Here is a 56,367-nt window from a genome sequence, read left to right on the forward strand (position 1 = left end):
CCGCCACGCCATGGCGACCGACCTCGGTTTGCCGACCGCCCACCTGCGGGTGTTACTGACTGGGTCGGCCCAGGACACGCGGGCCCGGGCTCGACGGTCCGCACCGTGGCCCCCTCGGTACGGCCGACGGCCGAGCGATGGAGGTGGTGCATGGAGATGATCCACGTCCGGCTGGTGAGCCCGCCTGCCCTCACCCCCGGTGCGCTGGAGCTGCTGGCCGACAACCGCTACGTGTTCAACCGGGTCGTTCTCCCCGGCCTGGCCCACAATCCCGACGGCGACGCCGTCGAGTGCGACATCCTGGCGGGTGCCGCCAACGCCGTGCTGCGCGGTCTGCGCGAGCTGGAACTCGACCGCCTCGGCTCCATCGTCATCGAGCCGGTCGAGATGGCATTCTCGGCCACCGCGGCCAAGGCGGAGGAGCAGCAACCGGGGGCGCTCGCGCACACACCGGTCTGGGAGGAGGTCGAGGCGCGCATGCGGGCCGAGGGCACCAACCGGCCGAGCTTCTACGTCTATCTGACCATCGCGGGCGTCATCGGGTCGGTGGGGATCCTGACCAACTCCCAGATCCTGATCGTCGCGGCGATGGTCGTCGGGCCGGAGTACGGCGCCGTCACGAGCGTCGCGCTGGGTATCGACCACGGCAACGGAGTCAGGATCCGGCAGGGCCTCCTCGCTCTGACCGCTGGATTCTCACTGGCCGTTGTGGTGACGTTCCTGTTCTCCTGGGCAGTCCGGGCCCTCGGGCTGCAGCCCAGGGCGTTCGAGTTGGGCATCAGGCCGGTCTCGACACTGATCGACGCTCCCAACGTCTTCTCCGTCGTCGTCGCGGTGCTGGCCGGCATCGTCGGGATCACGTCGCTCACCCAGTCCAGAACGGCCGCGCTGCTCGGCGTCCTCATCTCCGTCACCACGATCCCCGCTGCCGCAGACATCGGCGTCTCCTGCGCGTTCTCCAGCTGGAGCGAGGCCCGCGGATCCCTGTTCCAGCTCCTGCTGAACATCGTGCTGCTGATCCTGGTGGGCGTGCTGACCCTCAGATTCCAACGGGCTGTCTGGCGACGCATCGGCCGACGCGACATTCGCGCGCGCGGCGGGTAGGGCATCGGCTGCCCGTGGCACGAGTGGGCGAAAGCAGAGTGGCCATAGCCCTGGCGACGTATTGCCCTGCCCGGCCCTGCCCGGCCCGGCCCGGCCCGCAGCCGCATGCTCCCGACGGAGGCCGACACCGCAGGCCACGACCGCGCCCCGCGTCTCGGACCGTCGCCCGGGCGGACCAAGGACGCCATGCGTGCGTGGAAAGCCGGGCTGCCCGAGCACAGGACATGACGGCGGTGGCAGACCCGAGCAGGGCCGAGGCGGGTTCGAGGCAGCTCGTAGCCCGACCGAGTGGCGTGCCCGGTCGAAATGCGGCTGTGTGGCGCGCCGGTCTGTGTCGCCCGCTGCACGAATGCTTTCGTCTGGGGCTGGGAATGCGACGGCTCCTCTATCTGTCCAGGCGGGCCGGTCGACTCCCGGCCTTCCTCATGCGCGTCGCCCGGTCCTGGCAGGCGTGCCATCCGCAACGCCGAAGGAGAGCTCGTGGTGGCAACAAGTGGCGACGGGAACCGCGAGACGATGTCCGCGCAGCTTCTCAAGGGACAGAAAGCGCTGGTGACCGGCGCCAACTCGGGCATCGGCCTGGCGACTGCCGTCGCCCTGGGGCGGGCCGGAGCGGACGTCGTGGTGAACTACGTCGTCGGTGCGGACGAGGCAGAGAAGGTCGTGGCGCAGATCGAGGGCTTTGGAGTCCGCGCCTATGCACACGAGGCCGACGTGTCCGACGAGGAGCAGGTGGCCGCCATGGTCACGCGGATGGTCGAGGAGTTCGGCACCATCGACATCATGGTGGCCAACGCGGGCCTCCAGCGTGACGCGCGGCTGACGGAGATGACGCTCGCCCAGTGGCAGAAGGTCATCGACGTCAACCTGACCGGTCAGTTCCTCTGCGCGAGGGAAGCTGCCAAGGAGTTCGTGCGGCGCGGCGTGGTGCCCGAGGTGTCCAAGTCGGCCGGGAAGATCATCTGTATGAGCTCGGTCCACCAGATCATCCCGTGGTCTGGGCACGTGAACTACGCCTCCTCCAAGGGCGGTGTGGGCATGCTGATGCAGACCCTCGCCCAGGAGCTGGCGCCCCAGCGGATCAGGGTCAACGCGGTTGCGCCCGGCGCCATCCGTACGCCGATCAACCGTGACGCCTGGTCCACCCCCGAGGCCGAGGCCGACCTGCTGCGCCTGATCCCGTACGGTCGCGTGGGCGACCCGGACGACATCGCCAACGCCGTCGTCGCCATGGCGTCCGACCTGTTCGACTATGTCGTCGGCACCACCCTCTTCGTTGACGGCGGAATGACCCTCTTCCCCGGCTTCGCCACCGGAGGCTGATCTCCGGTGCAGGATCACACCACGCCCCGCCGGGTGGTGATCCTCGGAGGGGAGTTCGCCGGGCTGTTCGCCGCCCGCGCCCTGCGTCGGTCACTGGTCGCGGTGACCGCGGTCGCCCGCCGCGCCCGGCATCTCTTCCCACCACTACCGGTGCGCCTCCGGAATCCTGTCCGAGGAACAGATCGCGCAACCGCTCCGCACAACAGGCAGGGAGCGGTTCTCAGCTGGTCCGTCGCCTTCGACTACGAACTCGCGCTGCGAACGCGCCTTCACCATGACCGACGGAGACCCGCCGGCTGACCGCACGCCCGGACGGAAGGCGCTCCCACCTCCGCCCTGAGAACGGGTCCCCAGCCGACTCTCCGCGGGCGCCCCTCCGCATCCTGTCCTTCATCAGCCCCGTCCCCGCAGGGCAGACCATCGAGGCGCACATGCTCAGCACCGCTTCCCTTCTGGTGAACGACGCCCCGGCCCAACTCCTACCGGCTCGCGAGCTGATGGCCTTCACCCTGGCCTCACACATCCTGCTGGTCCCGTTCGGCGTGGCGCTGCCGTTCATTACGCTGCTCATGCACCATCGGGGGCTGCGCCGCAACGATCCCGTCGCCCTCACACTCGCCCGGCGCTGGTCGGCGGTGATGGCCGTCCAGTTCGCCATCGGCATCATCACCGGCACCGTGCTGTCCTTCGAGTTCGGCCTGCTGTGGCCCGGCATGATGGGCCGCTGGGGCGACGTCTTCGGCCTCGGGTTCGGCATCGAGGCCTGGGCGTTCTTCCTGGAGGCCGTCCTGATCGCGATCTATCTCTACGGCTGGCGTCGGCTCAAGCCTTGGACTCACTTCTGGCTGGGCGTGCCGCTGCCACTGACCGCCCTGATGGGGGCGTTCGGCATCATCGCGGCCAACTCCTGGATGAACACCCCGCAGGGGTTCAGCCTCGACAGCCAGGGCAAACCAATTGCAGTCGAAGTGCAACAGGCGATCTTCACGCCCATGTTCGGCCCTGAGTACTGGCACTTCGTGGGGGCGATGCTCATGACCGCCGGCTATGTGGTCGCCGGCGTGTACGCGGTCGGCTGGCTGCGCGGGCGCCACGACCACTACCACCGGCTCGGATTCACAGTGCCCTTCACGGTTGCCGCGATCGTCACACCGGTCCAGTTCATGCTCGGCGACTCCGCCGCGCGCGCCGTCTTCCACAAGCAGCCGATCAAGTTCGCCGCCATGGAGATCGTCTGGAAGACCAACACCCACGTACCGGAGTACATGTTCGGGCGTCTGCATCCTGACGGGACGATTTCCGGCGGCCTCAAGATCCCCCAGTTGGACTCGATCCTCGCCGGCTTCAGCCCGGACACCAAGGTGACGGGCCTGTCGTCGGTCGCCGCGAGCGACCGCCCGACGGCGACTCAGGCCACCATCGCCCATTGGGCCTTCGACATCATGGTCACCATCGGCAGCGTGCTGATCCTGTTGGCGCTCTGGTACGCCTGGTCCTGGTGGCGCCATCGGGACATCCCTCGCAGCCGCTGGTTCTTCCGCTGCGCCGCGATCGCGGGAGCCGCGTGCCTGGTCGCCGTGGAGTGCGGCTGGATCACCACCGAGGTCGGCCGCCAGCCCTGGATCGTCTACAACTACATGAGGGTCTCGGAGGCTGTGACCAGCACGCGTGCCGAATCGCTGTGGGCGATGCTCGGCATCGTCATGGCCGTCTACGTGGCCGTATTCGGAGCGTTCCTCGCGGTCATTCTGAAGATGCGCACCCGCTGGCGCATCGCCGACGAGGGCTCGGCCTCCGGCCGCGCCGAAGCGCCCCCGGAGTCCGACACCCCGTACGGGCCCAGAAGCGAACCCGAGGCCACGGCCGCCGGGTCCGTGCCGGGTGACGGGTCCGACCGAACTCCTGGCGGTGCGTCGTAATGGCTGAACTCATCGCATGGGTGCTGGTGCTCGCGATCGCCGCCTACGCGTGCGCCGGTGGCACCGACTACGGCGCGGGCTTCTGGGACCTCCTGGCCGGCGGTGCGGAGCGCGGGAAGAAGCCACGCTGGCTGATCGATCAGGCCATGGCTCCGGTCTGGGAGGTCAACAACGTCTGGTTGATCTTCGTCCTCATCATCATGTGGACGGGCTTCCCGACGATGTTCCAGGCCGTCTTCGAGGCGATGTGGCTGCCGCTCGCCCTCGCCGCCGTGGGCCTGGTGCTCCGCGGCGCCGGATTCGCCCTGCGCAAGCCGTCCCACCGCCTGGCCCAACGAAGGATCTACGGAGCGGTGTTCGCCATCTCATCGCTGCTCACACCGTTCTTCCTCGGGGCGGTGCTCGGCGGTATCGCCTCCGGTCGGGTCAAGGTCGGCGAGCCCGCCTCCGCGGACGCCTGGGCCAATGGAACCTCAGTCCTCGTGGGCCTGCTGGCCATCGCCGCCACCGCATTCCTCGGGGCGGTCTTCCTCTGCTCCGACGCCCTGCGGTTCGGCGCCGATGACCTCGTCGACTACTTCCGCCTGCGGGCGCTGATCGCCTTCGCCGCGGTTGTCGTCCTCGCACTCATCGGCCTGCCCGTGACCCACGACGACGCCCGGTACGTCTGGGACGGCCTCACCGGGGGCCTGGGCCTGCTCCTGATCATCCTGGCCGCGCTCTGCGGTCTGGCCACGGTCCTGCTCCTGCTGCGCCGGTCCTACGGCGGGACACGCTACACCTCAGTCGCGAGCGTCGCCCTGGTCGTCGGCGCCTGGGGCTTCGCGCAGCGGCCCTATCTGCTGCCCACCTCGCTGACGGTGGCCGAGGCCGCCGGCGCCGCTCACACCCTGCGCTGGCTGGTCATCGTCACGGTCATCGCGATCGTCCTGGTCGGTCCGGCGCTGGTACTGCTCTACCGTCTCGACACGATGGGTGAGCTGGAGGAGCTCACCGACGCCGATACCCGGGCCGCCAGAACACCCGGCGACAACGTGTAGCGACGCTCGGCCGGCTCCGTTGCCGTGTGCTGCCGGGAGCCCGGTCCCTGTGTGTGGTGGCCCCCAAGAGCTGCGAGCCCGGGGCCAAGCATCGTTACAAGGGCCAGGCCCGTCGTCCTCACCTCCTGGCCGACGTCCCTCCCGCAACCGCGCTTGGCTACAGTGGCGGCCCTCCCCCCTTTGACACCCCAGCCCCCGGAGGCCGTCCCATGCCGTCACACACCCCGTCCGGCCCGCTCGCCCGCCCCGGTGCCTCTCCCGCGGACGCCGAGGCCGTCTGGGCGGTGATCAGCGGAATGTACGCGGCCTACACGGCCGGGGACCGGGCGGCCGTCGACGCGCGGCTCGATCCGGAGGCGACGGTCTGGGATTCCGCGGCCGATCCGTTGCTGCTCGGCAGGGCCGATCTGGAGCGGCTGCGCGACGAGCGGCCGGCGCCCGGGAGCGGTCCGGTGGAGACGGGTCTGGACGCCTACGACCCGGTCGTCGACGTCTTCGGCGATACGGCGGTCCTGCGCTACTGGTTGCGCGTCGCCTTCGCCCCGGGTCCGGACGGAGCGCCGTCACGTCCCGAACTGGTGCGCAACACGGCGGTGCTGCGCAGGCACGCCGACGGCGGCTGGCTCATCGTGCACCTGCACGAGGACGTACGGCAGCCGGGCGGGGTCCCCGCGGCGGACGGCTGACCCCGCCTGTGCGGCGTGCCCGACCTGCCCGCTCCGGCCGTGCACGCCGCACACTCGCGTCCCGAGCCGCCCTGGTTAACGTCCGTCCATTCTCCGGACAGCAGGGAGGCAGAAATGACGTACCGGGTGGCCATGGACATCGGTGGCACCTTCACGGATGTCGTCGCGTACGACGAGACGCGCGGCACCTACATCGCGGCGAAAGCGCCGACGACGCCGGGTGACCTGGCGGAGGGGGTCTTCGCCGCGCTCGGGCGCGTGGTGGACGATCCCGCCGCGATCTCGTTCTTCGTGCACGGCACCACTCAGGGGCTGAACGCGCTCCTGGAACGCAAGGGCGCCAGGGTCCTGCTCCTCACGTCCGAGGGCATGCGCGACGTCTACCACATCGCGCGCGGCAATCGGGACCGCATGTTCGACCTGCACTACCGCAAGCCCGTGCCCCTGGTGGAGCGGCGATCCACCGCCGAGGCGGGCGGACGGCTCGACTGGCGCGGTGAGGAGCTGTGCCCGCTGGACGAGGACGCGGTACGTGCGGCAGCACGACGGATCCGCGCCGAGGGCTACACCTCGGTCGCGGTCTCCTTCCTGTTCAGCTACGTCAACCCCGCCCACGAGGTGCGGGCCGGCGAGATCCTCGCCGAGGAGCTGACGGACGAGGACGTCATGATCGTCCTCTCTCACCAGGTGGCCAGTGAATGGCGTGAGTACGAGCGCACCTCGTCCGCCGTCCTGGACGCGTACACGGGGCCCGTCGTGCGGCGCTACCTCGGGCGGATCGAGGAGCGGTTCACCGAGCGCGGGCTGGGCGTGCCCGTCCAGGTGATGCAGTCGTCGGGCGGAGTCGTCAACGCCGACTTCGCGCGCCGCAACCCACTGCAGACCCTTCTGTCAGGACCGGTCGGAGGAACCATGGGAGGCGTGGCCGCGGCAGCGCTCCTCGGCCGGCCGAACGCCATCTGTGTCGACATGGGGGGTACGTCGTTCGACGTGTCGCTCGTGCTCGACGGGCGGCCCGACATCTCCAACGAGGGCTCGGCGGACGGCTTTCCCGTGCTGATGCCACTGGTCAACCTGCACACCATCGGCGCGGGCGGCGGCTCGATCGCGTACATGGAGGCGGGCGGGCTGCGGGTGGGGCCCGAGTCGGCCGGAGCGGTTCCGGGACCGGCCTGCTACGGGCGGGGCGGCACCCGCCCCACGGTGACGGACGCCAACGCCGTACTGGGCCGGGTGGATCCGGAGTGGTTCGCGGGCGGGCACATGACGCTCGACGTCGAGGCGGCCCACCGAGCCGTCGGTGAGCTGGCCGGACAGCTGGGCATCGAACCCGTGGAGCTGGCAGGCGGGATCTGCGAGGTCGCCAACGCGAAGATGGCCCAGGCCATTCGCACGCTGACGGTCGAGCACGGCCTGGAGCCCGGGGAGTTCGCGCTCCTCGCGTTCGGCGGCGCCGGCCCCATGCACGCCGTGGAGATCGCTCGTGAACTGGGCGTCGAAGAGGTGATCGTCCCCCGCTTCCCGGGCGCCTTCTCCGCCTGGGGCATGCTCGGCACCGAGGTGCGTCGCGACCTCACCCGCCAGTTCTTCACTTCGGGTGACGTCCTCGACGGTGCCGCGATGGCCGAAGCCCTCGGCGAGTTGCAGGCGCAGGCCCTGGCCGCGCTGGCCGAGCAGGGAGTGCCCGCCGGGCGCAGCCGGGTCGAGCACGCCGCCGACATGCGGTACGAGGGCCAGGACTACACCCTGACCGTTCCGCTCGACACCGCCGAGGAACCCCTGCACGAGGACTTCCTCGCGCGCGCCGCAGCCAGGTTCGCCGCGCTGCACGAGCGCCGCTACGGGCACGCGACCCCCGATGCCCCCGTCGAGTTCGTCACGCTGCGGACGACGGGGCTCGGCGCCCTGCCCGAGACCGAGCCCACCACGTACGGGCCGCAGGACGGCCAGGACCCCTGGGCGGGCCGTACCAAGCCCGTCGTGTTCGGCGGCCGGGCCTACGAGACGCCCGTGCTCCGCCGGGAACACCTCGCGGCGGGCGACCAGTTCGCCGGTCCCGCAGTCATCGTCGAAGCCACGTCCACCACGGTCGTCCCACCGGACGCGACCGTCGCCGTCGACCCGCAAGGCTTTCTCGTCATCAAGCTCGGAGGCATCGCGTGAGCGCCCCTACCCCCGTGATCGACCCGGTCACCACCGAGATCATCCGCTGCGCCCTGCTCCAGGCCGCCGAGGACATGAACACGACCCTGATCAGGTCGGCCTACACACCCACGATCTACGAGGCCAAGGACTGCGCGGTCGCGCTCCTCGACCGGGACCACCACGTGCTGGGCCAGTCGTCCGGACTGCCGATCTTCCTCGGCAACCTGGAGGAGTGCACCCGAGCGACGGAACGCATGTACGGCCGGGAGGTGTGGCAGGAGGGCGACGTCTGGGTGCTCAACGACTCCTACATCGGCGGCACCCACCTCAACGACGTCACCGTCTACGCGCCCATCCACGTCGGCGGTGAGCTGGTCGGTTTCGCGGCGTCCCGGGCGCACTGGATCGACATGGGGTCCAAGGACCCGGGCGGGTCGATGGACTCCACGACGATCTATCAGGAGGGCCTGCGCATGGGTCCGCTGAAGATCTACGAGCGCGGCGAGCCCTGCGTGCTGACGCAGGATCTGATCGCCCGGCAGGTCCGCTTCCCCCAGCCCACGCTCGGCGACATGCGCGCCCAGGTCGCCTGCGCGCTCACCGGCGGCCGGCGCCTGGCGGAGATCGTGGAGCGGTGGGGCATGGACACCCTGCTGGCAGCGCGTGACGCGATCTTCGAGCAGACCGAGCGCCTGGAGCGCGAGCAGATCGCCGCGATCCCGGACGGCGTGTACGAGGCCACGGGGCAGCTCGACAACGACGGCATCGACCTCGGCACGCCCCTGCACGTCACCGTCCGCGTCACCGTGGACGGCGACCGCATGACCATGGACGTCACCGACTGCGCGGACCAGGCCACCGGACCGGTCAACTGCGGTGCCGCGCAGACCGTCGCCGCCTGCCGGGTCGGCTACAAGCTGCTGGTCAGCGGCGAGGTCCCGCTGAACGGCGGCTCGTTCAAGCCGCTCGACGTCCTGACCCGGCCCGGTTCGATGCTCGCCGCGGTGGAGCCCGCGGCGTGCCAGTACTACTACTCGCACCTGGGCCTCGTCATCGACCTGGTGGTCAGGGCCCTCGCGCCCGCGCTGCCGGAGAAGGCGGCGGCGGCCTCGTACGGCGACTCGATGATCGTGCAGTTCACCGGGTTCGACCCGCGCACCGACAAGCTGTTCGTCTCCCAGGAGGCCACCGTCGGCGGCTGGGGCGCCTGGCAGACCGGCGACGGCGAAACGTGCCTGATCAACAACGTCAACGGCTCCCTGCGCGACATGCCGGTCGAGGTCCTGGAGACACTCTTCCCGGTGCGGGTGGAGGAGTACGCCGTACGCGTCGACTCGGCGGGAGCGGGCCGCGCCCGTGGCGGCAACGGTGTCGTACGCCAGTACCGGTTCACCGCGGACCAGGACCTGTCGCTGTGGTGGGAACGGTCGGTGACCCCGGCCTGGGGCCTCTTCGGCGGCGAGGCCGGTGCCCCGCCCCGGGTGACGCTCAACCCCGGCCGGGACGACGAGCGTTCCCTGCTGAAGACCAATGCCCTCCCGGTCAAGGAAGGCGATGTGCTGCGCTGCGAGAGCGGCGGGGGCGGCGGCTTCGGCCCGGCCTCCGAGCGCACGGTCGAAGCGGTCGCCGAGGACATCCGTCAGGGGCTGCTCAGCCCGGCACGGGCGGAGGCCGACTACCCGTCAGCTCGTTGACGGTCCGGCAGAAGGATCGTCGAGCAGGACGCGGCAGGCCAGGTGCAGGGCCAGCCGCAGGCTCGGGTCCTCGGGGTCGCAGCCGAGGGCCCGCAGCCGCTCCACGCGGGCGGTGACCGTATTGCGGTGCACCCCCAGCCTGGCCGCGGCCGCCGACGGGGTGGCGACGTCGAGGACCACGGCGAGGGTGCGCAGCAGACTGCCGTCCCTGTCGGCCTCCAGCAGCGCGGCGAGCAGTGACTCGGCCGGGCCGCGCAGTACGTCACGCGGCACGGCGGCCAGGAGCTGCTCAGGGCCCGTCCGGTCGGCCCGCACGACCGTGCCGGGTCGCGTGACGCGTACGGCGGCCACCGCGTCGGCGAGCACCGGCCCGAGGCCCGCGAGGTCCGTGGCCGGGCCGGCCACCGCCCCGGCCACCGGCACCAGCAGGGACGGATGGACCAGCGCGGCCCGCAGCTTCTCCCCGGCACGGGCGAGGGGATCCCGCGCCGGATCCAGGTCATCCTGCTGCTCCCAGGCCACCCAGCACCCTTCGTGGGCCACGAGTGGCCCACCCGGGCCCGTCCGGCTCCACCAGGAGGCCAGCAGCGTGCCGCCGCCGTCCCGTTCTGCGGGCCGTACGACGTACACCACGAACGGACCGCGTACGGGCCAGCCCAGCCCCACGGCCTGCATGAGCAGCGGGTCGCGCCCTTCGGCCGGGCCCGACTCCTGCTCCTGCTCCTGGTCCTGGTCCTGGGGCGTCGGCGCGGTCCCGCCCCGGGCCACGAGCTCCGCAAGGAGTCCCGACGCGTGCAGGCCCAGGCGCTCCGAGGTCAGGCGCTCCCGCGCCGCCCAGGCCGTCAGCGGAGCGACGGCCAGCCCCAGAACCTCTCGGACCGTCGACTCCCAGCCCGCGACGCGGGACCGGGAAGCCGCGGCCAGCACGGCGAGCGGACCGCCTTCCGGATCGGATACCTCAACCCGCACGCCCACCGCGCCGGCGGGGGCGTCGAGCGCCGCTGACCGGCCCGCGATCACCTCGCCGGACGGAGCGACGAGCGCGACATCGGTCGATGGCAGCACTGCGTGCAGGGCCGAGACGATGCGCACCGGGCGCGGTCCGGCCGCGGTGATGCGCCGGGCCGCCGTCGCCAGCAGCGCCGTGCGCCCCGCCTCGGGCTGGGCCACTGCCGACGCGATCCGCACGGCGGCGTCCAGGGCACTGCCCGCCACCACGAGCAGCGGCACGCCGAGCCGCTCGGCCAGGTCCGCGGCGGATTCCGCGTTGCCCGCACCCCGGGCGACGACCACGCAGGCCGCAGCGTGCTCCCACGCCTTGCGCAGGGCCATCTCGATGGTCCACGCCGCCGACGCGGCGAGGCCGGTCAGGACGACGGCGGTGTGCGGCTGCAGCTCGTCCAGCGCATCGAGGTGGTCGGCGATGCGTACGTCCCGCACGTCGACCGTACGATCGGCCGGCCCGTACGTGGTGACACCGGCGAGCGGACCGTGCTGGAGGAGCTCGGCGAGGGTCAGATAGCGGTCCGCGGCAACCGGTTCCTTCACCATGGCCCGCCTCCGTTCCGCTCCATCAGGGCCGGTACGCCCATCCGGGCCAGGGCTCGGCCGTCACGCGTGTGCCAGGGTGGCGCCGCCTCGATGACGACCACCTCGACCTCTGTTCCGGGGACCGCGCGCTCGACGTCCACGACGCTTCCGTCCGCGGCGGACAGGATGAGGATCTGGTCGGGAGCCGTGGCCACGACGGCGCCGTCGGCGAGGGCCAGGAGCACTTCGTTGTGGGCCTCCAGCCGGAACCGGCGACGCAGCCCCTCGGCCTCGGAGATCACCACACTGGTCGGCCGGGAGGGCAGTGCGGCGGCGTCCGGGAAGCCGCGGGCCGGGCTGGATCCCTCGTCGTGCACGGTGTCCGGAGCCTGCTCCACGGCGGTGATCCGGCCTCGGCACAGCCTCTTCGGCCGCCATGGTGCGAACCGCTCGCGCTCGGTCGCCGAGCCCGCCGCGAGGGCGCGGCTGACGGTGGACGGCACCAGGCAGCCGGCCAGGGCGGGGCCGTCCATGGGGTAGGCGGCGGCAACGGCCCAGCCGCCGGCTGCCAGCACCAGAGGGCGTACCAGGTCCTCCACTCGACTCCCCGCCGACTCGATCGTGATCACGTCTCCGTCGCAGGTGCCGAGGGCGAGCGGGGCCGGGGCGACCCCCGCGAGGGTGAAGACGGTCTGCTCCAGCAGTGGCAGTACGCGCCCGCAGCCGTCCCCGTCGACGAGGGGGAGCCCGCACCGGGCGGCCGTCGCCAGGGCGATCAGGGCGTTCTCGGCGGCGGTGTTGAGGGCCACGATCGCCTCCACGGGGCGCCCGACGACGCGTTCCACGGCGGCGACGGCCTTGAGCGGCTCCCCGCCCGTGGGAAGGTGCTCGGCGAGGGCGGCCGAGGCGCCGACCAGCGTCACACAGACGCACAGACCGACCCCGCCGAGCCGCTCGGGCGGCAGCAGCGGCACCGGACCGTGTGAGGCGAGCTCGGCGCCCGCCCAGTCCAGGGCGACTCGGTAGGCGGACTCCTCCGTGCCTGCGGCGAGCACCCGTGCCCCCACCGCCAACCGCCCCAGATCGTTGCCGGTCAGCATCGGCAGCGGGGGAGCCTCTGCCCGGGATGCGTTCATGCGGGCACTCCCGCTGCCGGCTGCCCCACCGCGTGCACCGTCACGCGGTGCACTCCGGCCGGCAGGTAGGCGACCGGCGCGTGGCTGACGCTCTCGATGCGGGCCGTGTCGGGAGCCGCACCCGCGGCCACCACACGGGACAGGGCACGGTCACGTGCCGTGGCCAGCCTCAGTTCGAACTCCGCACGTCCGGCGGCGGCGACGAGCCGCTCGGACGCGATGCGGCACACCGAGGTGGCGGCGAACCGGGCGGCGTCGGTCAGCCGGGCGCGTACGTCGGCTGCGGCGGGCCGGGCTCCCATGTCGCCCACTCCCCCGCCGGTATGCAGGAGTACGGCACCCGCGACACGCTCCAGCTGCCTCGCGGCGATGCGGGCGATGACGTCCGGGTCGGCCGGCGGCGTGTCGCTGACACCCGGCCCCACCTCCTCGATCACCGGGGACCCGAGGTGCACGGGAACCCCCAGCGGGCCCGGCCCCGGCCGCACGGACCGCTCCGGGTTGCCGTCGCCGAGGGTGAGACAGCGGACGGAGCGTGCGCCGGCGTCCACGACGACCGCGTCGGCGACGCCCGCACGGGCAGCGGCCCCACGGGCGGCGCAGGTCGTGGCCGGAGCGGTGGCGATCACCGGATGGCGCCGGAAGTACTCGGCGGAGATCAGACCCCCGTCGTCCCGGGCGAAGTACAAGGGCGCCGTCAGCCCGGCCGAGCGCAGTGCCCGGGTGGCCTCGGCGGCCAGCTCCGTCGCCCAGCCGCCGAGTGCCGCGTTGACCACCGTGGCGTTCTCGCGTTCCCGCAGGCCCACGGAGCCGATCTCGTGCGAGAGGCTGATGGCCGCGCCCGGCACGGCGTCGGCGAGGGCGGCAGCGGCGTCCAGCTCGGGCCCCGGCTCCGCGGGTGCCCCGGCCGCGCAGACGGCAAAAGCCGAGATCTCCGCTTCCCGGGCGCGCCGCGCGAAGGCGGCGACAGCGTCCCTGTCCAGGGGTGCCGGCGGCCGTCCGGTCAGCGTGGCGCCCCCAGGGACCCGGGCGGTCAGCGCGTCGACGGCGGCCCGTGCCGACTCGGGCCAGTCGGCGAGCGGGGCGAGCGCCGGGTGGCTGGTGGGCGCGATGCGCAACAGGGCGACCCGCTGCGGACGGGGAGACCGCCGGGCGAGATCGGTGACGAGGACGACCGACTCCGCCGCGGCGGCGAGGGGCCCCAGTTCCGCGAGGACATCCCGTACCGACTGCGCCGCCCCGGGCCTGCTGTCCACGACGGCCTCCGCCACGGTCCGCCCGTCGCGGTCGACGAGAACCGCCACGCAGGTGGCCCGCCCCAGGTCGATGGCAAGTCTCACGCCACCATCCTTCCACCGACGCCCCGGACCCACCGATCCGCGCAGCGGGCCCGGGACGTCACGCACTACTGCAGGTCCTTGCCCTCGGTCTCCGGCAGCGGCATCGCGCACAGCAGGGCCACGGCCAGGAAGGCCGTGATGAACAGGATCGTCGAGGAGTAGCCCGTTGCCCGGCCGAGGAGGTAGCCGACCACGGACGGGGCGAGCGACGTGGCGCCCAGCTGCGCTGCCGTGGCCCACGCGTATCCCGTCGCTCGCATCGACGTCGGGTAGAACTCGCCGTTCCAGGTGTTCCACACGCCCCACGCCCCCAGGCAGAAGAAGGACAGGGCGAAGTTGGCGACGTACATCTCGGTGAGGGTGTCCGCGTAGGCGAAGGCCACGCCGGAGGCGGCAGCCAGCGCGACGTACGGCAGGAAGACCTTCCTGCGTCCGAACCGGCCCGTCAGCAGCGATGCCGAGACATAGCCGGGGATCATGCACACCGCGCTCAGAGCGACGAAGCCGAGGCTGGCGGACATGCTCAGCCCCTTGTCCTGCAGAAGGGTGGGCAGCCAGGTCTGCAGGCCCCAGTAGCCCCAGTTGAAGCTGAAGTTCACGACGAGCATCAGGAGGGTCAGACGCAGCAGCCGACCGCGGAAGAGGTCGGTCGTCCGCCCCGAACGCCGCTGCCCGCCCGAGTCGTCACCGCCGGAGGCGAAGACCGTCCCCTCGGGCACGTCCACTCCGAGCCGGCGCAGTACGGCGGCCGCCTCGGCATGACGGCCGCGTTCGGCCAGCCAGTACGGGGATTCGGGCACCCAGGCGCGGATCGCGAGGACCCAGACCCCGGCCAGACCGCTCGCGAGGGTGACCACGTGCCACCCCAGCCCGCCGAGGAGCTGCGTGGCTCCCACGGCCAGGAGCACGCCGACGGGCCATCCGATGGACAGATAGACGGCAGCCCGGCCCCGCAGCCGGGACGGGAGCAGCTCCAGGAAGTAGGGAAACGTGACGGTGTAGATGCCCGCGAGGGCGAGGCCCGACAGGAACCTCGTCACCATGAGCACGGTGAAGCTCGGCGAGAGCGCACTGGCCAGGGCGAAGACGCCGTAGGCGGCCAGCGACCACAGGCACACGCTGCGGCGGCCGATCCGGTCGGAGACGGGTCCCCAGACCAGACAGCCGGGGATCATCCCCAGCGCCACCGCCGACAGGGCCCAGCCGATCCGGCCCTCGCCGATACCGAAGGCGGTGCCGAGGTCCCCGGAGACGTAGACCAGGGCCAGCTGCTCCCACGACTCGATGACGAACGCCACGAAGAGAGCGAACGCCGCGAGGATGTGCGCGCGCCGGAGCGGCATGTCCTCGAACCAATGCCCGACCGGACGCGGCTGCACCGCGCCCGCCGGATGCTCTGCTACCCCTGGTCTCGCCTCGTGCACGGCACTCATCGGCTGCCCTCCATGCCTCATCATCGGCCCGGTCCCTCCTGACTGAGGGGTGGCGGCACTCTAGGAAGCACCCGGGAAGCGGCCATGTGCACCGCGCACAGGCGAGCCGCACGCGACCGGGCAGTACGCCCAGGACCGGCCCGATCACGACGATCCCTGCCTCACGAGGTCGCCGGAGTCGCAAAGCCTCCACGCATCGTGCCCGGTGCACCGCTCGCCGCGCTCCGCTGTGCATGTGGCACAGCGAGCCGGCCGATGGCATGGGACATCGTGTGCGGCCGAAGCGGCGCTCACAGGGATGCGGCGTGCTCATGAAGAAGGGAAGGATCTCCATGACCGACTCACCCGGGGAACCGGTCCGCCAGCGGAAGAACGACCTGTACCCGGGCGTCTCCGACGAGCTGGCCGAGAACATGAAGTGCGGCTGGGCCGACACCAAGGCGCATGACCTGCAGCAGGTCCCACAGGCCGCTCACACCGCCGCCCGGCGCGCCGCGCTGTCCGCCCGCTTCCCGGGCGAGCGCCTGGTGGTCCCGGCCGGCAACCTCAAGACCCGGTCCAACGACACCGAGTACGCCTTCCGCGCCTCCACCGAGTACGCGTACCTGACCGGCGACCAGACCCACGACGGCGTGCTCGTCCTGGAGCCCGTCCAGGACGGCCACCGGGCCACGATCCACCTGCTGCCCCGCTCGAACCGCGAAAACGGCGAGTTCTGGCTCGACGACATGGGCGAACTGTGGGTCGGCCGCCGCCACTCCCTCACCGAGGCGGAGCAGCTGCTCGGCATCCCGGCGAAGGACGTGCGCGAGCTGCCCGAGCAGCTGAAGCAGGCCACAGGCCCGGTCCGCAACGTCCGCGGCCACGACCCCGTCATCGAGTCCGCCCTCACCGACAAGGTGACCAAGGAGCGCGACGAGGAACTGCGCGTCTACCTCTCCGAGGCCCGCGCCGTGAAGGACGACTTCGAGATCGGCGAGCTGCAGAAGGCCGTCGACTCCACCGTCCGCGGCTTCGAGGACGTCGTGAAGGTCCTCGACAAGGCGGAGGCCACCTCCGAGCGCTACATCGAGGGCACCTTCTTCCTGCGCGCCCGCGTCGACGGCAACGACGTCGGCTACGGCTCCATCTGCGCCGCCGGCCCGCACGCCTGCACCCTGCACTGGGTCCGCAACGACGGCGACGTCCGCTCCGGCGACCTGCTGCTGCTCGACGCCGGCGTGGAGACCCACTCCCTCTACACCGCCGACGTCACCCGCACCCTGCCGATCAACGGCCGGTTCACGGACGTCCAGCGCAAGATCTACGACGCCGTGTACGAAGCCCAGGAGGCCGGCATCGCCGCGGTGAAGCCCGGTGCCGCCTACCGCGACTTCCACGACGCCGCCCAGCGTGTGCTCGCCGAGAAGCTCGTCGAATGGGGCCTCGTCGAGGGCCCGGTTGCGCGAGTCCTGGAGCTGGGCCTGCAGCGCCGCTGGACCCTCCACGGCACCGGCCACATGTTCGGCATGGACGTCCACGACTGCGCCGCCGCACGCACCGAGGCGTACGTCGACGGCACGCTGGAGCCGGGCGTGTGCCTGACCGTCGAGCCCGGTCTGTACTTCCAGGCCGACGACCTGACCGTGCCCGAGGAGTACCGCGGCATCGGCGTCCGGATCGAGGACGACATCCTCGTCACCGAGGACGGCAACCGGAACCTCTCGGAGGCGCTGCCGCGCCGCTCGGACCAGGTCGAGGCGTGGATGGCCGCCCTGAAGGGCTGATGCGGCCGGGCTGACCAGCAACCGAGGACGCAACGAGGGTGGCGCGCCGTGTGATCGAAGCCATCACAAAGCCGCTCCAACAGCTGCGCCGGGCCCCATCCGACGGCCGTACGCAGCTCGGGTTTGCCACGCGTGCCCCCCGTGCGGCAGCCCGCCGCTCCCGATCACTCCCAGAACGTCCCACCCCACCCCATCACCGCCGCCCTCAGGCCGCCCGGACCAAGATCCGGACCATTTCCGGACCAGCCCCCGCCAGAAGGCCGCACCAAATACCGTTTCCCCTGGTCAGCGCGGGTGCTGCTGCTGTACCACCCGGAGACGAAGAATCTGCTGGCCTGTGCGCCCCAGGTGGCGCTCGACCATCTCGGCGGAGTTTGCCGCATCGCTTGACCCGCGGCGGCAGTGAGCCGACTTGAATGGGCGACGTTCTGTAATCGGTCCCGATCGGCTGGTCGGCACAGTGGCAGGCGCCGCACAGCCGCTCCGTCAGTATCGAGCGGGCACGCCTTCGACCCGTGCTGGTCCCGTGCTGAATCCGACCGCCGAAATCTTGGGAAACAGCAGGTCGTAGCCCTGATCGGATGAGTTGTCGTACCACTCGATGGTGGTCCCGACGAGGCTCGCCGCGACGACTCTCTTGATGTTGCCGGGGGTTGCTGACGGTGTGGCGGGGGCGGCCATGAGCACCTCTTCCGAACGATGGGCGGGGACGATTCCGTGTCGCCACACCATAGGAACGCGCAGGTCAGGGGCATATGTGAGGGGCCGCCATATTTGGGGGTGCCTACACGTGCGCAACCACCACACGCGAGTCGGCCGCGGCTCGACATGGGCACTGACAGACCCCGCCAGGGGGACGTCAGGTATGCCCGTTGCGGCACGGTTTGACGGTACGGTGCTGACTCCCGTGCTGGTTCGGTGCTGACTACGCTGCGTTGAACTCGGTCATTCCCGGGCGGATCGGATCCCACAATCCTCCCGTCCGAGGGCGCGGCCGGCCGGAGCCCGGCCAGCCGCATCACGGTCGTCAGGCGGCTTGGACCACGGCCTCGAACTCGAGCGGAAGGCTCAGTTCGGTCTCGCGCGTGAAGACCGAGTCCATGAGGGCCCGCAGGCGCCCCAGTGCGTCGGGCATGGGCATTACGTGCGCGTAGGTCTCGTGGGTGATGCGCGGATCCCGGTGCCCGAGCCACTCGGCCATGTCCGTCACCGGTACGCCACCCAACCGGTACGTGCGACTGGCAGGATTCGACCAACGACTGGACCTAACGAAACCGGACCTCGTAGTGGCCGGCGGCGCTGCACTGCTCGAACAGCTCCTCAATGACCGCCGGTTGCCCGTACAACGCCGTGGCCTCACGTGCGCGGAGGTATGCGAGAAGCGGGGCTTCGTCGAGCCGATGTCGGTGTACCGGCGACTGGGCAAGGTCGTCGCTGCCCACATGCGAAGCGACGCCGAGGATCGGCACCACGGCGGTGGACAGTCTGACGAACACAAGGCGTACAAAGACCGGGCGGTCCGCGCCGCAGAGAAGGGCGGGCACACTGCCTTCCAAGAGCGATCGAGCAAGGACCGCGCAGTCCGCAGTGACGTCCTGATCCGTGGTGTGGACGGGGTGTTCCTCGGGTTCGAATCACAGCTGTCCCCGCGCAACCCGCGTAAGATTCAAGCACGGGACGTGGCGGCGCGACGGACGGGCGTGCTGGACGCATGGCAGACGGACAGCCAGGACATGGCGCGGGACACGCTGGTGCCGTGGTTGCGTACCGACCGCGTCCCCTTGGAACTGATCATGAAGCGCGACTCCCCCATCCCGTTCCGAGGTGGTATCCGACGCATCGAACTCGCCAAGTGCGACAAGCGGTTCGCGGGGCCGTGCCCGAAGAAGCGGACAGGGAAATGCGGAGGCTGGCATCCGACCACCCGACCTGCGGAGCGCCCCTTCGGCGAATTCATCCGAGATACCGCCTCCGGGCTTTACGTACGAGCGATCGTCAAGGTGAAGCGGACGGCGTTCGAGTTCTGGACCCCCACCGCCGATCACACTGCGTACCTCGCACGCGACATCGGGCGAGCCGCCTGCAGTCATGCCGAGGCAACGTCCGGTACGGCGTCCTATGGAGGACGGCGACCCGACGTGCCGCGTCCGGCCGCGGGCCGCGCCGGACCTGAGCCCTCCGAGCCCCCGCGGGAGTCCGCCGCCGCTCGGCTGCAGCTCACGCTCGCGGCTCGTCGCTCCTGCGAAGTCGTGGACACCCCTCGCGACGCATGGTGCGGCACAAACACGGATACCCCTGTTGGTCGTCCTCTCGGTCTTGGCGGGAATCGTCCGCGGCAACCTCGCCCTCCTCCAGGTCAGCACCGTAACCGACCGTTGGAGCACCACTCACTACGGCCGCCTCTCCGGTTCCCTGGGCGCCCCCGCCCCACATCGCTGCGGCCCCGGCCCCAGGCCAAATGCCGCCGGGCGGAGCAGGTCCTGGCGGAAGCCGGGTTGGAGGCGCTTGCCGCGGCCCTGGCCGATGCGACTACCCGTCGGGAGCCGGCGAGCGCCGAGTCGGTTTCGGTGGTCCTGGAGTGGCGGCTGCGGCGCGCCGCGGACCTGCTGGCCCACGCCCAGGCGACGCCGCTGCCCGACGGCGGCTGCGTCCGGACGGACCTCGCCGGGCAGAAGGCCGGTGTCCCGCCTCGTTTCACGTACCCTCCCAGACCCCCGCCGAGGATAGGCATTTCACGGGGGGGGTGCCCATGGCCCGCTGCATCCCCGGCTTTGTTGTCGATGGCTGCCCTTACAGGGTGGTCGGCCCGCTCTTTGGAGGTGAGCAGTGAATGCGGCTCCCGGGCACTGGACGGCGAAGGCGTGACTGCTGTGTAAGCAGCCGGCCGGAGCGGAGATCGGGCTCGTCGCTGTCGGCGTAGCGGATGATAATGCGGAACTTGTCGCATCGGCCGCGGCGCTGCTCGGGTACGTCAATCGAGCTGAGCCTCGCATTGCCCAGCAAGAAGTTCGTCGGCAACTACCGTCAGCACATCAGGTCGATGTGCGGCGAGGGCATCGATGGATGTGTGCCAAGTGTCGATCTGCAAAGCCTGTGCGATCAGCGGACATGCACGAGCAGTGTCGACGTGGCTGGCCACCACCGCCAAAGCCCGTGCGCGCTGATGTGTATGGGGGATGCTCCGGGCTAGTTTCACGGCGCGATCGACGTACCCTGACTGGGCCATCACCCTTGCCACCACAGCCGACGCGGATTCTCGCGGTCTTGCGTCGATCACGGTCTGGGCCGTGGCCTCGGCCTCGCGGGCGAGATCCGCGGCGTGGTCGACATCCCCAGCCCGTGCCGCTCTCACCGCGACCGCTACCAACGCCTGGACTCGATTGCTTGGATCCGGGACGGTCCGGGCTACGGCCTCAGCCTCGCGGACAAGGCCATCGGCCCGGTCGGTGTCCCCGGCCTGAGCCACTGCCAACGCTACCGTCACCAACGCCCGTGTCTGCTCGCGCGGTTTGCGGATGGTCCGGGCAAGCTCCTCGGCACGGCCGACGTCCCCAGCCAGAGCCGCCGCCTCTGCCCCCGCCACCCTCACCAAGGCCCGCTCATGCGGGTTGCGGATGGACTGCGCGAGGTCTTCGGCGTGCTCGATGTCCCCTGCCCGTGCCATCGCCCTCGCCACCGCTCCCATCACCGAAGCTCTTTGTCTCCCGCTGACGACGCTCATGGCCGTGGCCTCCGCCTCACGGGCGAGCTGCTGGGCACGATGGAAGTCCCCTGCGCGTGCCGCTGCCTCGGCCACCGCGACCAACGCCCGAGTCCTCTCCTGGGGGTTGGAGATGATCCGGGCCGCTGCCTCGGCTTCGCCGGTGAGTACCTGGCCACGGTCGGGGTCTCCACCCCCTGCCGAGGTCACGGCTGCCACCGTCAACGCCCGACTTGTCTCACGCGGGTTGGGGATGCTGCGGGCGAGATCCTCGGCGCGATCGAGGTCGCCGGCCCGAGCTACCGCCTTCGCGATCAGAGCGAACGCTCTTGTTTGCGTGTGAGGTTCGGTGATTGTGCGCGCGAGCCTCTCGGCGCGGTCGATGTCCCCTGCCCGTGCCATCGCCTTCGCCATCGTCACCAACGCCCGCACCTGGCTCCCCGGACTGGTGATGGTCCGGGCTGAGGCCTCGGCCTCGTAGGCAAATTCCTCGGCGCGGTCCGTGTCCCCGGCCCGTGCTGCTGTCTCCGCCGCGGCTACCAACATCCGTGTCCGCGCAAGCGGGGCGGCGATGTCCCAGGAGGGATCAGAGGCACGGTTAGCGTCCTCCAGCGCCAGCATGTCAGCTTCACCGGCTGAGGTCCGTGTCCGTGGGTCAGGGGTGGCGACGCTCCGGGCGGGGACCTCGGCCTCACCTCGCAGCCGAGCCGCGGCCACTGAGGCCAAGGCTCGATTCCGGGCACGCGAGTTGGTGATGGTGCGGGCTAGTTCGTCAGCGTGATCGGTATCCCCGACCCGCGCCAGCCCTTCCGCCACTGCAGCCAATACCCGTGCCTGTGGCCCTGCGTTGATGATGGTGCGGGCCACGGCCTCAGCCTCGCGGGCGAGGACGTTGGCACGGCCAGCGTCCCCTCCCTGCCCCACCGTCTCCGCCAAGGCCACCACTGCCAAGGCTCGCTCGAAAGGGCTCACGATTGTCCGAGCCGCAGCCTCAGCCTCGTGGACGAGGTCCTGAGTGATGGCGTTGATTTCGCTGGCCCCGGACTCAGCCCGGATGCGGACATCACACTCCGCCAGCACCCGGATCACCGCAATCAGCGACCGAACCCGATTACCTGGGTCTGGGATGGACCGGGCCAGAGCTTCGGCGCGCCGAGGACGTCCCAGGAGAGCCCATACGGCGGGCAGGCCGATGGGGACGTTGGAGTTTCGCTGGGCGAGGTTATCTCGGTGGACCGCCAAAAGAGTCATGGCCCACAGGTCTGGCGTGGAGCAGTCGAGGATTGAGACCTGCGTGGTGGTGATCTCGGTGAATGCGGCAGTATCCCCGCCGCTTATGTCGAGCATCCGGTCGTGGCGGGTCTTGTCCAAGGCGCAGTCGATCATTCTGGGCAGGTCGGATTCGGTATGCAGCATGCGGAAGTAACCATGCAACAGATAGCCGGGCGTCTCGCTCGGCCAGTGCGCCTTCCGGTATTGATCTGCCCAGGCGTGCAGCTGCTGCCGGTACTCCGCCAGGCGTGCGTCACCCAGAAACCGAACGGCGGTCTGCTGAAGTTCTTCGTGGCCGAGCACGTACACCTCACCGACACCCCCTGTCCCGGACCAGCCGGGCGCGGGGCGGCGGGTGAACGATCGCCCGACTACGGCGTGCAGGGCTTCCTCGACCTCCCATACCTGGTGTCCCATCAGCTCGGCCAGGTCCCGGCTGCTGAGGCCGCCGCCTGCCGTGGCGACCAGGCCAAGCAGGTCTTGATCCTCCCTCGTGCCTCGCAGTAGCCGCTTCAGTTCCAGTTCGGCGTCACGTCGCACGACCTGGGCGTGCGGGGATACTGCCAGGACGCACTCGGCCGCCGGATCCCGCAACGGATGCCCGCTGGGCACGTCGGGCGGGATCGGCGGGTGGGGACGCATCGTCACCACTATGCGCATCCCCGATGCGGGCCGGGCTGGGAGCAGCGCAGCAATGCTGTGTTCGGCTCCGCTGTCCTCGTCGAGGCCGTCTACGACCAGCACTAGGCGCTGCCCTTGTTCCGCGCAGGCCGCGGCCCCGGCATCGAGCATCCTCCACAGGTGGGCGGCTCGGGTGGCGGCGGTCAGGTATGGCGGCAGGGGCTCGCCCAGCAGGGTTGCCAGCTGCTCGATGACAACGTCCAAGAACGCCTCGCGGTCGCTCTGCGCAGATAACCGGGCAGTGACGAAGAACGAGATGATGCGCGTGCCGGCTGGCGGGTTCAGTACGAACCACGCCATCAATGCGGTCTTCCCCGCCCACGCCCTGGCGCGCCAGCACATGTAGTCGGCGGCTCCGGGCTGGGTACAGAAGTTCGCCAGCTCGGCCAGCTCGTCCTCCCGGTCCGCTAGGGCTTTGGGGGCGATCGCCCGTACCTGGTAGAGGTACGCGGACCGCGCGGCAGGGGGGAAGGGTGCGAACACGTTGACCTGAACGTTGCTGTCGCCGACCTGCAGCCCCCTTGCCCCGCGGGCGTCGGCTGCATGGCCTCTTTCGTCTGTCCCCACCTGCGCGGCCCGGTCAGTTGAACGTGTTGGTTTGCGTGTTGCAGTCCCCGACCTGCACGCCCTTGGCTTCCCTCGCATCCACGACGTTCACCCCGGTTTGGTCTCCGACCCCGCCCAGATCCTGAAGCAACGACCGCGCGGCGGACAGGATTTCCTCGTCCTGATCGACGCCGGAGATGGACAGCAGCTCGCTCAGCCTGGCCTGCCACACCCCGGGCTCGGCCTCGTTTGCCTCCAGAATCCGCGTGCTGTCCCCACTACGCGTGGCGAGGCGCCGCCGCACCGCCTCGCGCAGCCCTGCATAGGCGTCCCGAACAGCGCTGCTCGCGGTGTCCGTGAGGCCCGCCGAAGCCCCTGCGGCCAGTGCGGCCACCACCAACTCCACTCCTGCCATGCCCGCCCTCGTCGTCGATTCGAATCAACTCGGCATCATGCAGCCGCACACCCAGTGACGCAGGCAACCAGTCTTGCACCATCGGTGCCAGAACGGGGGATTCTCGTGCTCGCCCAACAGACCGGCAAACGAGATCGTGCATGGTGCGGGATCCCCTCTCGGGAGCCCCAGGCCTTCTCGCCGTCGGCGGCGCACCGAAGTCCATCTTGGAGCGCCCGGGGCTCACGTTCATGGCGACGTCGTCAGCGGGGGCGGCGCTTGGGAGGAACTGGGCCCGGGATGACGTCGAGGTCGAGGTGTTCCTTGAACAGGTGGACGAGGTTGGCGCCGTCGAGGAGTTCCAAGCGTCCGTGGTCGTTCGCGAACGCCTCGCTGGCCCGACCGAACCACGAAGTCGTCACCAGGATGCCCTTGGCCGCCCGCTTGTGCTCCACGACGCCGGCGAGGGCGGAGACCGACTCGAAGGGGACCACCTTGGCAGTGCGTTTGGCCTGGATGATGCACAAGCCCCGCATGACCGGGTCGGTGTTCATCGCCACCGCGTCCACGCCCTCGTCCTGCGAGGGCCGCGTATTGACACGCTTGCGGCCGGTGGGAAGCGGCTCGCCAGCGCGACCGAAGGCGTGGCTTCGGTGTGGGACATGGCCGGGCGCCTCGTGTTCAGAACTCCGCCTTCCCCCACCCGGTACGTCGCCCTCACCGACGACGGGTCGGGCCTGGCCACCTGCGGACCCGAAGGGCACGTCTCGCTGTGGGACGTCGGGTCCGGAAGGCGGCATCCACTCGACATCCCCATCGGACAGTACGTGCGAGGCATGCACTTCAGTGCGGACGGCACGCGCGTGGCGCGCCGGAGCGGGCTGCGTACCGGGGGTGTGTGGGACGCCGACGAGAGCACGCTCCTCACCCGGATGGAACTCGACGACTACCTCTGGCACCTGGACCTGAGCGCTGACGGAACACATGCGATCACCGGTGGCAGGGGCAGGAAGGTCAGTTTGTGGGACGTCGATGCCGGAGCGAAGCTGTTCGACGTCACAGTGGCTTCCAATTCCAACGCCGTCGCACTCGACGCCCACGCGTCTCGGTTCGCGGTGGCTCGCGGCGGCAGCGTTTTCGCGACGATAGAAATCTGGGCGGTGGCACGCGGGAACTGACGACCTTCAGGCCTGGAGCCGTCGGGCGGCCAGGGCCCCGCGGCGCGCGGGGGCGGCGCAACGACGGCGCAGCCCGGCCGCGAGTTGGTTACTGGTCAGGGTGCACAACCGGGAGGCTGCGGCTGCTTCGCGTTGTCTCCCCGACATGCTCAGCCTCACGTCCTGTCCAGCACCAGGCACGTATCTCGGACGGGAAGCGCCGACGCCGAGGACCCGCCTGTTTCCCAAGGGCGCAGAAGTCAAGCAGTACATCGACCACATGGCGGAGAAGTACGGGCTGAGCAAGCACATCCGGCTGAACGCCGAGATGACCTCGCGGCACTGGGATGAGGACGAGCACCTGTGGCACGTGCGGTTGGCCGGCGGCTGCGAATTGACCGCCAGGTTCGTACTGACCGCAGTCGGCTTGTACACGGAACCGTTGCGGCCGGATATTCCGGGGCTTGACGAGTTCACCGGAAAGGTGATCCAGAGCGCCAGGTGGGATCACGGGCCCGACCTGACCGGCGAGCGGGTTGCCGTGATCGGCACCGGTGCGTCGGCCGTGCAACTGGTACCGAAGGTGGCCGAGGCAGCCGGCAAACTCACCGTCTTCCAGCGCAGCGCTATCTGGGTGTTCCCAAAACCGGATCCGTCGATCCCGCGTTGGCTGCGATGGCTTCTTGCCCGGGTACCGCTGACCAACGCCGTACTGCGGGCGATCAGCTCGGCGGTGGTTGAGATGCTGCTGGTAGGTATTTTCCTGCTGGGTAAACCGGGTGCGGTGATCGCCAAGTTCGCAGCCGCCCTGGTCCGGGTCTACCTGCGCACTCAGGTCCCCGACCCGGCACTGCGCCGCAAACTCATTCCGGACTACAAGTTCCTGTGCAAACGGCCCAGCGTGTCCAACACGTACTTCCGCACCTACACCAGGCCCAACGTGGAGCTGGTCACCACCGGTATCGAACGAATCACGTCGAAGGGAGTGCTGAGCAGTGACGGCCGTATGCACGAGATCGACACCCTGATCCTGGCCACCGGGTTCCGGCTGTTCTACGACCCGGAAAACTACCGAAAGGCGCCGGTACGAGGCAGGGACGGGTTCGACCTCGCCGATTTCTTCACTCACGAGCGCGTGCAGGCCTATGAAGGGGTCAGCCTTCCCAAACTACCCAACAACTTCTTCATCTTCGGGCCCTACTCATGGAGCGGAGGCTCGTGGCCCGGGATGGTGGAGACGCTGTCCACGCACGCGATCCGGGTGATCACCGAGACCCGCAGGCGTGGCGCTACCGCCGTCGAGGTGACACCTGAGGCCAACGACAGGTTCCTGCGGTTCGCGCGGGAACGCATCGGCAAGTCGTTGGTGTACACCAACAACTGTGCCGGTTCGAACACGTTCTTCCTCGACCATCACGGAGACTCTCCACTCTGGCGCCCGACGACGTCATCCGCCGCGAAGCGCGCCGCCATGACGTTCTCGCTGGACGATTACACCTACAGAACCCATCCGGCCTCAGCGGCCCGGACCCCTTGACCCGAGGGAGCCGGCGCGGCGGCCGCCGTCCTGGAAGTAGACCTACTTGAAGGCCTCGGCAGTGAGCTGACGCAGGGCGCCAGCTGCTGCCGGGGTCCCGCCGACAGCCGCACATCGCTCATGTGCGGCATGGCGCCCCCGTCCGATGGCCCGCCCGCTCCCGGTCACTCCCAGAACTTCCCATCCCACCCCAGCCTCTCCGCCGGGTGACCGCCCGGACCAAGATCCGGACCAGTTCCGGACCGGCCCCCGCCGAGGAGACGCGCCAACTGCCGTTCCCCCTGGTCAGCATGGGTGCGGTTGCTCTACCACCATGAGACGAAGAACGTTTTGGTCAGCTATTCCCCCAAGGAGCTGGGCCTCTTCTAGAGCAGGAAGTCGGTTGCCTGGAGGGGGTGTCGCCAACCTCCAGGCGACACTCGTTCCATCACTCAAGGTGAACGGGTCTCAGCATTGAGCGTTCGCCATCGTGTTTCACGCGTCGCTTCCGGACCAGTCGCGGACCGAGAGCCGACCCTCTCCCGCTGCGGCTGATCAGCGGCGGCGGTCCGTAAGCCGACTGGGACGCCGAACGCGCCATCGAGCTGTTCCTGTCCCTCGTCAGCGGGATGGACGGGGAACGCTGCCGAGCCCTGCTGGAGGACCGCATGCCGGGGGTGCACGGTCTGCGCGGTCACCTCCGCCTGTTCCACGGCAGCGGGATCATCCGTGCTCCGACGACGGGGTGCCGACGGGGCGTCGTGAGAGTTCCGCCATCGGTCTCCCGGACATCCTCGCCGCTTCGCCCGTTTCGGACGCGGAGGCCGTTCGCGGCTTCGTCGGTCATCAGGGTGCCGACAGCCCGGACGTTACCGGGGATGGCGGCGGCAATCATGAGCCGGTCTGCTGCGGCCGGCTCGGTCTCGGGCGGGATCACCAACAGGTCGCAGCGGCCGACGGCGTAGGAGAGCAGGATCATCTTGTCGGAATCCTGTTCCGTGAACCAGCCCACGTGCACGATGTGTCCTGCGACGACGACCTTGTGCGGGAAGACGGGCCAGCAGGTGGGATTCACCGCGACGCGTGTAATGCGTCCGAAGCGCCCCTCCAGCGCCTCGACCAGCGACGGAAGCTCAGCCGCGAGATCGCGGGACCTGGGCCACCACGCGCCGTCCAACAGGCCGGCGAGGGCGGTCTTCGGTGTCAGGGTCAAACGTGCAGAGAACAGGGAAGCGGCGGTGGTCATGATCGCAGACTCGTTCCCGAACCGCCCTGCCGGGCGGCGCGATGCCTTGATCGCCGGAAACGACGTCCGCGTGGGCGCGGATGCACGAGTTACTCCCGGTAATCCCAGCCTACTCCGCGGCGGGGTCGGACGAGAGGTTTCGAGAGTCGGCTTGGACGCCGACGCCTGTGGGCCGAAGTGCCCACGCGCTCCGTCATCCGCGCCACTCGACCAGGACGAGGGTGGCGTCGTCCGAGGTGACTTCGCCGCGTGCACGCTTGAGCGTGAGGGAGAGGTCCCGGGCCACCGCGCGGACCTCCCGGTCCGTCTCCTCCAGTTGGTTCACCCAGTCGATCAGCTGCTCCTCGCCGAACTGCTCCTGCCCGCTCTCGTGTTCCTCGATCAGCCCGTCGGTGAAGCAGAGGATGCGATCCCCCGGTTCGAGCGCCACTTCACTGACCTGCGGCTGCGCTCCACCGAAGCCGACGGGCAGGGTCGTGGGACTATCCAAGCGGCCCACGACGCGGTGTCCGCGGACCAGCATGGGGGCAGGGTGGCCGGCATTGACCCACTGCAGGCGGCCCGTGTCCGTGTCGAGGCGCATCATCTGGGCGGTGACGAACCGCTCGGGCGCGAACTGCTCGGCCACCGCCCGGTCCATGAAGAGGTAGATCTCGGACAGTTCGATGCTGATCCGGCGGGCGTGCCGGTACGCGCCGATGGCCACCGTCGCCATCGTGGCCGCGTCCAGGCCGTGCCCCATGGCGTCGACCATGGCGAGGTGCAGGACGTCGCCGTTCAGGGCGTAGTCGAAGCTGTCCCCCGCAACGGCGTAGGCGGGCTCCAGGACTCCGGCGACCGCGACGCGCGGCATCACCATCGACAGCGGGGGCAGCAGGGACCACTGGATCTCCGCGGCCACGGTCATCGGTTCTCTGCGGCGGGTCCGGAAGAAGAGGTCCGTGTAGCCGTTCTTGGTCTGCAGCAGGTCGGCAACCAGGCCCGCGATCCTGCGCAGGAGGCGGCGGGCGTCGTCGTCGATCCCGTCCAGGGTGACCGCGAGGACCCCCACCTGGTCGCCGCCGTCCAGCAGGGGCAGGTGGACCCGTACGCCGTCGGGCGTCAGGACTTCGACGGGTCGTGACTCCAGGAAGCACCGCCCGGCTTCGGACCGGTCGATGGGCTGCGGTTCACCGGCGGCCGCGCCGCCGGTTGGCAGCGGGACCAGCTGTTGCTGTCCGTAGTCCTGGAGCAGGATCTGTGTTTCGCGGCCCCCCATCCGGGCCACCGTCTCGGCGACGAGCGGGCCGACCAGATGGGGCGGCAGCTCGTGCGCCCCGTCCAGAAGCAGCCCGAGCAGTTCCTCCCCGAAACTCTCCGAGCGATCCGGGTCCGCGCGGCCTCCGACGGTCATGCTGTTGCCTCCAACCGGGCGGCGGGCCGGCGTCCGGGCGGCACGGGCGGCGAGGCTTCCAGGATGCTCCCCGACAACCGGGCACGCCACACGGCTCGTGCCCCGCGGCCGTCCGGTGCCGCCGGCCTGAAGGCCGATGGGCGCGTCCCGCGCACATCGGCTGATGATGGGAGTACGGCCGAACACGCGGAGCTGATCATGACGGGTTGGCGTGTCAGGGACTACACCCAGGACGATCTCGAATCGGTGCTCCGAGTCGACGCCGAGAGCGGCACGGCCGAAGAGCCGCCGCTCTTTCCGCTCTCGGACGCCGTGGCGGCCCTCCAGGCCCTCCACCCGGCGGTGGTGGCCACCGCGGACGACGTGGTGGTCGGCGCCGCAGTGAGCAGGGTGGACGGTGACCGGGCGTGGATCCTGCGCATCAGCATGGCGCCCGCCTGGCGGCACCAGGGGCTGGGCAGCGACCTGATCACGGCCCTGGAGCACCGGCTGTTCGCCGGTGGCGTCCGAACCGTGCACGCCGTCCTGCCCGACGGCGAGACCGGCGCCACCGCCCTGCACAACTGCGGCTTCGACGCCCGTCCGGGCCTGGTCTTCTTCGAGAAGCGCGGGCGAGTGACCCCTCAGGCGGTCAGCATGCTCGCGTCGCTGGGAGCGGAGCTGCCGCCCGGGAACCTGTGGCAGAAGGTCGCCGGCATGCAGAAGGAGAAGGAGCTCATCGAGCGGCGCCTGGTCCTGCCGCTGGCCCATCCCGAAATGGCAGCCCAGCACGGAGTCGAGCTGCCGCGGGCGGTGATGCTGTTCGGGCCGCCCGGGACGGGGAAGAGCACGTTCGCGCACGCGATCGCCAGCCGTCTGGGATGGCCGTTCCTGGAGCTGTTCCCCGCCCGGCTGGCCGCCGAGTACGGGCTGGCCAGCGGGCTGAACCGGCGCTTCGACGAGATCGCCCGGCTCGACCACGTCCTGGTCTTCATCGACGAGGTCGAGGAGATCGCCGGGACCAGGAGCGGTGCGGACGCGACCGCGGTCGGCGTCGTGAACGAACTGCTCAAGGCGATCGTCCGGTTCCGGGGCCAGGACGGACGGCTGCTCGTCTGCGCCACGAACAACGTGACCACCCTCGACTCCGCGTTCCTGCGCCACGGCCGTTTCGACTACGTCCTGCCGATCGGTCCGCCCGACGACCGCGCGAGGACCGCGCTGTGGGAGAGCTACCTGGCCAGGGCGGAAGCGCAGGCCGACAGCACGGCGCTGGCGACCGCCAGCGAGGGGTTCACCCCCGCCGACATCGCCCATGTGGCGCGCACCGTCTCACAGATCCAGTTCGAGCACACCTTCGACACCGGGACCCGGGCCCACCCCACCACCGAGGACTACCTGCGCGCGATCGGCGAAACCAGGCCCACGGTCAGCGCGGCCATGGCCCAGGAGTTCGCCCAGCAGACAGAGGAGTTCGCCCGCATCTAGGTGTGCTGCCCGGATCAGGCCGGGCCCCTGGCCGTCCCTTCCTCCTCGGCCTCCACGTGCCGGATTCCCTCGTGGGTGAGGGTGACCATCGCCGGGGCGTTGCCGGGCTCCCAGTCGACGGTGATCAGCCCTCCCCCGCCAGGTAGGTGCTGGCGGCGGCCAGGTCTTGCGTTCACGCAGTGTGGCCATGACCGCGTCCTTTCGTGTGTGGGTGGGGTGGGCTCCGGGGCCGGTCGGGGCTTCTCAGATCTCGTCGGAGTGCGCGCAGGTGCCGGCGGGGGTCCTGCCGGCGGCCGACCACGAGGGGGCGGGGCCGGCTCCGACTAGGCGAGCACGTGGCGCGGCTTCATCGACGGAGCGATCCAGAGCGACCACCGATCCGCCCGCCACATCGACGACCACCTGACCGCAAGCGGGGCCGAGGCACGGAGCTGATACGTCAGGTTCACCACTGCGCTGAGCCAGGCCAGAGCCCTTAGCCACCCGGCCTGGCTCTGTCGGGGGCGTCGGCGTATCCAGACCAGCGACGCGGTTGGGGTGAGTACGTTGCCCTCATGGCCGACTTCTTGATCGTGATCACGACCGCGGAAAATCATGACGCCGCCTCCTGCGGAAGCCGCTCTCGGCACCGGGCGCCGCCCGTGATCGGCTGGCGGAACACCACTCCGAGGCCTACCGCGCTGGGACGGCCCGGTAAGAGCTGCTCCTGATCGGCACGGCCGCGCTCCTCGACTCCGACTTCCGATGCCGCCGGCCCGGGAAGTTCCGGCTCCCCTGGCAGGAGACCTTCGGGGGCACGCCGGCCAGTGGCCACTCCCAGAACGTCCCAAGCCACCCCAGCCTCTCCCCCGAGGACCGCCCCGACCAAGATCCGGACCATTTCCGGACCAGCCCCCGCCGACGGGCCACGCCACCTGCCCTTTTCGCAGGTCAACGTGAGTACGGCTGCTGTACCACCAGGAGACGAAGAATCTGCCGGCCTGTGCGCCCGAGGTGGCGCCCGACCATCTCGGCGGAGTTCGCCGCATCGCTTGACCCGCGGCGGCAGCGAGCCGACTTGACACCGAGGCCAACCGTCGGCCGACACCGCTGCACTGGTCGCGCCGGCACGCCGTAGGACACCGGCGCCTGAAGGTCGGCGACAGTGGAATGGGCGACGTTCTGTAATCGGTCCCGATGGGCTGATCGGCCCAGTGGCGGGCACCGCACAGCCGCTCTGTCAGTACCGAGCAGGCACGCCTTCGACCCGTGCTGGTTCCGTGCTGGATCCGACCGCCGAAATCTTGGGACACAGCAGGTCGTAGCCCTGATCTGCCGGGGGTTGCTGACGGTGTGGCGGGGGCGGCCATGAGCACCACTTCCGAACGGTGGGCGGGGACGATTCCGTGTCGCCACACCATAGGAACGCGCAGGTCAGGGGCATATGTGAGGGGCCGCCATATTTGGCGGTACCCACACGTGCGCAACCACCACACGCGAGTCGGCCAGGGCTCGACATGGGCACTGACAGCCCTGCCGCGTTGCCGGTGTCGCAGATGAGGAGGACGTCCGCGCGCAGCTCGTCGGCGTGCTCGGGGACGTAGGCCTCCAGGCCTCCGGTGCCCTGTTCCTCAGATCCCTCGGCGACCAGCTTCAGCCCTACGGGGACGTCGTCGCCCAGCGCTCGGAGCGCGGTGAGGTGCATGACGATGTTGCCCTTGCAGTCGGCGGCGCCGCGCCCGTACCAGCGTCCGTCGCGCTCGGTGAGCTCGAACGGCGGGGATTGCCAGGCCGATTCGTCCAGCGGGGGCTGCACGTCGTAGTGGCAGTAGAGCAGGACGGTGGGCGCGCCGGGCGGTGGGCGCGCCGGGCGGTGGCGGACGGTGGCCGAGGACGGCGAGGCTGCCGTCCGGGGTCGGCTCCAGGCGCACGTCGTGCAGTCCCGCTTCGGTGAACGCGGCCGCGACCTACTCGGCGGTGCGCCGGCAGTCCTCGGGCGGGTACTGGCGCGGGTCCGCGACGGAGGGCATGGCGACGAGCTCGGCAAGGTCCTGCTCGGCCCGGGGCATCAGGGCGGCCACTCGGGCCGCGAGTTCAGTCATGGACGGTGTCCGCGGTCTTGAGGTCCTCGATCTTCTGCTGGTAGGCGTCCTGCTTCTCCGGGCAGTAGACCTTGACGACTTCGAGGCCGGCACGCAGGATCCGGCCGTCGGCGATGACCGGGCGCATGCCGGGGCCGCCGGCGCCGTTGGCCATCTGGACGAGCCACAGGCCGCGCTTGAGGGCCGAATTGGGGTCCTCGCAGACCGGGCCGCCTTCGGTCCCCAGGGTGTCGGCGATGTTGCCGGCATCGCGGGGCCGGAAACCCTGGGCGACCAGGGCGTCGTTGAGCTGGTTCGCCTTCTCGTAGGCCTCGTTGGTGGCCTTCTGCTGCTTGTACGTGAACAGCCCGATGACCATCATGGCCACCAGCACCACGATCGAGCCGATGTAGACCCACCTGTGCTCGGACGCCATCCGGGTAGGGCTCATGCCGCGCCTCCCTCGACCTGGGCCGCGTCGGCCCCGGGCTGCCGCCAGCTGGGCTTGCGGGCCTTGAGGAAGGCCCACGGGATGACCACGCCGAGCAGCAGCAGGCCGCCGCCGACGATGCCCACGTAAGCCCAGACGCTGGCTCCGCCGAACTGCGAGGACGGGACGAAGCCGATCGCCATGGCCAGCGCCGAGGAGACGAAGCCCACCCAGCAGATGGTCTTGAGCATCGGGGCCCGGTAGCCGCGGGGGTGGTCGGGGAACTTCTTGCGCAGCTGCATCGCGGCCAGGAACATCAGCAGATACATGATCAGGTACACCTGTGTGGTGATGACCGAGAAGATCCAGTAGACGCTGGAGACGTCGGGGATCAGCGCGTACATCAGGGCGATGACGGTGGTGACGATGCCCTGGGTGACGAGGATGTTCTGCTGGACCCCCCTGCCGTTGAGCTTCTGCAGGAACGGCGGCAGGTAGCCCTCCTCGCGAGAGATCAGCAACAGGCCCTTGGAGGGGCCGGCCAGCCAGGTGAGCATGCCGCCGAGCGAGGCGGCGCACAGGCCGAACGCGATGATCGGGACCAGCCAGCCGATGTGGAAGTACTGGAGGAAGGCGTCGAAGGCCTGCATCACGCCGGCGGTCAGGCTGAGCTGGCTGGCGGGGATGACCCAGCTGATGGCCAGGGCCGGAAGGATGAAGATCAGCAGGACCATGCCCATGGACAGGAACATCGACTTCGGGAACTCCTTGGCCGGGTCCCGCAGCTTGTTCACGTGGACCGCGTTCATCTCCATGCCGGAGTAGCTGAGGAAGTTGTTCACGATCAGCACGAGGCTGGCGATGCCGGTCCACTCCGGGAGGAAGTGCGAGGCGGTCATCGGCGCGGCGGACGGGTTGCCCTGCCCGAGGAACACGACGCCGAGGACGACGAGCAGCGCGCCGGGGATCAGCGTGCCGATGATCAGGCCCCAGGAGGCCAGGCCCGCGACGGCGTTGGTGCCGCGCGAGGAGACCCAGACGCCGGTCCAGTACAGGACCACGATGACGATGGCCGTGTACACGCCGTTGCTGGCCAGACTCGGGTTGATCACGTAGGAGATCGTGCTGGCCACGTACGCGAGCAGGCTCGGGTAGTAGAAGATCGTCATCGCGAACTGGCACCAGACCGCGAGGAAGCCGAGTGGTTTCGACAGGCCCTGCGCGACCCAGTTGTAGACCCCGCCCTTCCACCCGGAGGCCAGTTCCGCCGACACCAGAGCGGTCGGCAGCAGGAACACGACGGCCGGGACCAGGTACAGGAAGACGCAGGCGAGGCCGTACACCGCCATGGTGGGCGAGGCCCGCAGGCTCGCGACGGAACTGGTCGTCATCAGGGCCAGCGTCAGCCACGTGATCTTCTGCGAGGCGACGGCAGTGCGAGCGGTACCGGCCGTCCCGGCTCTGCCCGATCCTTCGGCCCCGTTCGCCGGTACATCCGCCGTACTCATCCGGATACCTCCTCGACACACCTGTCAGCCCGTGTTTCATCCTCTGCGCGGGCAGACGCCTCGGCGTGTCCGGTTAGGCCTTCCGGGATGGGCAACCGTCCGAAAGCGGAGACCACTGCCCGGCAACCCCGCGCCAGTTCCGCAGCGGTACCCGTGGCCCGCCGCCGCGGCCTGGCCCATGGTGCAGGCCCGCGGCCGTGGTCGGGCTTCCGCTTCCGTGTTCCGGTCAGCCGCCGTGGGCGGTCGTGGAGCCGCCGGTCCGGCCACCGCGCCGTCCGTGCCAGCCGAAGTCCAGCCCGGCACTGATCACGAGGATGGCCAGCAGGGTGATGATCGAGGCGGGCTCGTGGATCAGGGTGGTGACGATGAAGGTGACCAGGACCCCGCCGGCTGCTGTGACCGCGAGCCCGAGGATCGCCGGGTTGGCACCGGTCTCCTTGCGCACGCGGAAGTGGGCGATGGTGATGAGTACGAAGATGAGCAGGGCAACGGCGCTGCCGATCGAGGCGATCGCTTCGAGTTTGAACGCGATGGCGAGCACGAGGCAGACGGCTGCTTCGAACAGCAGGCCCGCGGTCACGCGGCCGCCCACCTTTCGGGCCATGAGCGGCGGGAACAGACCGTTGTCGACGAGTCGCTCGGACAGGCCCGCGGCCGGGTACAGACCGGCGTTGGTCGCACCTGCGGTGGCGAACAGGGCGGTGACGCTCATGAGCCAGTATCCGGCCTGGCCGAGTGTGGGCTCGGCCGCCACCGCGAGGGCCGTGCCGCCGGAGGAGACCACCTCCTCGACGGTCAGGGTGCCGAACACGCCGAGGGCGATGGCGATGTAGATGACGGTGGCGATCCCGAGGGCGAGGTACATGGCCCTCGGCAGCTGCCGCTCCGGTTTGGCCAGGTCCTTGGCCGTGAAGGTGATGATGCCGAAGCCGAGGAACGCGAAGAAGGTCAGCGCGACGCTGGAGATGATCTCGCGCCACGCGGGGTAGCCGGAGAACGCGAGCAGGGAGGGGTCCATGTTGGCCAGGGTGACCACGGCGAAGACGGTCAGGATGCCGAGCACCACATAGACGATGACGGTCTGGGCACGGGCGACCAGCCGGGAACCGACGATGTTGACCGCCGTCATCACGATGATGATCAGGGCGGCGAACACCTTGCCCCAGACGGTGTCTCCGCCGGCGAACATCGCGGTGGCGTAGTTCCCGAAGGAGACGGCGACCATCGCGGTGACCACCGCGTTGGCCAGGTAGGTCAGCCAGGCGATGATGCCGGTGGCGTGACCCGGGCCGAAGCCCTCGGCCACGTACTCCAGCAGGCCGCCGGCGGACGGGTAGCGCGCGCCGAGTTTGGCGAAGGAATAGCCCTGCAGCACGGCGATCACACCGGCGATGAGGAAGCTGAGCCACACCGCCGCCCCGGCGACCTCGCCGGCCGCACCGAGCAGGGCGAAGATCCCCGCGCCGACCATCGCCCCGACACCGATGAACGCCGCCTGACGGACGCTGAGGTACCTGGTCTGCTGCCCTTGCTCGGGCCGTTCCGCATCGCTCATCACGCAGACGCCTTTCTGGTCCCGTCAGTCACGCCGACGCGTCGTGCGACCTGGCCGGGATTACGGGTGTACCCGGCGCCTGCGTGCTCGCCGGAGTCGGCGGCCGGCCCAGCCACGGCGCTCATGCGCCGAGGGTGGCGACGAGAACGGCCTTGATGGTGTGCAGGCGGTTCTCGGCCTGGTCGAAGACGATGGCGGCCGGGGATTCGAAGACCTCGTCGGTGACCTCGAGGCCGCTGTCCATGCCCGTCGCGGCGATGATCTCGGCGCCGACGACGGTCTGAGCGTTGTGGAACGCGGGCAGGCAGTGCATGAACCGCACGTCCGGGTTTCCGCTGGCCGCCAGCAGCTCCCGGTTGACCTGGTACGGGGCGAGCAGCTTGACGCGGTCGGCCCAGACCTCCTTGCTCTCCCCCATCGACACCCACACGTCGGTGTGCACGAAGTCGACGTCGGCGACCGCCTCGGCGGGGTCCGCGGTCACCGTGACGCGCGCTCCGGTGGCGCGTGCGATGTCCGCGGCCAACTCGACCACGTCGGCGGGCGGATGCAGGTCGGGCGGCCCGGCCAGGCGTACGTCGGCGCCCATGAGGGCGCCCATGACCAGCAGCGAGCGGCCCATGTTGAACCGGCAGTCCCCGACGTAGGCGTAGGCGAGCCGGTCGTACGGTTTGCCGCTGGCCTCGTGCATGGTCAGGAAGTCGGCGAGCATCTGGGTGGGGTGCCATTCGGCGGTCAGCCCGTTGTACACCGGTACGCCGGCGTGCCGGGCCAGTTCCTCGACCTGGTCCTGACGGTCGCCGCGGAACTCGATCGCGTCGTACATCCGCCCGAGGACCCGCGCGGTGTCCGCGACCGACTCCTTGTGGCCGAGTTGGGAGCCGCCCGGATCGAGGTAGGTGACGTCCCCGCCCTGGTCGTGCACGGCGACCTCGAAGGCGGAACGGGTGCGGGTGGAGGTCTTGGCGAAAACCAGCGCGATCTCCTTGCCGACCAACCGGGGTTGCTCGGTGCCGGTGTACTTGGCCCGTTTGAGGTCCCTGGAGAGGTCGAGCAGGAAGCGCAGCTCGGTCGGCGAGAAGTCGGCCTCTTTGAGGAAGCTGCGGCCGCGCAGGTTGAACATGGCGTGCTCCAGTGGCTTCGGGCGGGCGTCGGGACGAGCCGTGCGGCCGCGGTCAGGACAAGGGGTCGCGTTCGAGCGGGCAGGTCATGCAGTGCGAGCCGCCGCGGCCGCGGCCGAGCTCGAAGCCCTCGATCGTGATCACCTCTACGCCGGCCTTGCGCAGTGCGGTGTTGGTGCCGGTGTTGCGCTCATAGGCGATGACCACGCCGGGTTCGAGGGCCACCAGGTTGTTGCCGTCGTCCCACTGCTCCCGCTCGGTCCCGAACCGGTCGCCGGCCGTCGGCACGATCCGCATGGCCGGGACATCGAGGGCGTCGGCCATGGCCTCGGGCAGCGTCCCCGGGTACGGCTCGATGACCAGGTGCTCCGCCGAGTCACCGGGGCGCACGGACCAGATGCGGGCATGGTCGACCACGTCGGGGTAGAGCGTGACCATATCCCGGTCGCACATCGTGATCACCGTGTCGAGATGCATGTAGCTGCGCGACTTCGGGAGCAGCACGGCCAGCACCTGCCGGGCTGAGCCGGCCCGGAACAGCTGCCGGGCGATGATCTGCACGGCTTGCGGGGTGGTCCGCTCGCCCATGCCGATCATCACGGTGCCGTTGCCGATCGGCTGGACGTCGCCACCTTCGACGTGGCACTGGCCCCAGTCCTCGTCGGCGCCGCCGAGCCAGACCGGGAACTCCTCGGCGGTGAACATCGGGTGGAACCGGTAGACCGCCTCGACGATCAGGGACTCCGGGAGGCGGGCCGGCTTGGCCATCGGATTGATCGTGACCCCGTCGAAGATCCAGCACGACGGGTCGCGCTGGAACAGGAAGTTCGGCAACGGCGGGAGCAGCATGGAGGTCGGATCGCCCGCCTGCCACTCCAGGCCGATGTCCTGTTTGACGTCGGCGCGGGTGATGCCGCCGATCAGGAAGTCGGCGACCTCGGCCGGCTTCGCCTCCTCCAGCCAGGCCCGGGCCCGCTCCGCGCCGAGGATCCCGACCTGACGCTCGTTCAGCAGGTGTCCGGCGACCCAGTTCCGCGTCTCGGCGGAGGCGAGCGCCTCGACCAGCAGCGTCTCGACTTCGAACACCTCCACGCCGCGCTCGCGCATCTGCCCGCAGAACGCGTCGTGCTCCCGTTGAGCCTGGGCGACCCACAGCACGTCGTCGAAGAGCAGGTCGGCGGCGTTGGACGGGGTCAGCCGGGTGTGTTCGAGCCCGGGACGGTGCACCAGGACGCGGCGCAGCCGACCCACCTCGGAGTGGACACCGAGTGCCATGTCAGCCCTCCTCGTTCGTACGGGTGCCGTGACCGGTCCCGGCCGCGGCCGTGCTCACACCGCTCGCGCTGAGCGAGATACGGGTCCCGGCGCTTCCGCCAACCAGCGCCTCGATGTCGGCCAGCGCGCCGATGACCGCCTCCCGCCCGGTGGCCCGCGCGAAGTCACAGGCCGCGGCCACCTTCGGCAGCATCGAACCGGCCGCGAACTGTCCGCTGTACCGCGTCAGGAGCGCATCGGGGTGGGCGCGGGAGATCAGCCGCTGGTCCGCGGTGCCGAAGCCGAGGAACGCCCCGGCCGTGTCGGTCGCCATCACCAGCAGGTCCACTTCCAGGTCCTGGGCGAGCAGTGCGCTGGCCCGGTCCTTGTCCACGACCGCCTCGACACCGGTCAGCGCACCGTCCGCACCGCGCACCGTCGGCACCCCGCCGCCACCCGCGCACACCACCACGCAGCCGGTGGCGAGCAGCGCCCCGATCTGACCGGCTTCCAGCACGCGCCGAGGCTTCGGTGAGGGCACGACCCTGCGCAGCCGTCCACCGTCGCGTGCGAAGTGCCAGCCGCGTTCACGCTCCAGCGCTGCCGCCTCCGCGTCGGAGTACTGGGGCCCGATGGGCTTGCTCGGCGCGTCGAACGCCGGGTCGGACGGATCGACCTCGGTGATCGTCAGCACCACCGTCACCGGCCGCGTCGGCCCGAGCCGGTTGCGCAGCTCCAGCTCGATCAGGTAACCGATCATGCCCTGGGTCTCCGCGCCCAGTACGTCGAGCGGGTACGGCGGTACCGGCTCGTACGCGGCCCCCTCCAGCGCCAGAAGGCCGATCTGCGGGCCGTTTCCGTGCGAGACGATCAGGTCCCTGCCCTCGGCGATCTTCGCCAGCTGCGAGCAAGCCACCGCCACGTTCGCCCGCTGGTTCTCGCTCGTCATGGCCTCGCCGCGGCGCAGGAGCGCATTGCCGCCGAGAGCCACCGCCACACGACGCGACCGTGCCGCGCCCGGCGTGGGCGACGCGTCCGCAGCCGTCATGGTTCTCCCGTTGCTCCGCACACACCTGGCCGACTCGACGCAGGTGATCCAGGCCACGCCTGAAGCGTCGGTGTGTCACGGGGGCCGCGCAACAGCTCCTGGGCAGGGTGTGCGCCGCCCTGGTGAACCCGTGCGACATCCGGGTGAGCAGTTAGGCCGTCGGCCGGCCTCGACGTCCGTCGTCGTCAGCGGAGCCGGCGCAGGTACGGGTCGTACGGGCGGGCGGGGGCGAGTCGCATCCGGACGTCGACGATGTCGAGGCCGTCAGGGCGGGCGATGACCGGGTTGAGGTCTGCTTCGGCGAGCTGCGGCAGATCGCCCGCCAGCCGGGACAACCGCGCCAGCAGTTGACCCAGGGCTTCCTCATCGACCGGCTCGGACCCCCGATGCCCGAAGAGCAGGGGGGCGCTGCGGGGAGCGCCCAGCAGGTCGTGCACGTCCTGGTCGGTGAGCGGGGCGAGCCGGGCGGCGTGGTCGGCGAGCAGTTCGGTCGCCGTGCCACCGAGACCGAACATCACCAGCGGTCCGAAGACCTGGTCCTGTACCACGCCGGCGAAGAGCTCGACCCCGCGGCGTGCCATGGGATGCACCAGGACACCGGCGAGCTTCCCGCGGAAGCGGCCCAGGCAGTGGACCTCGGGACCGTCGAAGCGCCGCGAGACGCTCAGTCCCAAGTCCGCGAAGACATGGAGCGCGTCGCGGTTCTCCGACAGCGCGTCGGCCACGAACGCCGCGATGCCGTCACTCCCGGCCAGGGAGACGGCGTGCTCGAGGAGCACCGTGCCCACGCCCCTGTGGTGCCGGCGGTCCGCGACCGCCAGCGCCAGGTCCGCGTGATCGGTGCCCGGCAGCCGCTCGTACTCGACGAGCCCGACGGCCTCCCCTCCCGCCTCCGCGAGCAGGGCCCTGCGCCCCGGGGACTCGGGACGGCAGACCCTCTTGGCGGACTGCTCTGCCGAGTGCCGGTTTGCCGTGAAGAACCGCAAGCGCAGGTTCTCCGGCGAAATTCCGTCGTAGAACGCGGCCACCTCTGCCAGATCGTCCGCTCGGACCGGCCGGACGGATACGGTCGCCCCGTCGGCGAGAAGCACGTGGACCTCCCGCGGTGCCGCCACCGCCTGGGCCATGACCGGCCTCCTCTCGGAGCGTATGGCGCGGCCCGACGCACCGAACGGCGCCATGTTCGCGCGATGCGCGCCTCCTCTCATCGTGGACCCCCTGATCACTCCTGTCCTTCGCCCAGGCGGGCCTCAGCAGCGCCGGAACCGATCGACTCACCCCGCAGATCCGGTCTTGGGGCCACTCGGGCCCTCCGCCGTGGCCCACAGGGCCCTGCGCAGACATGCGCTCGGGTGCTGAGATGGGAAAAGGGTTCGACCCGGTCCGCACGTACCCCGGGCAGCGGCAGTATCCGTGACCGAACGCTGCGAAGGAGCTGGTCATGCCTGCATCGCGCTACATCGTCAGTGACGTCATGACGCACACCGCCGTCGCCATCGGCCGGGAGGCGTCCTACAAGGAGATCGTCGAACTCATGAACGAATGGAAGGTGAGTGCGCTCCCTGTCCTCGAGGGTGAGGGCCGCGTTGTCGGAGTCGTCTCGGAGGCCGACCTGCTGCCCAAGGAGGAGTTCCGCCGCGAGGAGCCCCACCTGCCGGAGCAGATGGACGAAGCCTCCAAAGCCGGCGCCGTCCTCGCCGAGGGCCTGATGTCGAGCCCGGCCGTCACCGTCCATCCGGGTGCCACCATCGCCGAGGCGGCCCGCATCATGGCCCGCAAGCGCGTCAAGCGCCTGCCCGTGGTGAACGACGTGGGGATGCTGGAAGGGGTCGTCAGTCGCAGCGACCTGCTGAAGGTGTTCCTACGACCGGACGAGGAGCTGGAGGAGGAGATCCGCCAGGCCGTTCTGAACGAGCTCGCGCCGGGCGTTTCCTTGCACTTCTCCGTGCTGGACGGTGTCGTCACCCTCCGGGGACCGCTCCATGACCGCGCTCTGATTCCCCTGCTTGCCCGCGCCATCCGCGCCGTCGAGGGGGTCGTCGACGTCCGCATGGAACTCGACGGCGCGGTCTCGGCCACCGCCTAGCCGGAGCAGACGCCGCTCGCCCTGGGATCGGCGTCTCCGCAGGCTTCTGATGCGAGGATGCGCACCACCTCTCTACTGAGAGAATTCAGGTGGAAGTGCGCATAAGGCAACTCGGATCAGGCGGCGAACATGTCCGACGTACCGGGTACCTCCCCCGAGGCACCGATCGAAGTCTTCCTCCTTGACGACCACGAGGTGGTCCGGCGAGGACTGCGCGACCTCCTCGACGCCGAGCCGGACATCACCGTCGTGGGCGAGGCGGGCACCGCGGAACAGGCGCTGGCGCGCGGGCCGGCGTTGCGTCCCGACGTCGCCGTGCTTGACGTCCGTCTCCCGGACAGTGACGGCATCACCGTCTGCCGGGAGCTTCGTTCTCGGATGCCGGACCTCGCCTGCCTGATGCTGACCTCGTTCGACGACGAGGACGCCTTGCTGGACGCGATCATGGCGGGTGCTGCCGGCTACGTTCTCAAGCAAATCAAGGGGTCCGACCTGGTCTCGGCCGTACGGATGGTCGCTACCGGCCAGTCCATGCTCGACCCGGCCACGACCGCCCGTCTGATGCACTCTTTGCGGGATCCGGAAGTAGCCAAAAGCCCCGAGAACGCCCGGCTGGCAACGCTCTCCGAGCGGGAACGGGCCGTCCTGGAACTGGTCGGAGACGGCCTCACCAACCGCCAGATCGCCAAACAGCTCTACCTGTCAGAGAAGACCGTCAAGAATCACATCTCCCGGCTTCTGGGCAAGCTGGGAGTCGAACGCCGCGTCCAGGCGGCCGTGATCGCCGCGCAGGTCCACGGCCAGGAGCACGAGGGCCAGCCCCCACCCCGGAGCAGTGCACGTCACAGTGAGTGACGCTTCGACTCCCACACCGGCTGCTGCGACATGGTCTGGGTGATCCGCCGCGGGCTGCTCCGTGCCCGCGACCGGATTCCACCCGGGGCGGGACGGCATCCGGGTGGACCGAGCGGTCCCCGCTCAGGACCGTTCGGCCCTCCCAAGACGCTCCGGGTCCGGAGATGGTGGTTCAGGACCCATCCGGATAGGTCGTGGTGGACGAGGAGCCCGTCATGACCTATTCGACCATCGCAAAACAGCGTCACCCGCACGACGTCCGTGGCCCGGTCGGCCCTACTCCCCACACACCGGTGAAGCCAGGCTGACAAGGGCGGGAATCCTGCGGCTGGAGGAATCATGAAGCACTTGCGCACCGTGGACGACGTCATGACGCACGCCGTCGTCTCGGTCGACACGGAGGCAGCGGTCCATGACATCGTCGAGGCCATGAGGCGGTGGGGCTTCAGCTCCCTGCCCGTGCTCTCGGCCGAGGGCCGGGTCGTCGGCGTGGTCTCCGAAGCCGACCTGCTGATCAAAGTAGAGGGAACCGACGTGTCGCACACCGTGACCGCCGGCCAGCTGATGACCGTTCCACCGGTGACCGTACCCAAGGACGCCACGATCGCCGGCGCCGCCCGCCTGATGGCGAAGGGGCACTTCAAACGGCTGCCGGTGGTCGACGACGACGGCCGACCCGTCGGGGTCGTCAGCCGCGGAGACCTGCTGAAGATCTACCTCCGGCCCGACGCCGACCTCGCAGAGGAACTGCGGGACGTGTTCACCGCACGGCTGATCCCCTCCGGGACGGCGATCGTGCACGTCCACGTCGACCACGGTGTCGTACGACTGGAGGGTGAGGTGGCCGACGCGGTCCTGGCGGAGGTACTCGTGCGCATCGCCCGTGCCGTACCCGGGGTCGTGGACGTCACGTCGCTGCTCCACTCCCCCGTGGCGGCCTGACGCCGTCGCACTGACGCGACAACGAGAAGGGAAACGTCCGTGAGGCACAGAGAAGTGGGCGAGTTGATGACCCGCGACGTCGTCACGGTTCCGGGACACGCCACGTTCAAGGACATCATCCGTACGCTCGACCAGCACAAGGTGTCCGCGGTGGCGGTCACCGACGCCGCAGGCCACCCGCTCGGGGTGATTTCCGAGGGCGATCTGCTGCCGAAGCCCGCCGATCAGGGGGACTGGTTCCGCTCACTGCCGCGTCCCGAACCGTGGGAGAGCGAGAAGGCCGCCGGTACGAAGGCGGAGGAGCTGATGTCGGCGCCGGCGATTTGCGCCCGGCCGGACTGGACGGTGGCGGAGGCGGCGCGGCTCATGGAGAGCCAGCGGGTCAAACGGCTGCTGGTCGTCGACGACGCCGACGTCCTCGTGGGCATCGTCACCCGCAGTGATCTGCTGCGGATCTTCCTGCGCGACGACGACGCCATCCGCCACGAGATCACCGCAGACGTCCTGGACCGGACGTTGCACCTGGATCCCGCCGCCGTCTCCGTCGACGTGGTGGACGGAAAGGTGACGCTGCACGGCGTGGTGCGCTTCCGGAGCCTCATCCCCGCAGTCGAGCGGCTGTGCCGGACCGTCGACGGCGTTGTCAGCGTCACGGAGCGGCTCGCGTGGGAGACGGACGACATCGGCACACGTCGCTGAGCCGACCGGGTCGGGCATGTGCGGTCCGGCCGGCTCATCGACGTGCACTCATCCGGATGGGCGAGCCGGCACCTCGTCCATTCCGCGGGTGATCGCAGGATCGAGCGGCCAGGGCACGAAGGGGACGGATCCCCCGGTGCGTACGGTTTCCACCGCGCACTGGTGCACCGAGCGGGCCGCTTCGACCGACGGACAGGGAACGGGACTGCCGACCAGCGTGCACCACTCGGACGCGCCCACGTACTGGACGGCAACGTGTGCCCGCTCGGCGTCCCAGGTGGTGCGGATCGTCAGTTCCCCGGTGAGGGATCCGGCTTCGGCGGTGAGCACCCCGCCGGGGCCGGTGAACACCCCTGGGGTGGTCCATGTTGTGGATGCCATGTCGGATCACCTCGGAACAGGCATGGATATCGGTTGTCTGCATGTCATGGTCCGCCGCGGGGGCAGCGCCCCACAGGGCCATCCGGTCCCATGACGGGGGTCCGCTCGGCCCTCGCCGACTCCGGCACCGCGGCCTACCGTCAGCCACATGGATCCAGTGGGAAGGAGCCGGACGATGAAGGTATCCGCATCCATGTCCGCGCCCGCCGTGTCCGTCAACAGCGCGACGACGATCGGGGAGGCAGCCCGCTGCATGGACGTCCACGGCGTCGGCTGCGTGGTCGTGACGGAGGGAGAGGCATTGCGCGGCATCGTCACCGACCGTGACATCGCAATGCGCGCCGTGGCCGGAGGGTTCGACCGTGATGATCCCGTGGGAGAAGTCATGACCACACCGGCTGTAACCGTCGACGCCGCCCAGGACATCCACGCGGCGTACAGGACGTTCCGCAACAGCGGCGTCCGGCGCCTCCCTGTCCTGGACGGGCAGCGAGTCGTGGGCATGCTGACCGTGGACGACCTGCTGATGGACGTCTTCCGCAGGGTGGCGGACCTGCTCGGCCCGGTCGCCTGGAGCGTCCTCGAGGAGCCCCCCGGCCCCCGGGACGAGATCGGCCCGCGCGCACGAACGGACGGAAAGAGCCCGCCCGCTTCTCGCGGATCCTGATCGTGCGGTGCACGGCCTTCAGCCGCTTCTCCGCATCCTCACAGGACTCCTTCCGTCACCTTCAGCACACCACGGCCCGGCGGTGCCCGCCGGGGCCGAACGGTCCCCTTCCGGCCCCGGACAGCCCTCGCGCTCGTCGGACGTGTCGGTCACGGCGGTAGAGAGCGCTCTTCTCTCACTGGAGGAGGCAGGAGCGACCGGCGGACATCGGACGGGGGCGCTTCGACGCGTTCCGCACGCTCCCCTCACCCCGGGGCACCCCGGGAGACCGGCTGCTGAGGGTCAGGACGCCGAGCGTGCAGCCCAGGGCGAGGAGGAGCTCACGGCGGCGGAAGGCAGCGAGACGGCGGAACTCACCCGAGGTACGCGGCGACCGTGACGCCGGCAAGCACGTCGCCGTGAGCCACTCCGTTCGGTAGCGGGCGGCACCACAGTGATCCGGCCACGCTTCGGCACAGGACCTCCGGAACTCACGGGTGACGTCTGCCGAACCATCGTGCCCTGCGGAGTTCCGCTCGGACGGCAAGCGCGCGAGGAGCCGACCGCTACGAATCGTCTGCCTGGAGCCTGAAGCCGGTCACCACGCCCGGTCTGATCCGAACGGCACCTGATGACGGTGCGTCGGCCCAGGGCTTCAGGAGCTGCGCGTAGCGCTTCAGCTCGGCCGGGTCGGTGACGGCACTGGCATAGCCGGTGGCAACCACGCTCCAGCCCAGACGGGTGCCGGCATCGATGGCATCGGCCTCGTAGGCCACGACGACGTCCGGGCCGTCAGCCACCGTGAGCAAGGCCGCCAGTGTCGAGCCGTCCTGAACGAGGACGATGATGTCACCGCCGTCGAGGAGGTGGTTGACGGGGCGCACGGCAGGCAGCGCATGGCGGGTGAACACGATGCGGCCCAGTCCGACGGTCGCGAGCAGCCGCAGCGCCTCCTCGGTGCCGAGGTCTTTCGTTCGCCTCCGGGCGGTAGGGCCGGCAGGCGCGGCGGCGGCGCTGCCGACCGGGCGGTTCTCCATCGTGGGCACCCTCCGTTCAGCAGGCGGGCCATGGCATCGGGCTCGTGGTGGACATCTCACCACCCCTTTGGGCCAGGGGCGTTGCCGCGCAGAGTCGCGAGTCGGCGCTTGAACTCCTCGTCGTCGATTTCCCCTCTGGCGAATCGTTCTGCCAGCAGGTTCTCGGCCCTCGCGGACGAAGCGGCCCCCGGCTCGGAAGCCGATCGGCCGGCTGTGTCGTGTCTGAAGGTCCGGACCATCAGGACGACTGCAGTCAGGATCAGGATCCAGACGATCAGCTGGGTGAAGGACATGGCGAACCATCCCCAAGCACCCATGCCGTGGCCGTTCCAGTACATCTCGCACCTGCCAGGTCCAGTGGCAACGGCGGCCGCGATCAGGCCGTCTTCTTCCAGCGTCCCCGTTCCCGGCGATCGGAGCATGGGCCGTTCGGTACCTGCCCGGGGCCCACAGGACCCATGCCCCGGGCAGTCCCGCTCACAGAGACTGGAGACCGACCCGAATCAGGAGGCCGTTCATGAGCGCTCCTTCTCCCCTTCGCATCAATGCCGCACTGCCGGTCGACCGTCGTTCCCGCCTGATGGAGCTTGCCCACGAGGTCAACTTCGATGAGGGGACCCGCCTCTTCCAGGAGGGGGGTCATGCCGACCGGTTCTGGATCGTCCGGTCGGGCACCGTGACCTTGGACGTCCACGTCCCCGGTCGGCGCGCCGCTGTCATCGAAACCCTCGGGGCCGGTGAGCTGGTCGGCTGCTCGTGGCTGTTCAAGCCGTACACGTGGCGCCTGGGCGCCGAGGCGATGACACCGGTCCGTGCCTACGAGTTCGACGCGGTGGGGGTCCGAGCCCTGATGGACGCCGATAGCGCCTTCGGCTCGGCCCTCGGCCACTGGGTGGGGCAAGTCCTCGCCCATCGGCTGCAAGCCGCTCGGATCCGCCTGCTCGACCTGTACGCGCCCCACGGCAGCGGCAGTCTTCTCTGACACCCCGGCCCACGGGGATCGGACTCAGTTGCCGGTGGCGGTCGGTCACGCCATGTGCGACGTCAGCGGAACCCACCACTCAAGACGGGTTCCCGACTCCCCGTCCATCGGCGCACCGAGCTTCATGCTGCCGCCGAGCCTTTCGGCACGTTCGGCGAGATTCCGCAGCCCTCTGCGTCGGCCGCCTTCGGGAAGGCCGACGCCGTTGTCGGTCACGGTGACGGTGAGGACGCCGTCGGCGGCGACGATCGACGCCTCGGCACGGGTGGCCCGGGCGTGGCGGGCGATGTTCGTCAGTGCCTCCCCGACCACCGCGAGTACCTCATCGGCTACTTCGGGTGGTACGTCCGTGTCGATGAGGCCTTCCATGCGCAGGGCCGGTGCGAAGCCGAGGGCTGCTCCCGCTTCGTCCACGGCCTGGACGGTGCGGGAGCGCAGCTTGGGTGATGCACCGGGGCCATCGTGGTCCCGGAGTCCGAAGATGGTGGAACGGATGATCTTGATGGTGGCGTCGAGGTCGTCGACCGCTCGGGCGAGCCGTTCGGAGGCCTCCGGGTGTTCGACGAACCGCTGGGCGCTCTGCAGGGTCATGCCGGTGGCGAAGAGGCGCTGGATGGCGAGGTCGTGGAGGTCGCGCGCGATGCGGTCGTGGTCTTCGAGCATGCTCATCTGCTCGGCGTCGCGGCGCCGCTCGGCCAGCTCCAGGGCGAGGGCGGCCTGGCCGGCGAAGCCGGGGAGGGCCGCCACCTCTGCCCTGGCGAAGGCGGCACGGCCGCGGCGACGCGCCAGGATGAGGACCCCGCTGAGTTTCTCCTTGGTGCCGACGGTGACGGCGACGGCCGGGCCGAAGCCCCTCCACCGCTCCGGCTGGACGGTGACGCGCCGGTCGCTTTCGACGTCCGCGACCGTGATCAGCCCGTCCTCCGCCAGAGCGGCCTCGGCCAGGGTTCCGGCCGGGCTGGGCATGACGATGCCCCGGTGCGCTTCCGCCCCGTCCCCCAGGGCCAGGGAGCCGCGCAGCTCTCCCGACGGTCCGAGCAGGTAGAAGACACCCATGTCGGCGCCGGTGATGTCCTTGGCGCGCTCCAGCATGCCCTCCAGGACCTCCTCCCGGACGGTTCCGGAGAGCAGGGCGCTGGTGAAGTCCGAGCTGGCCGTCAACCAGCGCTCGCGCACGCGGACCTCCTCGAAGAGGCGGGCGTTCTCGATGGCGATGCCGGCCGCGACGGCGAGCGTGGACAGGACCGCCTCGTCCTCCTCGTCGAAGTCGAGGCCTCCGCGCTTCTCGGTGAGGTAAAGGTTGCCGAAGACGTCCTCGCGCACCCGGATGGGAACGCCGAGGAAGGAGTGCATCGGCGGGTGGTGGGCCGGGAATCCGTACGAGGCCGGATGCTCGGACAGCTCGGAGAGGCGGAGGGTCTCCGGGTGGCGGATCAACTCGCCGAGGATGCCGTGGCCGGACGGCAGGTCACCGATCCGTGCGCGAACGTCGTCCGTGATTCCGACGGGCAGGAACTCGGCGAGCCTCCGGTCGTCGCCGATGACGCCGAGCGCGCCGTATTCGGCGTCGACCAGGACGACGGCTGCCTCGACGATGCCGTGCAGGACCTGCGGCAGGTCCAGCTCGCGGCCGACGGACATGACGGCCTCCAGCAGGCCGTTGAGCCGGTCGCGCGTGCCCCGGACCTGGTCGATGCGTACCTGGAGCTCTTCGAGGAGTTCGTCCAGCCGCAGCTGCGGCACGCCACCCAGAACGGGCCGGCCGTCCGCGCTCATGTGCCACCTCCGGTCGACCGAAGCGGTGGAGTACCACCTCCTCCACGTTAATCCCGGCGAACGCGGATTTCCCTTCCCGTCAGGGCGCTACGGCTCCGTACGACGGGGCCTGCCGGGCTCGGTGTGCAGGTGCCGGACGTGGGCGTCCGGTCCGGGGAAGAACACGGTGGTGCGGCCGGTGTCGGACCAGCGCACGTCGTAGGGCGGAGTGCCGTCCTCGTGGTGGAGGGCGATGACCTCACCGTCACGGCCCGGTGTGCCGACGGTGGGGCCGCCCACGACGATCTGGTCGCCCACCTCGGCGTGCACACCGGTTCCCGGTACGTACGTCTTCATGATCATGCCTTTCTGTGGAACGCTCGACGGAGGATCCGGGCTGCGATGAACGCCCCGAGGCCGGCCGCGGCGGCGAGCCCCGTGCCGGACCAGCCCACGGGCTCGGTGCCCAGCAGGGACCGGAGCTCGGGCACGTGCAGGGCGGCCACGGCCAAGAGTGCGGAGACCGCCACGGAGGCGGGGAGGAAGAGGTTCTGCCCGGTGAGCAGCCGGGCTCGCAGGCCCAGGGCCACGCCGAGCTGGGCCGCGAGCAGGGCCAGGAAGAGCACGCTCTGCCAGGGCAGGTCCATGGCACGCGCGGCGAGGCCGGCGGCCAGGCTCAACGTCGTCACGACCGCGGCGAGCACCAGGAGGCGCTGCCAGACGCCCGCGGCCAGGATGTGCTGTCCGGGCGGGCGCGGTGGACGGCGCATGGCCTGCGGAGTGACGGGTTCGGCGCCCATGGCCACGCCTGTCAGCCCGTGGGTGAGGAGGTTGATCCACAGGATCTGTCCCGCCCGCAGCGGCAGGGCCAGGCCGAGCACCGGGCCGGCCAGCATCACGAGGATCTCGGCGGCTCCGCCCGCCATGGCGTAGACGAGGAAGCGCCGGATGTTGTCGTAGACGCGGCGGCCCTCCTCGACGGCCTTGACCACGGTGGACAGCTCGTCATCGGTGAGTACCAGGTCCGCCGCCTGCCGGGCCACCTCGGTTCCGCGGGCGCCCATGGCCACACCGATGTCCGCCTGGTGGAGGGCGGGACCGTCGTTGACCCCGTCCCCGGTCATGGCCGTCACGGCCCCCCGGGCGCGCCACGCGCGGACGATGTCCAGCTTCTGCTGCGGATCGGTTCGCGCGAAGACGCGGACCGCGGTCAGGTCGGTGTCCGGGGTCGTGGCCAGCTCGGGCCCGGTGAGGATCTCACTGGGGGCTCCGTCCTGGACGAGGCCGGTACGTACGGCGATGGCGTGGGCCGTGGCCGGATGGTCACCGGTGATCAGGACGGGGGTGATGCCCGCCTTACGGCATGCCTCCAGGGTCGTGACGGCTGACGCTTTGGGAGGGTCGCTGATGGCGACGAGGCCGAGGAGGCCCAGACCGTGCTCGGCCTCGGTCGCCGGGCGGTCCCACACGAGCCGCTCGATGCCTGCCACGGCCAGGACCCGGAAGCCTTGCGCGGCCAGGAGGGCGGCCTGACGGCGGGCCTCGTCCAGGAGCTCCCGCGGTACGGCGAGCACCTCGGCCGTCAGCACCGCCTCCGGCGCGCCCTTGAGGCATACCAGAACGTTGCCGTCGGGAAGGTGGTGCAGCGTCGTCATCCGCTTGCGGAGGCTGTCGAAGGGGGCCTCCGCGAACCGGGGACAGGCTCGGTGCAGGGCGGCCTGGTCCGGGCAGCCCGCTCTGGCGGCTGCCGCCAGCAGCGCGGCCTCCATCGGGTCGCCCACGGCCGTCCAGGTGTCCGAGTCCTTTCCGGGTGGCCGCAGCCCGGCGTCGTTGCACAGGGCCGCCGTCGTGAGCAGCTCCTGCAGTGGCCGCAGCCGGTCCGCCGCCAGGGGCTTCCCTTCTCGGGTCAGGGTTCCCCACGGCTCGTAGCCACTGCCGGTCATGTCTGCGGTGCCCGAGGGCGTCCACACGTGCTGGACGGCCATGCGCCCCTCGGTGAGGGTGCCCGTCTTGTCCGTGGCCAGCACGCTGACGGAGCCGAGGGTTTCCACGGCCGGCAGGCGGCGGACCAAGGCGTTGCGGGCCGCCATCCGGCGCGCTCCGAGCGCCAGGGCGAGGGTGACCACGGCGGGGAGGGACTCCGGCACCGCGGCCACAGCCAGACTGATCGCGGTCACGGCCATCGTGCTCAGCGGGAGGCCGCGTACCAGGCCCAGGGCGAAGAACAGCACGCACAGGGCGATGGTCACGGCCGCGAGGATCCGGCCCAGTGAGGCGAGGCGGCGCTGGAGGGGGGTGAGGTCACGGCCCGTGTCGAGGAGTGCCGCGATTCGCCCGAGGGCACTCGCCGAGCCGGTGGCAGTCGCGGTTGCCGTACCTCGGCCACGCACGACGACGGTGCCGGCGCTGACCGTGCCGTCCGCCGTCTTGTCCACGGGCTCGGATTCGCCCGTGAGCATGGATTCGTCCACCAGGAGCGCGGATGCCTCGGTCAGGTCGGCATCTGCGGCGACGATGTCCCCCTCCCCCAGCAGCAGGGTGTCGCCCGGCACCACGAGGCGTGCCGGCACCTCGTGCGGGGTGCTGTCGCGCAGCACCCTCGCGTGTGGGGCGGAAAGAGCGGAGAGCGCGGCGACGGCGTGGTCCGCCCGGACCTCCTGTGCCACTCCCACGGTCGTGTTGAAGACGACCACCAGGCCGATGACGACGGCGTCAGGGTGGTCCCCGATCGCCATGGTCAGCAGCATGGCCCCGAGGAGCACCATGATCAGCGGGTCACGCAGCTGGGCCAGGACCCGTCGGTGCAGCGGCGTGGGGCTCGGTGGCGCCACCTCGTTGCTGCCGTACCGGGCCAGTCGGCGCTCGGCTTCGGCCTGCGTGAGCCCCGGTCCCGCCGGGGAGCCGGCGGGCCGAGTGGCGGTCGTAGGGACGGTCATGGCGGCGTCATTCGGTCGGTACGGTGATCACCGGGCAGTGCGCACGGTGCAGGAGACCGTGGACGACGGAACCGATGCGCATACCGGTGTATCCGCCGCGACCCCGGCGACCCACCACCACGGCCAGGGCGTGCTCGGCCGCCCGCGCCAGTTCCTCGACCGGGTGGCCCGTCATGACCTCGTGTGTGACGTGCACGTCGGGGTACTTGTCCGACAGTCCTGCGGTGGCCTCGGAAAGCAGTGCGCGCCGGGCCTGCAGGGCGGCTTCCGCGTCGTTCGGCATGAAGACCGGCGGTTGCCACACGCAGACGACCCGGAGTGCCGCTCCGCGCAGGTCAGCCTCGTCGAAGGCGAACACCAGGGCAGCCGTGGCGGACGCGCTGCCGTCGAGACCGACGACCACGTACGGCGGCTGCCGGCTGATGTGCTCCGCGTCGCCGACGACGACGACCGGGCAGCGGGCCTGGGCGCTGACGGGGACCACGATGGAGCCCGCGCTGAAGAACTCCGCCGTGCGGCTGAGGTGTCGCGAACCCAGCACGATCAGGCGGGCCTCCTCGGCCACCCCGCCCAGGGCAGGGGCGGGGAACCCGTGGAGGAGGTCGCATGTGACACCCACCTCCGGTTGCCGGTCGTGCACCCAGTTTCGGGCCTGATCGAGTCTGTCGGCTCCTGTCTGCCGCAGGGCCATGTGGCCGGGGGTGCCGTCGACGTGGTCGGTGCCGCGCTCGGGAGGCACCGCGAGCACCAGACGCAGAGGGAGCCGTCGGCGGTGCGCCTCGTCGGCGGCCCAGGCGAGGGGCAGGTGCCAGTCCCTGGCCGGGTCGATCCCGACGACGATGTCGAGGCCTCGATGACCGCTCATGACCGGCTCCCGAAGTCGCTGCCCGTCCGGGGGATGAGGAGGACGGGGCAGTGCGCGTGGTGCAGGACGCTGTGCGTGGCCCTGCCCAGGTTGCGGCCGATCCCGAGGGCTCCGGGGACCCGTCGGCCCCCCATGACGAGCAGGTCTGCGTGGCGGGACGCCTCGACCAGCACGCCGGCCACGGAGATGCTCTTCTCCGCGTCGGCCCGCACCTCGAGGTCGGGGAACTCGTCGCGGACCGCGTCGGTGACGGCACGCAGGGCCTCCACGTGCGCGCCCGCGATCTCGTCGACGCCGTCCAGCATGCCGACCACCAGACCGACGGACTGCATGATGTTCCACACGTGCAGGAGCCGGAGGGATCCCTTGCGCAGTTCGGCCTCGGACGCGGCATACCGGGCGTACAGGAGGTCGTGCCCGTCACGGACGGCGGCGAGGACGGTTCCGGTCTCCTCGGCGCCGTCGATGCCGCGTACGACGATGACGGGGGTCATCGCGGCGGCCGCGACGTCCAGGCCGACCGAACCGAGCATGAGCGAGTCGAATCCCCCGAGGCCGCGGTTGCCCACCACGATGGTGCCGTGCAGGGCCCCGGCCCGGTGCAGACTGCTGACGGCGTCGGACCGGCTGAACTCCGTGCTCACCCGCAGACCGGGGTACTCGTCGGTCACCACCTTCGCCGTCTCGTCCAGGAGTTCCCGTCCGTTGGCACACACCCGTTCGATGGTTTCCGCCGACACGTACAGGGCCCGGCCGTCGGTGTCGGCCCCGTGGACTATGTGCAGGGGACGGTCGCGGCGTACGGCCTCCGCCGCGGCCCACATGACGGCGGTGCGTGCCGGCTTCGAACCGTCGACGCCAACCACCACCGAGCTGGCATCCGGGGTCCGGAAGGTAGTTTCCACGGTTCCTCCCAACCGAGAAGCCGATGAGGGGCACCACTCACGCTGACACCCGCGACGCACCCTGGAGAGGGCCGCCCGGGACCGCGATCGGGACCAAAGGTCCCCATCGTTCCGCGCGCCACCGCTCGGCCCGGGGGCCATGGCCCGCCCGGCCCCCGGGACGGGACCCATTCGGCCCTCGCTCACCGGCGGACATCGGCGAAATGGTGGGGGCACACCCGACCCGCACACAGGCCCGCGTGGCGTGGCGGAGCAGGAGGGCCTCATGAAGCACATCAAGGTGGGCGACCTGATGACCGCAGACGTCGTCTCCGTCACTCCGAAAACGGCCTTCAAGGACATCGCGAAGCTCCTTGCGCAATACGACATCACCGGACTCCCCGTGCTGGACGAAGAGGACCGCGTCGTCGGTGTCGTTTCCCAGACCGACCTCTTGGCCCGCGCGGCTCCGGCCCCCCGTCCGGCGAGGGAGGCCGACACACCGACCGTCCCGCCCACGGCGGACGGCGTCATGTCCGCACCCGCGGTCACCATTGGCGCCGAGGAGACGGCCGCCGATGCCGCCCGGCTGATGACCCGCCGTGGAATCGAGCGGCTGCCCGTCGTGGACGAAGAGGACAGGCTCGTGGGCATCATCACCCGCAGGGACCTCCTGCGCCTGTTCGTCCGACCCGACTCCGAAATACGCAGACGGGTCGACGACGAGGTCCTCAGGGGCGTGTTCGGCGTGCCCGTCGGTGAGATCGAGGTCCACGTGGTGGACGGCATCGTCACCTTGGACGGCCGCGTCGAGCTGCAGAGCCAGCTGCCGGCACTCGTCAGCCTCGTCGAGCAGCTCGACGGGGTCGTCGCCGTGGCATCGCGCGTCACGGCGCGGACCGACGACGCGCCGACCACTCAGGCCGGACGGCCCCGCCAGGCCGCGCAGTGGTGACGGGACCGTCCCGCACGGAAGAAGCACCAGCCATGAGCGATCACGTCATCGTCGGCGTCGACGGCTCTCCAGAGAGCCGGGCGGCCGCACGCTGGGCCGCACAGGAGGCCGTTCTCCGGCGGGTTGCGCTGCGCCTCGTGCACGCCGTCGACTGGCCCCTGGACCCGGTGTTCCCGGGCCTGGGACGCCAGGACGTGGACCGCTGGGCCGATCACGCCCTCACCGAGGCGGCGCAAGAACTGCAACGGCGCCATCCCGAGCTGGAGATCGCCACCCGTTGCCTCGCGGCACGGCCGGCGGCGGCCCTCGCGGCCGAGGCCGCCGATGCCGGACTGCTGGTCCTGGGATCGCGGGGCCTGGGTGGCTTGGTCGGCTTCATCATCGGCTCGGTGGCGGTGTCCACCCTGGTCGCCACCGACACGCCGGTCGTGCTGATCAGGGTCGCCGACGACCCCGACGGCCCGGGCATCGGTTCCGACGCCGAGGTGATCGTGGGCGTCGACATCCGTGAATCGTGCGACCTCGTGCTCGCGTTCGCCTTCGAAGAGGCCGCCCGGCGCCACTGCCCGCTGCGCGCCGTACACAGCTGGAAGATGCCACCCGCCTACGCGTACGTCCCCTTCTTCGACCCGGACAACGAGCGGGACGTCAACAGGAGCGTCACGCACATGGTCGAGGACATGCTGATGCCCTGGCGGCACAAGTTCCCCGACGTGGACGTCAGCCACAGTGTGTTCATGGGATCCGCCGGCGGCCATCTCGTCCGGGCCTCGCAAGGCGCAGGGCTCGTGGTCGTGGGCCGCCACCTGCGTCGTTCCCCGCTCGGCACGCAGCTGGGCCCTGTCACGCACGCGGTCCTGCACCACGCGGCGGCCCCGGTGGCCGTCGTGGCCCACGAATGAGGGAGGCGCAACGATGCAGCGGCATCGGCTCACCGCAGACGACCTGATGACGGGCGGGTGACCGGCGTCGTGAGCGTGCAGACGGACTCCGGCGTTTCCGGGCTCGGGGGACGATCCATGAGGCACCGCAGCGTCGGGGACCTGATGACACCCCACGCCGTCACGGTGCGCCGTACCACCGCCTTCAAGGAGATCGCCCGGCTCCTGAAGGAGTTCGACATCACCGCCGTACCCGTCGTCGACGCATCGCGGCATCCGGTCGGCGTCGTCTCGGAAGCCGACCTGCTCGACCGGCGGCCCGACGGCGGTGCGGCAACTGCCGGGGAACTCATGACGAGTCCGGCGATCACGGCACGCTCCGAGTGGAGTGTGGTCCGCGCCGCCCGCGTCATGCGGCGGCACGGGGTCAAGCGACTGCCCGTCGTCGACGCGGAGGGCGGTGTGATCGGGGTACTCAGCCGCAGCGACCTCATCCGGTTGTTCCTCCGCAGTGACCACGCGATCCAGGAAGAGATCGTCGAGGACGTCCTCACACGAACGCTGCACATCGCCCCGTCGACGATCACCGTCACGGTCGAGGACGGTCTGGTGACCCTCAGCGGCCTTCGGCCACGGCGCGAGTTGCTGCCGGTCGTCCTCCGGCTCTGTCAGAGCGTCGACGGGGTCGTCGCCGTGGACGACCGGCTGACCAACGGCGAGGCAGCGGAGGCCTGACCGGAGGTCGGTGGGGGCATCTGGACGAGGGGCGGGCGGGAAGGAGTCCTGCCCCCTTCGTCCAGCCCGTCGGAGAGGGACGGCGTGCTGCCCCGCCGACTGTGGTCGTCACAGACCGGCTGCCGGACGAACCGCCCCGTCGCATGACCCATATCGGCGGAACCCTGATGTGCGCCATTCCTGGCCGTCGGGCAGGATCGCGAGGGCTTCGTAGCCGTCGAGCGTTTCCACCCAGTCCCGTGCGCCGTCGCCTCTGGCGAACGC

Annotated in this window: 49 protein-coding genes and 1 pseudogene (1 of these 50 only partly in view); 20 read left to right on the plus strand and 30 right to left on the minus strand. The window is 70.3% G+C overall.

All coding sequences use genetic code 11. The features are described 5' to 3' along the window. Window positions 1–150 precede the first annotated feature (150 nt). The 7 genes from ACFYYJ_RS37915 (at window position 151) to ACFYYJ_RS37945 (ending at window position 9,911) form a co-directional block, all read left to right on the plus strand. Window positions 151–1,104 carry a DUF389 domain-containing protein gene (locus ACFYYJ_RS37915; RefSeq protein WP_389139067.1) on the plus strand — a complete coding sequence of 318 codons (954 nt, stop codon included), beginning with the start codon at window positions 151–153 and terminating at the stop codon, window positions 1,102–1,104. A gap of 516 nt (window positions 1,105–1,620) precedes the next feature. After that, complete coding sequence (locus ACFYYJ_RS37920; RefSeq protein ID WP_389139176.1) at window positions 1,621–2,427, plus strand: SDR family oxidoreductase; 807 nt, start codon at window positions 1,621–1,623, stop codon at window positions 2,425–2,427. A 431-nt stretch (window positions 2,428–2,858) separates the two neighbouring features. Then, on the plus strand, window positions 2,859–4,346 hold the full coding sequence (locus tag ACFYYJ_RS37925; protein WP_389139069.1) for a cytochrome ubiquinol oxidase subunit I: 1,488 nt from the start codon (window positions 2,859–2,861) through the stop codon (window positions 4,344–4,346). After that, the gene (locus ACFYYJ_RS37930) at window positions 4,346–5,386 is read left to right on the plus strand and encodes a cytochrome d ubiquinol oxidase subunit II (protein WP_389139071.1); all 1,041 of its coding nucleotides are present in this window, start codon (window positions 4,346–4,348) and stop codon (window positions 5,384–5,386) included. The genes ACFYYJ_RS37925 and ACFYYJ_RS37930 overlap by 1 nt, the downstream gene beginning before the upstream one ends. 209 nt (window positions 5,387–5,595) lie before the next feature. Next, window positions 5,596–6,072, plus strand: a complete 477-nt coding sequence (locus ACFYYJ_RS37935; RefSeq protein WP_389139073.1) for a YybH family protein — start codon at window positions 5,596–5,598, stop codon at window positions 6,070–6,072. 114 nt (window positions 6,073–6,186) lie between these two features. Further along, window positions 6,187–8,235, plus strand: a complete 2,049-nt coding sequence (locus ACFYYJ_RS37940) for a hydantoinase/oxoprolinase family protein (protein ID WP_389139075.1) — start codon at window positions 6,187–6,189, stop codon at window positions 8,233–8,235. Beyond that, on the plus strand, window positions 8,232–9,911 hold the full coding sequence (locus tag ACFYYJ_RS37945) for a hydantoinase B/oxoprolinase family protein (protein ID WP_389139077.1): 1,680 nt from the start codon (window positions 8,232–8,234) through the stop codon (window positions 9,909–9,911). The genes ACFYYJ_RS37940 and ACFYYJ_RS37945 overlap by 4 nt, the downstream gene beginning before the upstream one ends. On the opposite strand, the gene ACFYYJ_RS37950 is transcribed toward ACFYYJ_RS37945, so the two are convergent. The 4 genes from ACFYYJ_RS37950 to ACFYYJ_RS37965 all read right to left on the minus strand — a co-directional run bounded on the left by ACFYYJ_RS37950 (window position 9,900) and on the right by ACFYYJ_RS37965 (window position 15,350). Further along, window positions 9,900–11,462 carry a PucR family transcriptional regulator gene (locus ACFYYJ_RS37950; protein WP_389139079.1) on the minus strand — a complete coding sequence of 521 codons (1,563 nt, stop codon included), beginning with the start codon at window positions 11,460–11,462 and terminating at the stop codon, window positions 9,900–9,902. The genes ACFYYJ_RS37945 and ACFYYJ_RS37950 overlap by 12 nt on opposite strands. Next, on the minus strand, window positions 11,456–12,577 hold the full coding sequence (locus ACFYYJ_RS37955) for a DUF917 domain-containing protein (protein ID WP_389139082.1): 1,122 nt from the start codon (window positions 12,575–12,577) through the stop codon (window positions 11,456–11,458). Before ACFYYJ_RS37955 ends, ACFYYJ_RS37950 begins: the two co-directional genes overlap by 7 nt. Continuing rightward, window positions 12,574–13,917: a hydantoinase/oxoprolinase family protein gene (locus ACFYYJ_RS37960; protein WP_389139084.1), complete on the minus strand. Its 1,344-nt coding sequence runs from the start codon at window positions 13,915–13,917 to the stop codon at window positions 12,574–12,576. Before ACFYYJ_RS37960 ends, ACFYYJ_RS37955 begins: the two co-directional genes overlap by 4 nt. Window positions 13,918–13,982: 65 nt before the next feature. Further along, on the minus strand, window positions 13,983–15,350 hold the full coding sequence (locus tag ACFYYJ_RS37965) for an MFS transporter (RefSeq protein WP_389139086.1): 1,368 nt from the start codon (window positions 15,348–15,350) through the stop codon (window positions 13,983–13,985). 332 nt (window positions 15,351–15,682) lie between these two features. Between ACFYYJ_RS37965 and ACFYYJ_RS37970 the strand changes: the two genes are divergently transcribed. After that, window positions 15,683–17,116, plus strand: coding sequence for an aminopeptidase P family protein (locus ACFYYJ_RS37970; RefSeq protein WP_389139088.1), 1,434 nt, complete (start codon window positions 15,683–15,685; stop codon window positions 17,114–17,116). 486 nt (window positions 17,117–17,602) lie between these two features. Here the strand turns inward: ACFYYJ_RS37970 and ACFYYJ_RS37975 are convergent, their stop codons facing one another. From ACFYYJ_RS37975 to ACFYYJ_RS38000, 6 genes are all read right to left on the minus strand, one after another. After that, window positions 17,603–17,797, minus strand: coding sequence for a hypothetical protein (locus tag ACFYYJ_RS37975; protein ID WP_389139188.1), 195 nt, complete (start codon window positions 17,795–17,797; stop codon window positions 17,603–17,605). 346 nt (window positions 17,798–18,143) lie between these two features. Next, window positions 18,144–18,317 carry a hypothetical protein gene (locus tag ACFYYJ_RS37980; protein ID WP_389139090.1) on the minus strand — a complete coding sequence of 58 codons (174 nt, stop codon included), beginning with the start codon at window positions 18,315–18,317 and terminating at the stop codon, window positions 18,144–18,146. A gap of 64 nt (window positions 18,318–18,381) precedes the next feature. Further along, a complete protein-coding gene (locus tag ACFYYJ_RS37985; RefSeq protein ID WP_389139092.1) occupies window positions 18,382–18,660 on the minus strand; it encodes a hypothetical protein in 279 nt (92 codons plus the stop codon). 1,427 nt (window positions 18,661–20,087) lie between these two features. Continuing rightward, window positions 20,088–23,336 (minus strand): hypothetical protein, encoded by a 3,249-nt coding sequence (locus ACFYYJ_RS37990; RefSeq protein ID WP_389139094.1) that lies wholly within the window; start codon window positions 23,334–23,336, stop codon window positions 20,088–20,090. 13 nt (window positions 23,337–23,349) lie between these two features. Continuing rightward, a complete protein-coding gene (locus ACFYYJ_RS37995; protein ID WP_385358725.1) occupies window positions 23,350–23,730 on the minus strand; it encodes a hypothetical protein in 381 nt (126 codons plus the stop codon). Between the two features lie 242 nt (window positions 23,731–23,972). Continuing rightward, complete coding sequence (locus ACFYYJ_RS38000) at window positions 23,973–24,473, minus strand: restriction endonuclease (protein ID WP_389139178.1); 501 nt, start codon at window positions 24,471–24,473, stop codon at window positions 23,973–23,975. Between ACFYYJ_RS38000 and ACFYYJ_RS38005 the strand changes: the two genes are divergently transcribed. Then, complete coding sequence (locus ACFYYJ_RS38005) at window positions 24,372–24,887, plus strand: WD40 repeat domain-containing protein (protein WP_389139190.1); 516 nt, start codon at window positions 24,372–24,374, stop codon at window positions 24,885–24,887. The genes ACFYYJ_RS38000 and ACFYYJ_RS38005 overlap by 102 nt on opposite strands. A gap of 145 nt (window positions 24,888–25,032) precedes the next feature. Continuing rightward, on the plus strand, window positions 25,033–26,403 hold the full coding sequence (locus ACFYYJ_RS38010) for a flavin-containing monooxygenase (protein WP_389139096.1): 1,371 nt from the start codon (window positions 25,033–25,035) through the stop codon (window positions 26,401–26,403). A 673-nt stretch (window positions 26,404–27,076) separates the two neighbouring features. Here the strand turns inward: ACFYYJ_RS38010 and ACFYYJ_RS38015 are convergent. Both ACFYYJ_RS38015 and ACFYYJ_RS38020 read right to left on the minus strand, forming a co-directional pair. After that, window positions 27,077–27,628 carry a DUF5994 family protein gene (locus ACFYYJ_RS38015; RefSeq protein ID WP_389139098.1) on the minus strand — a complete coding sequence of 184 codons (552 nt, stop codon included), beginning with the start codon at window positions 27,626–27,628 and terminating at the stop codon, window positions 27,077–27,079. A 193-nt stretch (window positions 27,629–27,821) separates the two neighbouring features. Continuing rightward, window positions 27,822–29,021, minus strand: a complete 1,200-nt coding sequence (locus ACFYYJ_RS38020) for a PP2C family protein-serine/threonine phosphatase (RefSeq protein WP_389139100.1) — start codon at window positions 29,019–29,021, stop codon at window positions 27,822–27,824. A gap of 198 nt (window positions 29,022–29,219) precedes the next feature. Here ACFYYJ_RS38020 and ACFYYJ_RS38025 point away from each other — a divergent pair, with 198 nt between their 5' ends. After that, complete coding sequence (locus ACFYYJ_RS38025) at window positions 29,220–30,488, plus strand: ATP-binding protein (protein WP_385358707.1); 1,269 nt, start codon at window positions 29,220–29,222, stop codon at window positions 30,486–30,488. Window positions 30,489–30,502: 14 nt separating this feature from the next. On the opposite strand, the gene ACFYYJ_RS38030 is transcribed toward ACFYYJ_RS38025, so the two are convergent. The 9 genes and pseudogenes from ACFYYJ_RS38030 to ACFYYJ_RS38070 form a co-directional block, all read right to left on the minus strand. Then, a complete protein-coding gene (locus tag ACFYYJ_RS38030; protein WP_389139193.1) occupies window positions 30,503–30,664 on the minus strand; it encodes a hypothetical protein in 162 nt (53 codons plus the stop codon). Window positions 30,665–32,007: 1,343 nt separating this feature from the next. Further along, a pseudogene (locus ACFYYJ_RS38035) lies at window positions 32,008–32,569 on the minus strand (M20/M25/M40 family metallo-hydrolase); the annotation flags it as partial. Next, window positions 32,562–32,999 (minus strand): hypothetical protein, encoded by a 438-nt coding sequence (locus ACFYYJ_RS38040; RefSeq protein WP_389139103.1) that lies wholly within the window; start codon window positions 32,997–32,999, stop codon window positions 32,562–32,564. The pseudogene ACFYYJ_RS38035 and the gene ACFYYJ_RS38040, both read right to left, overlap by 8 nt. Beyond that, window positions 32,996–34,486 (minus strand): APC family permease, encoded by a 1,491-nt coding sequence (locus ACFYYJ_RS38045; RefSeq protein WP_385124576.1) that lies wholly within the window; start codon window positions 34,484–34,486, stop codon window positions 32,996–32,998. The genes ACFYYJ_RS38040 and ACFYYJ_RS38045 overlap by 4 nt, the downstream gene beginning before the upstream one ends. Before the next feature lie 226 nt (window positions 34,487–34,712). After that, a complete protein-coding gene (locus tag ACFYYJ_RS38050) occupies window positions 34,713–36,041 on the minus strand; it encodes an APC family permease (RefSeq protein WP_389139105.1) in 1,329 nt (442 codons plus the stop codon). A gap of 121 nt (window positions 36,042–36,162) precedes the next feature. Beyond that, entirely contained in the window at window positions 36,163–37,164 is a 1,002-nt protein-coding gene (gene argF / locus ACFYYJ_RS38055) for an ornithine carbamoyltransferase (RefSeq protein WP_385358698.1), read from the minus strand. Window positions 37,165–37,216: 52 nt separating this feature from the next. Beyond that, window positions 37,217–38,437, minus strand: a complete 1,221-nt coding sequence (locus tag ACFYYJ_RS38060) for an arginine deiminase (RefSeq protein WP_385124570.1) — start codon at window positions 38,435–38,437, stop codon at window positions 37,217–37,219. 1 nt (window position 38,438) lies between these two features. After that, a complete protein-coding gene (locus tag ACFYYJ_RS38065) occupies window positions 38,439–39,464 on the minus strand; it encodes a carbamate kinase (protein ID WP_389139108.1) in 1,026 nt (341 codons plus the stop codon). 185 nt (window positions 39,465–39,649) lie between these two features. Further along, window positions 39,650–40,672 (minus strand): GNAT family N-acetyltransferase, encoded by a 1,023-nt coding sequence (locus tag ACFYYJ_RS38070; RefSeq protein WP_389139111.1) that lies wholly within the window; start codon window positions 40,670–40,672, stop codon window positions 39,650–39,652. Window positions 40,673–40,905: 233 nt separating this feature from the next. Here ACFYYJ_RS38070 and ACFYYJ_RS38075 point away from each other — a divergent pair, with 233 nt between their 5' ends. From ACFYYJ_RS38075 to ACFYYJ_RS38090, 4 genes are all read left to right on the plus strand, one after another. Then, window positions 40,906–41,550, plus strand: coding sequence for a CBS domain-containing protein (locus tag ACFYYJ_RS38075; RefSeq protein WP_389139113.1), 645 nt, complete (start codon window positions 40,906–40,908; stop codon window positions 41,548–41,550). A gap of 129 nt (window positions 41,551–41,679) precedes the next feature. After that, window positions 41,680–42,405 (plus strand): response regulator, encoded by a 726-nt coding sequence (locus ACFYYJ_RS38080; RefSeq protein ID WP_385124566.1) that lies wholly within the window; start codon window positions 41,680–41,682, stop codon window positions 42,403–42,405. Window positions 42,406–42,744: 339 nt separating this feature from the next. Continuing rightward, the gene (locus ACFYYJ_RS38085; protein WP_389139116.1) at window positions 42,745–43,347 is read left to right on the plus strand and encodes a CBS domain-containing protein; all 603 of its coding nucleotides are present in this window, start codon (window positions 42,745–42,747) and stop codon (window positions 43,345–43,347) included. Window positions 43,348–43,386: 39 nt separating this feature from the next. Then, window positions 43,387–44,046 (plus strand): CBS domain-containing protein, encoded by a 660-nt coding sequence (locus ACFYYJ_RS38090; RefSeq protein ID WP_389139118.1) that lies wholly within the window; start codon window positions 43,387–43,389, stop codon window positions 44,044–44,046. Window positions 44,047–44,094: 48 nt separating this feature from the next. Here ACFYYJ_RS38090 and ACFYYJ_RS38095 read toward each other — a convergent pair whose 3' ends face one another. Next, on the minus strand, window positions 44,095–44,427 hold the full coding sequence (locus ACFYYJ_RS38095) for a hypothetical protein (RefSeq protein WP_389139120.1): 333 nt from the start codon (window positions 44,425–44,427) through the stop codon (window positions 44,095–44,097). 175 nt (window positions 44,428–44,602) lie between these two features. On the opposite strand from ACFYYJ_RS38095, the gene ACFYYJ_RS38100 reads away from it, so the two are divergent. Then, the gene (locus ACFYYJ_RS38100; protein ID WP_389139122.1) at window positions 44,603–45,094 is read left to right on the plus strand and encodes a CBS domain-containing protein; all 492 of its coding nucleotides are present in this window, start codon (window positions 44,603–44,605) and stop codon (window positions 45,092–45,094) included. 545 nt (window positions 45,095–45,639) lie between these two features. Here the strand turns inward: ACFYYJ_RS38100 and ACFYYJ_RS38105 are convergent. Together ACFYYJ_RS38105 and ACFYYJ_RS38110 are read right to left on the minus strand one after the other, a co-directional pair. Next, a complete protein-coding gene (locus tag ACFYYJ_RS38105) occupies window positions 45,640–46,110 on the minus strand; it encodes a pyridoxamine 5'-phosphate oxidase family protein (protein WP_385358677.1) in 471 nt (156 codons plus the stop codon). A gap of 56 nt (window positions 46,111–46,166) precedes the next feature. Beyond that, a complete protein-coding gene (locus ACFYYJ_RS38110) occupies window positions 46,167–46,403 on the minus strand; it encodes an SHOCT domain-containing protein (protein ID WP_385358676.1) in 237 nt (78 codons plus the stop codon). A 224-nt stretch (window positions 46,404–46,627) separates the two neighbouring features. Between ACFYYJ_RS38110 and ACFYYJ_RS38115 the strand changes: the two genes are divergently transcribed. Then, on the plus strand, window positions 46,628–47,092 hold the full coding sequence (locus tag ACFYYJ_RS38115) for a Crp/Fnr family transcriptional regulator (protein WP_389139125.1): 465 nt from the start codon (window positions 46,628–46,630) through the stop codon (window positions 47,090–47,092). A gap of 45 nt (window positions 47,093–47,137) precedes the next feature. Here the strand turns inward: ACFYYJ_RS38115 and ACFYYJ_RS38120 are convergent, their stop codons facing one another. The 5 genes from ACFYYJ_RS38120 to ACFYYJ_RS38140 all read right to left on the minus strand — a co-directional run bounded on the left by ACFYYJ_RS38120 (window position 47,138) and on the right by ACFYYJ_RS38140 (window position 53,553). After that, on the minus strand, window positions 47,138–48,868 hold the full coding sequence (locus ACFYYJ_RS38120; protein ID WP_389139127.1) for a GAF domain-containing protein: 1,731 nt from the start codon (window positions 48,866–48,868) through the stop codon (window positions 47,138–47,140). A gap of 87 nt (window positions 48,869–48,955) precedes the next feature. Then, window positions 48,956–49,210 carry a DUF1918 domain-containing protein gene (locus tag ACFYYJ_RS38125; protein ID WP_385124550.1) on the minus strand — a complete coding sequence of 85 codons (255 nt, stop codon included), beginning with the start codon at window positions 49,208–49,210 and terminating at the stop codon, window positions 48,956–48,958. Beyond that, window positions 49,207–51,783 (minus strand): cation-translocating P-type ATPase, encoded by a 2,577-nt coding sequence (locus ACFYYJ_RS38130; protein ID WP_389139130.1) that lies wholly within the window; start codon window positions 51,781–51,783, stop codon window positions 49,207–49,209. The genes ACFYYJ_RS38125 and ACFYYJ_RS38130 overlap by 4 nt, the downstream gene beginning before the upstream one ends. Window positions 51,784–51,790: 7 nt before the next feature. Beyond that, window positions 51,791–52,648, minus strand: coding sequence for a universal stress protein (locus ACFYYJ_RS38135; RefSeq protein WP_389139132.1), 858 nt, complete (start codon window positions 52,646–52,648; stop codon window positions 51,791–51,793). After that, a complete protein-coding gene (locus ACFYYJ_RS38140; RefSeq protein ID WP_389139134.1) occupies window positions 52,645–53,553 on the minus strand; it encodes a universal stress protein in 909 nt (302 codons plus the stop codon). The genes ACFYYJ_RS38135 and ACFYYJ_RS38140 overlap by 4 nt, the downstream gene beginning before the upstream one ends. A gap of 265 nt (window positions 53,554–53,818) precedes the next feature. Here ACFYYJ_RS38140 and ACFYYJ_RS38145 point away from each other — a divergent pair, with 265 nt between their 5' ends. From ACFYYJ_RS38145 to ACFYYJ_RS38155, 3 genes are all read left to right on the plus strand, one after another. Beyond that, window positions 53,819–54,487: a CBS domain-containing protein gene (locus ACFYYJ_RS38145; RefSeq protein WP_389139136.1), complete on the plus strand. Its 669-nt coding sequence runs from the start codon at window positions 53,819–53,821 to the stop codon at window positions 54,485–54,487. Between the two features lie 32 nt (window positions 54,488–54,519). Further along, the gene (locus ACFYYJ_RS38150) at window positions 54,520–55,389 is read left to right on the plus strand and encodes a universal stress protein (RefSeq protein WP_389139138.1); all 870 of its coding nucleotides are present in this window, start codon (window positions 54,520–54,522) and stop codon (window positions 55,387–55,389) included. 117 nt (window positions 55,390–55,506) lie between these two features. Then, window positions 55,507–56,103 (plus strand): CBS domain-containing protein, encoded by a 597-nt coding sequence (locus tag ACFYYJ_RS38155; protein WP_389139140.1) that lies wholly within the window; start codon window positions 55,507–55,509, stop codon window positions 56,101–56,103. A 108-nt stretch (window positions 56,104–56,211) separates the two neighbouring features. Here ACFYYJ_RS38155 and ACFYYJ_RS38160 read toward each other — a convergent pair whose 3' ends face one another. Then, on the minus strand, window positions 56,212–56,367 hold the 3' portion of the coding sequence (locus ACFYYJ_RS38160; RefSeq protein WP_389139142.1) for an FAD:protein FMN transferase. It continues 645 nt past the right edge of the window; the window shows 156 of its 801 coding nt (coding positions 646–801); its start codon lies off the right edge, out of view; it ends in the stop codon at window positions 56,212–56,214.

Source organism: Streptomyces sp. NPDC002467 (assembly GCF_042889825.1).
Taxonomy (GTDB): Bacteria; Actinomycetota; Actinomycetes; order Streptomycetales; family Streptomycetaceae; genus Streptomyces.

Excerpts from the sequence above, each read along its gene's own strand:
- ACFYYJ_RS37915 (WP_389139067.1), top strand. The coding sequence starts at position 151 with ATGGAGATGATCCACGTCCGGCTGGTGAGCCCGCCTGCCCTCACCCCC.
- ACFYYJ_RS37920 (WP_389139176.1), top strand. The coding sequence starts at position 1,621 with ATGTCCGCGCAGCTTCTCAAGGGACAGAAAGCGCTGGTGACCGGCGCC.
- ACFYYJ_RS37925 (WP_389139069.1), top strand. The coding sequence starts at position 2,859 with ATGCTCAGCACCGCTTCCCTTCTGGTGAACGACGCCCCGGCCCAACTC.
- ACFYYJ_RS37930 (WP_389139071.1), top strand. The coding sequence starts at position 4,346 with ATGGCTGAACTCATCGCATGGGTGCTGGTGCTCGCGATCGCCGCCTAC.
- ACFYYJ_RS37935 (WP_389139073.1), top strand. The coding sequence starts at position 5,596 with ATGCCGTCACACACCCCGTCCGGCCCGCTCGCCCGCCCCGGTGCCTCT.
- ACFYYJ_RS37940 (WP_389139075.1), top strand. The coding sequence starts at position 6,187 with ATGACGTACCGGGTGGCCATGGACATCGGTGGCACCTTCACGGATGTC.
- ACFYYJ_RS37950 (WP_389139079.1), bottom strand. The coding sequence starts at position 11,462 with ATGGTGAAGGAACCGGTTGCCGCGGACCGCTATCTGACCCTCGCCGAG.
- ACFYYJ_RS37955 (WP_389139082.1), bottom strand. The coding sequence starts at position 12,577 with ATGAACGCATCCCGGGCAGAGGCTCCCCCGCTGCCGATGCTGACCGGC.
- ACFYYJ_RS37965 (WP_389139086.1), bottom strand. The coding sequence starts at position 15,350 with ATGAGTGCCGTGCACGAGGCGAGACCAGGGGTAGCAGAGCATCCGGCG.
- ACFYYJ_RS37970 (WP_389139088.1), top strand. The coding sequence starts at position 15,683 with ATGACCGACTCACCCGGGGAACCGGTCCGCCAGCGGAAGAACGACCTG.
- ACFYYJ_RS37975 (WP_389139188.1), bottom strand. The coding sequence starts at position 17,797 with ATGGCCGCCCCCGCCACACCGTCAGCAACCCCCGGCAACATCAAGAGA.
- ACFYYJ_RS37980 (WP_389139090.1), bottom strand. The coding sequence starts at position 18,317 with ATGGCCGAGTGGCTCGGGCACCGGGATCCGCGCATCACCCACGAGACC.
- ACFYYJ_RS37995 (WP_385358725.1), bottom strand. The coding sequence starts at position 23,730 with ATGGCAGGAGTGGAGTTGGTGGTGGCCGCACTGGCCGCAGGGGCTTCG.
- ACFYYJ_RS38005 (WP_389139190.1), top strand. The coding sequence starts at position 24,372 with ATGGCCGGGCGCCTCGTGTTCAGAACTCCGCCTTCCCCCACCCGGTAC.
- ACFYYJ_RS38010 (WP_389139096.1), top strand. The coding sequence starts at position 25,033 with ATGCTCAGCCTCACGTCCTGTCCAGCACCAGGCACGTATCTCGGACGG.
- ACFYYJ_RS38015 (WP_389139098.1), bottom strand. The coding sequence starts at position 27,628 with ATGACCACCGCCGCTTCCCTGTTCTCTGCACGTTTGACCCTGACACCG.
- ACFYYJ_RS38020 (WP_389139100.1), bottom strand. The coding sequence starts at position 29,021 with ATGACCGTCGGAGGCCGCGCGGACCCGGATCGCTCGGAGAGTTTCGGG.
- ACFYYJ_RS38025 (WP_385358707.1), top strand. The coding sequence starts at position 29,220 with ATGACGGGTTGGCGTGTCAGGGACTACACCCAGGACGATCTCGAATCG.
- ACFYYJ_RS38040 (WP_389139103.1), bottom strand. The coding sequence starts at position 32,999 with ATGAGCCCTACCCGGATGGCGTCCGAGCACAGGTGGGTCTACATCGGC.
- ACFYYJ_RS38045 (WP_385124576.1), bottom strand. The coding sequence starts at position 34,486 with ATGAGTACGGCGGATGTACCGGCGAACGGGGCCGAAGGATCGGGCAGA.
- ACFYYJ_RS38050 (WP_389139105.1), bottom strand. The coding sequence starts at position 36,041 with ATGAGCGATGCGGAACGGCCCGAGCAAGGGCAGCAGACCAGGTACCTC.
- argF (WP_385358698.1), bottom strand. The coding sequence starts at position 37,164 with ATGTTCAACCTGCGCGGCCGCAGCTTCCTCAAAGAGGCCGACTTCTCG.
- ACFYYJ_RS38060 (WP_385124570.1), bottom strand. The coding sequence starts at position 38,437 with ATGGCACTCGGTGTCCACTCCGAGGTGGGTCGGCTGCGCCGCGTCCTG.
- ACFYYJ_RS38065 (WP_389139108.1), bottom strand. The coding sequence starts at position 39,464 with ATGACGGCTGCGGACGCGTCGCCCACGCCGGGCGCGGCACGGTCGCGT.
- ACFYYJ_RS38070 (WP_389139111.1), bottom strand. The coding sequence starts at position 40,672 with ATGAGAGGAGGCGCGCATCGCGCGAACATGGCGCCGTTCGGTGCGTCG.
- ACFYYJ_RS38075 (WP_389139113.1), top strand. The coding sequence starts at position 40,906 with ATGCCTGCATCGCGCTACATCGTCAGTGACGTCATGACGCACACCGCC.
- ACFYYJ_RS38080 (WP_385124566.1), top strand. The coding sequence starts at position 41,680 with ATGTCCGACGTACCGGGTACCTCCCCCGAGGCACCGATCGAAGTCTTC.
- ACFYYJ_RS38085 (WP_389139116.1), top strand. The coding sequence starts at position 42,745 with ATGAAGCACTTGCGCACCGTGGACGACGTCATGACGCACGCCGTCGTC.
- ACFYYJ_RS38095 (WP_389139120.1), bottom strand. The coding sequence starts at position 44,427 with ATGGCATCCACAACATGGACCACCCCAGGGGTGTTCACCGGCCCCGGC.
- ACFYYJ_RS38100 (WP_389139122.1), top strand. The coding sequence starts at position 44,603 with ATGAAGGTATCCGCATCCATGTCCGCGCCCGCCGTGTCCGTCAACAGC.
- ACFYYJ_RS38105 (WP_385358677.1), bottom strand. The coding sequence starts at position 46,110 with ATGGAGAACCGCCCGGTCGGCAGCGCCGCCGCCGCGCCTGCCGGCCCT.
- ACFYYJ_RS38110 (WP_385358676.1), bottom strand. The coding sequence starts at position 46,403 with ATGTCCTTCACCCAGCTGATCGTCTGGATCCTGATCCTGACTGCAGTC.
- ACFYYJ_RS38115 (WP_389139125.1), top strand. The coding sequence starts at position 46,628 with ATGAGCGCTCCTTCTCCCCTTCGCATCAATGCCGCACTGCCGGTCGAC.
- ACFYYJ_RS38120 (WP_389139127.1), bottom strand. The coding sequence starts at position 48,868 with ATGAGCGCGGACGGCCGGCCCGTTCTGGGTGGCGTGCCGCAGCTGCGG.
- ACFYYJ_RS38125 (WP_385124550.1), bottom strand. The coding sequence starts at position 49,210 with ATGATCATGAAGACGTACGTACCGGGAACCGGTGTGCACGCCGAGGTG.
- ACFYYJ_RS38130 (WP_389139130.1), bottom strand. The coding sequence starts at position 51,783 with ATGACCGTCCCTACGACCGCCACTCGGCCCGCCGGCTCCCCGGCGGGA.
- ACFYYJ_RS38135 (WP_389139132.1), bottom strand. The coding sequence starts at position 52,648 with ATGAGCGGTCATCGAGGCCTCGACATCGTCGTCGGGATCGACCCGGCC.
- ACFYYJ_RS38145 (WP_389139136.1), top strand. The coding sequence starts at position 53,819 with ATGAAGCACATCAAGGTGGGCGACCTGATGACCGCAGACGTCGTCTCC.
- ACFYYJ_RS38150 (WP_389139138.1), top strand. The coding sequence starts at position 54,520 with ATGAGCGATCACGTCATCGTCGGCGTCGACGGCTCTCCAGAGAGCCGG.
- ACFYYJ_RS38155 (WP_389139140.1), top strand. The coding sequence starts at position 55,507 with ATGAGGCACCGCAGCGTCGGGGACCTGATGACACCCCACGCCGTCACG.